This window comes from Streptococcus wuxiensis (genome assembly GCF_040888245.1).
Lineage (GTDB): Bacteria > Bacillota > Bacilli > Lactobacillales > Streptococcaceae > Streptococcus > Streptococcus wuxiensis.
The window spans coordinates 230686-288356 of the sequence record NZ_JBFNFE010000002.1 but is presented as its reverse complement, the minus strand read 5'-3'; the positions used below and the strand labels follow the sequence as shown (position 1 = coordinate 288356).

Below are 57671 nucleotides of genomic sequence, written 5' to 3'. Positions count from 1 at the left end.
GACGACCAATTTGCCATTGAATATTGGGCAGATGTGAACTATGATGTTGTTGATGGTGAAAGAATTCTTAACCAAGCTACTATCAAGGGAAGTAATAAGGATGAATACGCATCAAACAGTACAGTGAAAATCCAAATTGCCGGTGGTGAAGGGATTGGTTACGAATTTAGTATCAAAGTTACTAAGGTAGACGACCAAAACGGCCCTCTTAAGGGTGCGAAATTCCAAGTTGTTCGTCAAGCAACTGGTCAAGTTATTGGTGAATTTGAGTCAGATGCGAATGGTGAATTTACTGTTCAAAATATCTTGCGTGACAAATACATCATTAAAGAAATTAAAGCGCCAGAAGGTTATGAGTTGGCGGCAGATACTGTTGTGGAAGCTGGTGAATTTAAAACACCCAAAGCTCCAGTAGAGAAGACGATTGTAGACCAAAAAACGACAACTACAACCACAACAACTACGACCACAACTACAACTACAACAACGGAAGAGCCGACGACTACTTCGACGACAACAACGACAGAAGAGCCAACGACTACTACAACGACCACAACGACGGAAGAGCCGACGACTACTTCAACGACAACACCGACAGAAGAGCCAACGACTACTACAACGACCACACCGACGGAAGAGCCGACGACTACTTCAACGACAACACCGACAGAAGAGCCAACGACTACTACAACGACCACACCGACGGAAGAGCCGACGACTACTTCAACGACAACACCGACAGAAGAGCCAACGACTACTACAACGACCACACCGACGGAAGAGCCGACGACTACTTCAACGACAACACCGACAGAAGAGCCAACGACTACTTCAACGACAACAACGGAAGAGCCAACGACTACTTCGACGACCACAACGACCGAAGAGCCGACGACTACTTCAACGACAACCACGGAAGAGCCGACGACTACTACAACGACCACACCGACGGAAGAGCCGACGACTACTACAACGACCACACCGACGGAAGAGCCGACGACTACTACAACGACCACACCGACGGAAGAGCCGACGACTACTACAACGACCACACCGACGGAAGAGCCGACGACTACTACAACGACCACACCGACGGAAGAGCCGACGACTACTACAACGACCACACCGACGGAAGAGCCGACGACTACTACAACGACCACACCGACGGAAGAGCCGACGACTACTTCAACTACAACACCGGACGAGCCAACGACTACTTCGACGACAACAACGACAGAAGAGCCAACGACTACTTCGACTACTACAACAACGGAAGAGCCGACGACTACTTCAACGACAACAACGACCGAAGAGCCGACGACTACTTCAACGACAACAACCACCGAAGAGCCGACGACTACTACAACGACAACCACGACCGAAGAGCCGACGACTACTTCAACGACCACAACGACAGAAGAGCCAACGACTACTTCGACTACTACAACAACGGAAGAGCCGACGACTACTTCAACTACGACAACAACAGAAGCAACAACTGAGGCAACTACAGGATCAACTTCTGAAACAACAGAAGCAACAACTGAGGTGACTACAGTAACGACCGAAGAGCCGACGACCACTTCAACAACAGAAGAGTCAACGACCACTTCGACAACAACTACAACAACGGAAGAGCCAACAACCACTTCAACAACGACTACGACAACCTCAAAACCAGATGTTCCAGGAACAACAACTACAGAGGAAAAACCAGAACTTCCTAAAACTGGGGAAGCTATGGGGACTGGATTGGTATTTTCAGGAATCGTTATCTTATCAAGTACCGTTGTATTGAAACGTAAATATTCCAACAAGTAATAGTTAAGTTTCTTTAAAGGGGAGAGAGCAAGGTTCTCTCCTTTTTTAAAAGTAAATAGTACATGGAGCATTTAGATGAAACTATCAATTCTTATCACTCTTTTAAACGAAGAATTAGTTCTAGCTCAAACGCATAAAGCCATTTCTGAGCAGTTAGATAGCATGATTTTATCGGAACAACTATCTGATTATGAAATTCTTTATGTAGATGACGGGAGCAGCGATAGCACTCTAGAGCTAATCGATGCTATTGCGAATCAACATCCACGGGTCAAGTATATCAGCTTTAGTAGAAACTTTGGACGCGAGAGTGGAATTCTTGCTGGTTTTAAGTATGCTACTGGTGATGCGGTCATGGTGATGGATGGTGATTTGCAACATCCGCCTTACCTAATCCCTCTCTTTGTAGAAGCGTATAAGGAGGGTTACGATATCGTCAGTGGTCAGAGAAGTCGAGAAGGGGAGTCTTTCCTAGGAAGCTTCTTTGCTCGTAGTTTCTATAAATTCTCGAACCATTCCATGGATGTCAAGTTAACAGACGGGAAATCTGAATTACGGCTCCTCAGCAAGAGAGCTGTAGATGTATTTGTTTCACTTCCAGAGTACAATCGTTTTAATAAAGGGCTCTATGAGTGGATTGGTTTTAAAGAGAAGGTCATCCCTTATAAAAATGAAGTTCGGAAAGCAGGAAAAAGTAAATTTGGCTTTAAGAAGTCTATGAACTATGCTTTCCAGGGGATTATTTCATTTAATGATCGCCCGCTCCGAATTTGTATCCAATTTGGTTTTGTCAGTATGGCTCTGTCTCTTCTCTATATTGTTTATGAGTTTTGCAAATTTATCTTCTCTTCCGACTATACGAGTGGTTATTTCACGACAATAGCGGCGATTATCTTGTTTAGCAGTGTGCAGCTGATTTTCATCGGTGTGCTTGGAGAGTATATCGGGAAGATTTACTACGAAGTGAAGCAACGTCCTCACTTTATCATTGCAAAAAGCAATATTGACCAAGCTGAAAAAGATAAGATTGGTTAAGATGACATAGGAGAAATCAATCATGAATAAGTGGTTAATGCAATTGCAAGAGTTGAAAGAAAAACATCCCAAAGCCTTGCTTTATACGATAAGTACCTTACTACCGATGACCATCATGCTGGTTGTTTGGTTCTTCATGGGTAGCTATCCCTTTGGGAATAAAAGTCTGATGGCAGTTGACTTTGGTCAGCAGTATATCAGCTTTTTTGGCTTACTTAAACATGCGGTACTTACTGGTGATTTGAGTAGCCTGACTTACTCTTTTACTAAATCTCTCGGTGGAGACATGATAGGGGTTTTGGGCTATTACTTGATGAGTCCCTTTAATATTTTTTATATTCTTATTCCCTTCAAACACTATGGTCTAGCAGTTTTTCTGACTATTTGGCTTAGATATGGAGCAATCGGATTATCTTTCTCTCATTTCCTGATTAAGCGCTATAAGGGAGCAGAATCTCGTGTATGGTTGGTGCCTTTGTTTGCAACAGCCTATGCTCTTTCAGGGATGCTCGTTTCCTATCAGATGAACGTCATTTTCTATGATGCCATGATTATGCTACCGCTCGTTATCGTTTATCTGGAAGAGCTCTTGGATGGAGGAAGACCCTATCGTTATGCCTTTATTTTAGGGCTAACAGTCTTTCTGCAGTTCTATATGGGCTATATGATTTCGATTTTTATCGTCCTATACTCTTGCTATTATGTTTCACCACGCCTCTCTATCCAGGGAACTCTGAAACAGAAGCTGAAACACTTCTTGAGTCCTTTGGTAAAAACATTTGCCTTCTCTGTCATTGGGGTTGCTACGGCATCGGTGTTGATTGTGCCAGTTTTCTATAATCTCCTTGAGAGTAAGGGGCAGGTTGGAGATGCTATGAAGTTCTCCTTCGCCTTTCAGATCAATCCTGTGGATATCCTGTCGAAGTTAGCTATCGGTGGTTTTGATACTGCCTCAGGTTGGTCGGCTGGACCTAACCTTCCAAATATCTACATTGGTGCTTTAGGATTTCTAGGTTTTATCCTCTACTTCACATCGAAGCAGGTAGCCAAGGAAAGACGTTGGGCTGCAGGTGCGGTCACCCTTGTCTTCTTCATTTCCTTTGTCAATGAATTTGTTAGTAAAATCTGGCATATGGGACAAAACCCAGCTGGATTCTTCTTCCGTTTCTCATGGTTATTCTCGTTCTTTATGCTCGTTTTAGCCTATCAGGTAGTTAAGGGACAAGTAGAAATTTCTCGCAGAGGGAAGTTGCTTTCAGTGGTGTTGCTAGTTTTATCAGCAATTTATCTCTATACCAAGAAATTCACCTACCTTCCAAAAACCCAGCCAGAAGCTTTGACTCAATTTCTATCAAAGAATGTTCTTGTGTTTTGGGTTTTACTAATAGCTATCACTGCAGCCTGCTCTTATCTCTATTGGAGTCGTTCTCGTAAAGCTCCTCAAGTGAAAAAAATGGTGCTATTGATAGCTGGTGCTGTCGTCCTTCTTTTAGGAATTCTTCTCCAAACAGGATATTTCTTAACTCAGGTTGTCTTAACTTTGTTGGTCTATTTGGCAGTTATCTTCTTATTGCGCACAAGAATGACCAGACTAGCCATTCTTGCCGTGTCTGCCCTAACAATCTTTGAGTTAGGCTATAATGCCTATCTATCTCAAGTGACCTTTGGGTATGCAGATGTAGACAAGTTTGTAGATGCGACGGTATCTGTAAAACAAGTGACAGACGATGTTCAGAAACAAGCAGATCAACCATTCTACCGAATTGCTACAACCTTTGCCTATTCAAAAACAGTGCCATCGCTTGTTTCCTACCCAGGTTTAAGTACCTTCAGTTCAAGCTTAGAGCGTACGACCATGGATCAATTTGCCTTTATGGGTGACCAAGGGATTAATGCAGCGACAGAGTATGAAAATGGGACTCCTCTGACAGATGCCTTATACGGTGTTCGCTACTATATGGATGTCAAAGACCTGGATCCTACTGAGAAAGAAGCTCATCCTGAGAGAATGTATTTCACGCGTTTTGCCAGTCGATTTGATATGCAGCGTTATTTCACGCAGAAGGTCTACGAAGATGAACGCTATATCGTGTACGAAAATCCAAATTCTTTCCCACTAGCCTATGGAACAAATGATTTGGTAAGAAACATCAACTTTGGTAGAAATAACGCTATCCAAAATCAAAATATCATCCTTAACTCTATGGAAGGTGTAAAAAAAGGCGAGGAAAACTACCTCGACTACTTCAAACCATTAGCCTATGGAGATGTTGAAACAGAAAATCTTACTGAGGAAAATGTCGACAAAGAAAAAGGAACTGCAGTCTACAAGCGGGTAGATTCTTCTAAGGATGCAATCGTTCGCTACCGAATCACTCCGCGAACAAACTTGACCTATTACTTCTTCGTACCAGCAAGTCTAAATTCTGAGAAAGACTACTCCGTCCTTCTGAACGGCAAGTGGTTCACTCATTCTAAGAGAAATACGCAACGTCAACTATGGCAAATCGCTGACAATGCAGAGAATCAAGAGTCTGTACTGGAGTTCCGCTTTAAAACAGATAAGGTTGACCTTTCAAATGCAGGAGTTTACCGCGCAGAAATCAGTCAAATTCAAAGTGCTTTAGAAAAGCGGAAGGAACAAGGTCTACAAGTTGAGAAATTCTCGAATACTCATATCGTCGGTTCAGTGAATATTACTGACGACAGTAAATATATGATGACCTCTATCCCTTATAGTGAGGGTTGGAAGGTGAAAGTAGATGGCAAGGATGTCCCTGTGACAAAAGCATGGAACAGCTTTATCTCATTCCCGATTAATTCCGGACAACACAAAGTAGAATTTGTCTTCTCTCAAAAAGGAAGGATTACAGGTGCTGTATTGACTCTCATCAGTCTAGCAACCCTTTATATCATCAGAAGAGATTACAAGAAGGATGATAAAAACCAGCTGAAAGAAAGTCAAGACGCTCCATCAGCTGAGTAAGAAATCTTTTATCAACTATAAAAAATACGGTCAGGATACCATTCTTGACCGTTTTCTTTTACAAAATGACAAAAATCTTAAACTTTTTGACAAATATGCTTGTCAAAAATAAAAAGATGTGTTACAATGAAATCAAGATAAAGAACAAAGGAGAAAAAAGGCATGCTAAAAAATCGTCTAAAAGAGCTTCGGGCTCGCGATGGCCTGAATCAAACAGAGCTGGCCAAACTAGCTGGCGTGTCCAGGCAAACCATCAGTTTGCTAGAGCGGGATGAGTACACGCCATCCATCGTCATTGCCCTGAAGATTGCTCAGATATTCCATGAGCCGGTCGAGTCAGTCTTCCGCTTAGAGGAGGATGAGTGATGAACAAGTATAAAGTGATTTATTATCTATCTATAGTCGTGTTTATCGTAAATCTTTTGGCTATGATTGGAAGCCTATTTGGTTGGTTTACAATTGTTGAAAGTAAATACCTCTTCTGGATTAACATAGTGCTACTATTAGTCTTTAGATGGGTAGAGAGAAAGATTAAGTTTAAAGAGATCCTAAAAGGAGAAAAGTTATGAAAGAGTTTTTAGCAGGTTTTCAAGTCGATACAGAGAACAAAGCACTTGCCGGTGTTTGTGCAGGTTTAGGAAATTATTTTAACATTCAAGCCAATATCGTTCGTTTGGTGACAGTCTTTTTGTTTCTCTCTTCTACAGAGATTGGTATTTTAACAGTTACAGCCTATGCTTATCTAGCAGGTTGGCTTGGCAATGAACCCTTGGGAGATGGAGCAAAAAAAGCTAGAAACCAAGCTATTCTCTTACTTGCTGTTTGTTTGCTTTTGGTAACGCTTGGAGCAGATGGCCTGACAGCTATTTTTGAATCAGGAAAAGCTTTTGGTCAATGGTTGTCTGGCTTGTTTTAGAAAGAGGTTGAAAGATGGAAAAGAAACAAATCATTTTTGCACTGAAGATTTTTATTGCAGGAGTTTTATTAGGAATATTTGCTGGATTCCTTGGTGTTAATCCTTTAGGTATCAGTCAAGCTCAAGTAATCATTGCCTTGTACTCAATCTTTCTTGGTCTAGGGCTGATTACGGTAATTCTAACCTTTTATTTCATTAGAAAAAGCCATCAGGCTTATCAGAGTTATCAAAGAGAAGAAGAAGACGAAGAAAACGAACAAGACTATCTTGCTATGTATCGTTTCTTAGATTATGGTACGGTAGCTTGGAATGTTTGCCAAATTAGTATGCTATCCTGTCTACTTATAGATTTGGGAGCTTTAGGCCCATCAGTAGCATCCTTGCTTTTGATAGTTTTAGGTATCTGGGCAGGTGTGTACTGCCTAAAAATCACCAGTAAGATTCGTAACTACAAACTTTCTATTATGGCAACGCCTAAGGAAGTTTTAGACTACCTCGATACTTATGATGAGGGAGAAAAACAGGCTGAAATGGAAGAAGCTTACTTGATCTTGTTCAAGGTCAATCAGCTCCTCATTCCTGGTATCTACGTTGTCTTAGTAGTTCTATCTGTAGTATTAGGCCAAGTACAGTTGGTTGCTCTGCTGGTGGCAGTTGTCATCCATTTGTACACCAATGTCGCACAATTGCGCAAAACAAAACGTTATTTCAAATAGGAGAATATTATGAAAACACTTAAAAATATTGGCTGGTATAGCCTTGCCTTCTTATCATTTCTTATGGTCTATAGTTTTATTCAGGGCGTAGGTTTAGCCGCCTTGATATTGGGAGCACCTAGCTACGTTGCTGTCCCTGTTTATGTCTTATTAGCAGGAATCTTCACCTTCGTTACCTACAAGTGGTATAAGACAGGAACTGTTACGATTGAAAAAACGGCCCTTAACAAATACATTTGGCTACCTGCCTTGGTATGGATCCTTGTCATTGTTGCAGAAAACTTTTTACCACATGATCCATCAGTCAATCAAAAGATGGTAGAAGAATTGACTCATAATCAACCTCTTTTCTCTTTCTTTATGGTGGTTGTCTTTGCACCTCTGACAGAAGAGTTAACATTTAGAGGTATGTTAGCTCGCTTTGTCTTCCCTCAGCAAGATAACATCAAGCAAACAGCTATCTTTCTTCTTGTAAGTAGTCTCATTTTTGCTCTTGTTCATTTTCCTGGAACTCCACTACAGTTCCTAGTTTATGCTTCACTTGGATTTAGCATGGGCTTGGCTTATATCAGTAAAGGTGGTTTGGCTTATAGTATAGCCCTACATGCTTTGAATAATTTAATCGCATTTTTAATGATAGTCATGCTATAATAGACTCAGGAGGAAATCATGAAACGAGTACTATTATTAGCAGTTATTCAGGCTGTATTTCTCTTCTTTGTCATCGGCCTACTTGTCTATTTCATTAAGGGGGATTTCTTTTATAACAATCTAGCGATTATCTTTGCTCCTATCGCAGGAGTGATACGATTTGCGACAGCTTATGTGACAGAAATTGTCCTTCCTAAGAAAACAGAAGGGATTGCTGAAAAGCGTAAAAAATAAAGAAAACCTAAATCCAGCGAATGACTTTGCTGGATTTTTTCATTTATAAGAGGATTCTCTCAACTTTTCTGCTGATTTTCATGAAGAGCCTGCGCTTTTATGGTAAAATAGTAACAGAATACAAGAGGAGAGAAAACATGAAACGTAGTATGTATGCTGGTCGTGTTCGTGAGGAGCACATCGGACAAGAAATTACCTTGAAAGGATGGGTTGCCCGTCGTCGTGACTTGGGTGGATTGATCTTTATCGACCTTCGTGACCGTGAAGGGATCATGCAGTTAGTTATCAACCCTGAAAAAGTTTCTGCAGATGTGATGGCAACAGCTGAAAGCCTTCGTAGTGAATTTGTCATCGAGGTGACAGGTCAGGTTGCAGCACGTGAGCAGGCAAATGATAAACTGGCGACTGGAGCGGTTGAACTGAATGTAACGGCTCTTACTGTGCTTAATACAGCCAAAACAACACCATTTGAAATCAAGGATGGCATTGAAGCAAACGATGATACGCGTCTACGTTACCGTTACCTTGACCTTCGTCGTCCAGAGATGTTGGAGAACCTTAAACTTCGTGCCAAAGTAACACATTCGATCCGCAACTACTTGGACGAGTTGGAATTTATCGATGTGGAAACACCATTCCTTTCTAAGTCAACACCAGAAGGGGCGCGTGACTACTTGGTGCCATCTCGTGTCAATAAAGGGCATTTTTACGCACTTCCTCAAAGTCCGCAGATTACAAAACAGTTGTTGATGAATGCGGGATTTGACCGTTACTACCAAATCGTCAAATGTTTCCGCGATGAAGACTTGCGTGGAGACCGTCAGCCCGAGTTCACTCAGGTCGACTTGGAAACTTCATTCCTTACTGAGCAAGAAATCCAAGATATCACAGAAGGCTTGATTGCGCGCGTGATGAAGGAAACAAAAGGAATCGAAGTAACGCTGCCATTCCCTCGTATGAAGTACGATGATGCTATGGCTCTTTATGGATCTGACAAGCCTGATACTCGTTTTGACATGTTGCTTCAGGACTTGACAGATCTTGTCAAAGGTGTTGATTTCAAAGTCTTCTCAGAAGCACCTGCCGTTAAAGCTATTGTGGTCAAAGGTGCAGCAGACAACTACTCTCGTAAAGACATCGACAAAATGACAGAAGTAGCCAAGCAGTATGGTGCTAAAGGCCTTGCTTGGGTTAAGGTTGTTGATGGTGAATTAAACGGACCAGTTGCTAAATTCTTGACTAGCATTCAAGGCGATTTAACAAGTGCGCTTAGTCTTGAAGATAAAGACTTGGTTCTCTTTGTGGCTGATACGCTTGAAGTAGCCAATGCAACACTTGGTGCCCTTCGTGGACGTATTGCCAAAGAGCTCGGCTTGATTGATAACGACAAATTTAACTTCCTCTGGGTAGTTGACTGGCCAATGTTTGAATGGTCTGAAGAAGAAGGCCGTTATATGAGTGCCCACCATCCATTCACGCTTCCACAGGAAGAAACAGCTCACGAATTAGAAGGTGATTTGGCTAAGGTTCGTGCCATTGCCTACGACATCGTCTTGAACGGTTATGAACTTGGTGGTGGTAGCCTTCGTATCAATCAAAAAGAACTCCAAGAACGCATGTTCAAGGCCCTTGGATTCTCAGCTGAAGAAGCAAATGACCAGTTTGGTTTCCTTTTGGAAGCTATGGACTATGGCTTCCCACCACACGGTGGTTTGGCTATCGGTCTTGACCGTTTTGTCATGTTGCTCGCTGGAGAGGAAAATATTCGCGAAGTCATCGCCTTTCCTAAGAACAATAAGGCAACTGACCCAATGACGCAAGCACCATCAACAGTAGCTCTTAAACAACTAGAGGAACTTAATCTACAAGTAGAACAAGATGAAACAAACGAAACTAACTAAAAAGTGGTACCATTATCTTCGCCGCTTTGCTTATCGAGTAAAGATTTTGCGTGTTTTACAAAGTATTTCTCGAGAAAAATACGATGAAAAAATCTCAGCTTCTCTGGTATATGGTTTTCTATCAGCAGTAGCCGTCAATTTCTTTTTCCAACCAGGGCACGTTTATTCAAGTGGTGCGACAGGTTTGGCCCAGATTATATCTGCCCTTAGTAACCACTGGTTTGGTTTTCATTTCCCGATTTCAGTAGCATTTTATGCCATCAATATTCCTCTCATGATTTTGGCCTGGTATCAAATTGGGCATAAGTTCACGATTTTTACCTTTATCACGGTATCCATGAGCTCACTCTTTATCCAGTTTGTGCCAGTGGTGGTCTTAACAGAGGATCCCATCATCAATGCCCTTTTTGGTGGTGTTGTCATGGGACTGGGAATCGGATTTGCTCTACGCCATAACATCTCCAGTGGTGGAACAGACATTGTCAGCTTAACCATTCGTAAGAAAACAGGTCGTAACGTCGGAAGCATCTCTTTCTTGGTGAACGGTACAATCATGCTGATTGCAGGATTGACCTTTGGATGGGAATATGCTCTTTATTCTATGATTACGATCTTTGTTTCAAGTCGTGTAACAGATGCAGTTTTCACCAAACAGAAACGCATGCAGGCCATGATAGTCACGAGCAATCCAGATGCAGTCATTGAAAAAATTCATCACAAATTGCATCGTGGTGCGACTGTGATTCATGATGCTGAAGGGACTTATAACCACGAGCGTAAGGCAGTTTTGATAACGGTTATCACTCGTGCAGAGTTTAATGATTTTAAACTGATTATGAAACAAGTGGATCCAACAGCCTTTGTATCTGTCTCAGAAAATGTTCATATTCTTGGGCGATTTGTCGAAGTTGAAAACTAGTTGTTCAGGTAAATAGGATACAAAAAAACCAACTCAAAATAGAGAGTTGGTTTTTATTTTTCAACGATTTCGTGTGCGATCACCTGACGATAGCAGATTTGACGATTTTCTTTGACATCATTAATGATTTGAAGAATGGTTTCAAATGAAGTTCGACCAAGAGCAAGACTATTGATATCAACATAGGCAGCCAGATTTAATCTTGGATTGACCGAATCAAAGCTGAGAACCGGAACATCAAGTTGGTGTTCGTTGAGGTAGTTACAGACACCTTCAGCTAAGAGACTATCTATTGTGATAATAGCATCGGTCTGAGGGTCGTGTTTAAAGAGTTGTTTACTAAAGTTATAGCCCTTTTCTTCTAGAAACTCATCTGCAAAGAAGGTACGTTGACTATCAAGAGGCAGATTGTGTTCTTGAAGTGCTTGCTCGTAACCTTTCAGACGATCCTGGGTAACGAAGAGTTTCTTGGTACCACCAATGAAAGCAATGCGACTACAACCTTTTTTGATGAAATATTCGGTCGCATCAAATCCGGCTTGGATGTTATCATTATCAACAAGCGGAATGAAAGGAGAAAGTGATTTTCCAAGAATGAGGAAGGGAAATTGCTCCTCGGCAACCAGTTGTACCAAGGGGTCATTTTCTTGAGCGTACAAGAAGATAAGCCCATCCACACGTTTTCCGTAGACCATTTGTGAAATGGCGTTTAAACGCTCTTTCTCATCCTTACCAGTCGCAATCTGAATGGCATAGTGATTTTCCGAGGCAACCTGTGCAATCCCTCTAAGAACAGAAGGGAAGAAAGGGTTTTGGTAGAAAACATCTGAATCATCTGGAAGGACTAAGCCAATAACTTGCGTATAACTGCTAACAAGACTTCGAGCATTTAGATTAGGATGATAGTTGAGTTCCTTCATAGCCTTTCGAACTCGCTTTTTTGTTTCGTCACTAATCGTTGATTTGTTTTGAATAACACGGGTTACGGTTGAAGGAGAAACTCCTGCAGCTTTGGCCACGTCTTTTATCGTAACAGGCATAATAATCTCCTACTTTTTGTAGTCTGGATCACGATAATGAGTCTTATAAAAGATAGTGACCAGATATAGAACAAATAAAATGTTTTGAACAGTAATCAAAGTTGCCATATTCTGCCCCAAAAGACCTAGAATCAGGGTCAGTAAAGTTGGTAATCCTAAACAGTTCAAAATAAAATGATAGCACTCTTTATAGGTTTTAAATGAGAAGAGACGAGATTTTTTCGTGAAGTAGAGCAAAAGGCTAGCACCTAGAGCTACAATGAAAAAATTAAGTCCAAAGAGAAAACTAGCACCTAAGACCAGGAAGAGGCTGATATAGACGCGGTTCTGTTGATACCAGTCTTTTGAAATAGCCTGAGTCAAGCTTTCCTTACTTTGGAAGCTATCAGTTGTGATAGCATGATAGCGAATGCTGGTTAACTCTTTTCCTTGCTTACTGATGACGAGTTGCTCGGGTTCAAAGCTAAGAAGTAATTCCTCAGGGAAACTTGAACTAGCAGTAGCCCCGATTTGTACAGAATCTTGATGAGGAGTCGAACCAGTATAGCTTAGTTTTCCATCTACAATCTGAGCATTGGTAGCTAGATCCTGAACGACTTCGTCCGTCAATGGAGCATAGACATCATCGATGAACGTCTCTAAAGGATAGGTTTCCTGAGAACTGTTCTGGATAGCAATAGGCACCATGGATAAGCTAATCAAGAAAATACTGGTAAAAATCAGTTGAAACCAGTTTAGACCAAAACGTTGAGATAGGGGCTTACGAAATCCCCAAATACTATTAAAATAAGAAAATGGATATGGTAACATAAATCTCTTTCTATAGGCATTTTTCTATACGAGTATTATATAGAGAAATGTTTTTTATTTCAAGCGGGGATAGTAGAATCCTTGGTAAAAGTGAATGTTTGTTATGATTTGTCCACTAACTAACAAGGTAATCTCAGCAAGCTCTTGTTTCTCACCAGACAATCGATGTACAAGTTCAAAAATGAAAAAGGGTGGCGGGGGTATATTACCCCTTGTCGCCACCGCTTGTAAGTCCTGAAACGAAGTTCTTTTGCAAGAAGAAGAAAAGTGTACAGATTGGAAGAGCGATGAGGATAGCACCTGCTGAGAAGTAGGCGATCTTCAAGTTCTTCGCATTGCTGACGAAGGTTTGTAGACCAACGGCAACTGTATAGTATTCTTTTTCACGAAGCAAGAAACTAGAGAGGATATAGTCTCCGAAAGGTCCCATGAAGGCCCAGAGTGCTTGTACAGCAACCATTGGGCGAACAAGAGGGAGAACGATTTGCCAGAAGCGGCGGAAATGTCCTGCACCATCCAGTTTTGCAGACTCATCAAGAGACATTGGCACGGTGTCAAAGTAACCTTTCATCAACCAAGCATTCATCGGGATACCTCCACCAACGTAGAGGAAGATGAGGAACCAACTTTTGTTAAGGGCGTTCAACATGAGGGCCATAACGAAGAAGGCAGTCAAAGCGGCCATTGTTGGCACCATTTGGATAATCAAGAAGAAGACCAAACTTTGTTTACGAGCCAAGAAGTTGTAACGGCTATAGGCATAACCAGCAAGTACGATAATACTTGTCTGAACAACCATAGTGATCAAAGCGATAATCAAAGTGTTGAGGTACCATGTGCCGTACAAGGTTTCTGTAAAGAGCCCTTTGAAGTTATCAAGACTGAAATTGACATTGCTGTCGAGTTTGAAGGCCACAACGTTACCGGCCTTAAAGGCTGACATAATCGTGATTAAAAGAGGATAGATAATAACGATTGAAAGTCCAATTAAGTAAAGATAAGTAAGGGTTTGAGTCAGTCTACGTTTGATTTTGATTGAGTTATTCATCTTAGACGTCCTCCATATCAAATGCGTGTAGTTTCTTGAATGCAATCATAGAAATAGAGATGACAATGATTGAAATAATCAAGGTAACTGCAGCTGCCATAGAGTATTGAGGAGCTGTACCAGTTGTCAGACGGTAGATCCATGAGATCAAGATATCGGTTGAACCAGCTCCACCACCGACACTACCAGGACCACCGCCATTGAAGAGGTACATGATAGAGAAGTTGTTGAAGTTGAAGGTGTATTGGCTAATCAAAGTAGGCGCCGCAACAGCCAAAATCATTGGGAAAGTGATGTTGCGGAATTTTTGCCAAGCATTAGCACCGTCGATATAAGCTGCTTCATACAAGTCATTTGGAATAGACTGTAAGATACCGAGAGTCAAGACGTAGATATAAGGGAAACCAAGCCATCCTTGCATCATAATCAAGGCAATTTTAGTCCAAGTTGGATTTGTCTTCCAAGGGATAAGAACGCCATCTAAGAAAGGAAGAACCTTAGCAAAAAGTGGCAAAACTTGAGTATTGATAGCACCAACACTATCATTGAACATGTTTGAGAATGTCAAGATAGTGATGAAGGCTGGAACCGCCCAAGGTAGAAGGAAGATAACACCAAAGATACGTTTACCCTTGATGAATGGTTGGTTAGCAATAATAGCTGTAAAGATACCGAGTACGATTTGCAAAGTAGATGCAGATAAAGCCCAGATAATAGTCCAAGAAAGAACAGAACCGAAGGCTGAACGGAAGGTACTCAAGCTCCAGATATTTGTGAAGTTAGTCAATCCAACCCAATCCAATAATTTATTTGGTGGTAAGTGTTGGAAATCGTAGTTAGTAAAGGCAATCATCAAGGTTACAATAACCGGGAAGATGATGGCAAATGTCATGGCAACGTAAGATGGAATGATAAGCAAGTAAGGGAATCCATTTTCATAGATACCTTTAATCATATCCTTAAGTGTCGATGGGACAGGGATGCCATTATTGATACGTTTTGCAATAGTGTGAGCGTCTTTAATATTGAGAATATAAAAGGCTAGATAAACAATTACAAAAATAGAGTGGAATGCACCACGAATCAACATGAAGAGAGAGTTGTCACGGCCAGGTTTTTCACCAAGCGTGATTAAGTTTCTCAATTCAGGTGCTGCAAGTACTATAAAATAGAGGACAAAAGCCACTGTTACAGCAAGGAAGATAAAACCTTTAGCTTTTTGTTTGTTGTAGATTTGTCCCAACCCAGGAATCAATGAAAGCAAGGCTGCTTTTTTTGGTTGTTGTTCCATGAGTGCTCCTTTCATAAGATACGAGCATTGAGCTCGATGCTAATCAGTAATACTACTGAAAACATTGTCAATGTATCTAAAAATCAAGGGAGATGTTTAAATTATCTCCCTTGAATCAATCAATTAGTTACCAAATTTTTGTTGGATTGTTTCTTTGATCAATGTTACAGCATCATTAGCAGCTGTTTTAGCATCTTTCTTACCGCTTACAGCGTCAAAGAGCATTGTTTTAGCTGGGTCCCAAACTGTTGACATTTGAGAGATGTTTGGCATTGGTTGTGCGTTCTTGAACTGCTCGATAACAGCTGTAGTCAACTCATCTTTTTTACCTTCAGCGTAAGAACGAGCTTCAGTGTTAGCTGGGATTTCGTTAGTTGCATCGTAGAATGCTTTTTGTTGTTCAGTTGATACAAGGTAGTCTACAAATTTTTGAGCGCCTTCAAGGTTCTTAGTGCTTGATGGGATGATCCAAGCTTTACCACCACCAAAGGCTGCGTAGTTTTTGCCGTTTGGAAGAGTTGGGATAGTTGCAACACCGTAGTTTACTTTAGCATCTTTGAATGCTTGAGCTTTCCAAGGACCATCGATGATAGCAGCTGTTTTACCTTCTTGGAATTGAGTTTGGATCAAGTTTCCAGCACCTTCAGTATCTTGCATACCTTTAGGCCATTTTTCGTACCAGGTTTTAGCGTATTCGATTCCTGCGATAGCACCATCGTTAGCAAGACCGATATCTTTAGGATCTTTACCATTTTGACCGAATACATAACCACCGTTACCAGCAAGGAGTCCGTATGCGTAGTAGAAGTTTGTCCAGTCAGCTAGGAAGGCAGTAGTTTTGCCATCTTCACCAGCGAAAGCGTATTTGCTATCTTTAGCAAGGTTTTCTAAGTCAGCAAATGTTTTTGGAGCTTCTTTGAGCAAGTCTTTGTTATAGTACATAACAAGTGACTCGATAACGGCTGGAGCGCCGTAAACTTTACCGTCAGCAGCTGTTACAAGAGATTTAGTAGTATCATCTGTTTTAGCACCGTCGCTTAGTTTAACTTCTGAAAGTTGTCCATCAGTACCAAGGCTACCTACACGGTCGTATGGTGCCATCATAACGTCAGCAGCTTGACCTGATTGGTTGTCAAGTGAAAGTTTGTCAAGTCCGCCAAGTTGGTCACCAGATTTGATGTTAACTTTAGTTCCTGATTCTTTTTCATAAGCAGCAGCAACTTTCTCAGCGTAAGCTTTATATTGGTCTTCAACGTAGAAAGTGATTTCTTTGCTTCCTGATGCAGAAGAATCAGCTGCTTTATCAGCAGTTTTGCTTCCGCAAGCTACCAAAAGCAAGCTAGCAAGAGTAGCAGTACCAAGTACAGCAGCGCTCTTCATGAATTTAGTTGACATAGTGTATTCCTCCTAAAGAATAACAAATTTTAATTTCGAGGAAACGCAAACGTTTTCCCTTATGACCTTAGTATAGCACAAACAGAAAACGGTTGCAAGCGTTTTTTTGAAAAAAATTTAAAAAACTTATGACTGGCCAATTCGCAAAATTGTCTGTATAATAGAAGAGAAATAGGAAATCGTGTAAATTTCAATTCAAAAATAATTGAAGGGAAACGCTTGCATAAATAGAAGACGAAACAAATGGAGGGGGAAATTTAAAATATAGGGAATTTCCGATTTCGGAAATAAAAAGTAGAGAAAAAGTTTTTTTTACAAACGCTTGCATTTATTTTAGAAATGGGGTATACTTGACTTAGCGCAAACGTTTGCGCAAAAATTGAAATAATTAACAATATAAACACTTGAGGTGCTAATATGAAAAAACGTCAAAGCGGTGTGTTGATGCACATCTCATCACTTCCAGGAGCATACGGAATCGGATCATTTGGTCAAAGCGCCTATGATTTCGTTGACTTCTTGGTTCGTACAAAGCAACGTTACTGGCAAATCCTTCCTTTGGGAACAACCAGCTATGGAGATTCTCCATACCAATCATTCTCAGCCTTTGCTGGAAACACTCATTTTATCGACCTTGATATTTTGGTGGAGCAAGGTCTCTTGGAAGCAAGTGATCTTGAAGGTGTGGACTTTGGTAGCAACCCAACTGAAGTTGACTACGCTAAAATCTACTATGCACGTCGTCCACTTCTAGAGAAAGCTGTCAAACGTTTCCTTGAAGTCGGAGATGTCAAAGACTTCGAAAAATTTGCTCAAGAAAATCAATCATGGCTTGAACTATTTGCAGAGTATATGGCGATCAAGGAGCATTTTGATAATCTTGCTTGGACAGAATGGCCAGATGCAGATGCTCGTGCTCGTAAAGCTTCTGCTCTTGAAAGCTACCGTGAGAAATTAGCTGACAAGCTTGTTTACCACCGCGTAACCCAATACCTTTTCTTCCAACAATGGTTGAAATTGAAAGCATACGCTAACGAAAACCACATCGAGATTGTCGGAGATATGCCTATCTATGTAGCGGAAGATTCAAGCGATATGTGGGCTAATCCACATCTCTTTAAAACAGATGAAAACGGGAAAGCGACTTGCATCGCAGGTTGCCCACCAGATGAATTCTCTGCTACTGGTCAGCTCTGGGGTAACCCAATCTATGACTGGGAAGCTATGGACAAAGATGGCTACAAATGGTGGATTGAACGCTTGCGTGAAAGCTTCAAAATCTACGATATCGTTCGTATCGACCACTTCCGTGGATTTGAGTCTTACTGGGAAATTCCTGCTGGTTCTGAAACAGCAGCACCTGGTAAATGGGTGAAAGGTCCTGACTACAAACTCTTTGCAGCGGTTAAAGAGGAACTTGGTGACTTGAACATCATCGCAGAAGACCTTGGATTCATGACTGACGAAGTTATTGAACTACGTGAACGCACTGGCTTCCCAGGAATGAAGATTCTTCAATTTGCCTTCAACCCAGAAGACGAAAGTATTGATAGCCCACACTTGGCACCTGCCAACTCTGTTATGTACACAGGAACACATGATAACAATACAGTTCTTGGTTGGTACCGTAATGAGATTGACGATCCAACTCGTGAATACATGGCTCGTTACACGAACCGTAAAGAGTATGAAACAGTGCCACACGCAATGCTTCGCACAGTATTTTCATCAGTTAGCTTCATGGCTATTGCAACCATGCAAGACTTGCTAGAACTAGATGAGTCAGCTCGTATGAACTTCCCATCTACTCTTGGTGGAAACTGGTCATGGCGTATGACAGAGGATCAATTGACTCCTGCTGTCGAAGAAACTTTGCTTGACTTGACTACAATTTATCGCCGAATCAATGAAAATTTGGTAGAATTAAAGAAATAAGACATTATCAGGAGACACAAAAAATGTTACCATTAAAAGAATTTGTACAAAATCGTTACAATAAATCTATCGCAGAATGTAGTAACGAAGAGCTTTACCTTGCTCTTCTTAACTACAGCAAACTTGCAAGTAGCCAAAAACCAGTGAACACTGGTAAGAAAAAAGTTTACTATATCTCAGCTGAGTTCTTGATCGGTAAACTCTTGTCTAACAACTTGATTAACCTTGGTCTTTATGACGAAGTTAAAAAAGAACTTGCTGACGCAGGTAAAGAGTTGATCGAAATCGAAGAAGTAGAATTGGAACCATCACTTGGTAATGGTGGTTTGGGACGTTTGGCAGCCTGCTTTATCGACTCAATCGCTACACTTGGTTTGAACGGTGACGGTGTTGGTTTGAACTACCACTTTGGTCTTTTCCAACAAGTGCTTAAAAACAACCAACAAGAAACAATTCCTAACGCTTGGTTGACTGACCAAAACTGGTTGGTTCGTTCAAGCCGTAGCTACCAAGTGCCATTTGCACACTTCACATTGACATCTACTCTTTACGATATCGATGTACCTGGTTACAAAACAGCTACTAAAAACCGTTTGCGTTTGTTTGACTTGGATTCAGTTGATTCATCTATCATTGAAGATGGCATTAACTTTGATAAGACAGACATCGCTCGCAACTTGACTCTTTTCCTTTATCCAGACGATAGCGACAAACAAGGTGAATTACTCCGTATCTTCCAACAATACTTCATGGTTTCAAATGGTGCTCAATTGATCATCGATGAAGCAATCGAAAAAGGAAGCAACTTGCATGACCTTGCTGACTACGCAGTTGTACAAATCAACGATACTCACCCATCAATGGTGATTCCTGAATTGATCCGTCTTTTGACTGAACGTGGTATCGAACTTGATGAAGCAATCTCTATCGTTCGTAGCATGACTGCCTACACTAACCACACAATCCTTGCTGAAGCCCTTGAAAAATGGCCTCTTGAATTCTTGGAAGAAGTGGTTCCTCACTTGGTACCAATCATCAAAGAATTGGACCGTCGTGTTAAAGCAGAATACAAAGACCCAGCTGTTCAAATCATCGATGAGAGCGGACGTGTTCACATGGCTCACATGGATATCCACTACGGATACAGCGTAAACGGGGTTGCGGCTCTTCACACTGAAATCTTGAAGAACTCAGAGTTGAAAGCTTTCTACGACATCTACCCAGAAAAATTCAACAACAAAACAAACGGTATCACATTCCGTCGTTGGCTCATGCATGCTAACCCAAGCTTGTCTCACTACTTGGATGAGATCCTTGGACGCGAATGGCACCATGAAGCTTCTAAATTAGAAGACCTTCTTTCATACGAAGACAAGGCTGCTGTCAAAGAAAAATTGGAAAGCATCAAAGCTCACAACAAACGTAAATTGGCTCGTCACTTGAAAGAACACCAAGGTGTGGAAATCAATACTAACTCTATCTTTGATATCCAAATCAAACGTCTTCACGAGTACAAACGTCAACAAATGAACGCTTTGTATGTCATCCACAAATATCTTGACATCAAGGCTGGTAACATCCCTGCTCGTCCAATCACAGTATTCTTTGGTGGTAAAGCAGCTCCTGCCTACACAATCGCTCAAGACATCATCCACTTGATCCTTTGCTTGTCAGAAGTGATTGCTAACGACCCAGCAGTAGCTCCACACTTGCAAGTCGTAATGGTTGAAAACTACAACGTTACTGCAGCAAGCTTCTTGATCCCAGCATGTGACATCTCAGAACAAATCTCACTTGCTTCTAAAGAAGCTTCAGGTACTGGTAATATGAAATTCATGTTGAACGGAGCTTTGACTCTTGGTACTATGGACGGGGCTAATGTGGAAATCGCTGAGTTGGTTGGAGACGAAAACATCTACATCTTTGGTGAAGATTCAGAAACTGTTATCGATCTTTACGCAAAATCAGCTTACAAATCAAGCGAATTCTACGCTCGTAAAGCGATCAAACCTTTGGTTGACTTTATCGTGAGCGACGCTGTTCTTGCAGTTGGTAAGAAAGAACGCTTGGAACGTCTTTACAATGAATTGATCAACAAAGACTGGTTCATGACTCTTCTTGACTTGGAAGACTACATCAAAGTGAAAGAGCAAATGCTTGCTGATTACGAAAACCGTGACGCATGGTTGGATAAAGTGATCGTCAACATTGCTAAAGCAGGATTCTTCTCATCTGACCGTACTATCGCTCAGTACAACGAAGACATCTGGCACTTGAACTAAGATTAAACAAAAACGCATCTTTAATAGATGCGTTTTTTCATATTTAAACTAATTTACAGTGCTTTCCCAACCAGAATCTCTGCTTCGATGGTAATCTCAGTTAACTGGCTCCAGTCAATCTTGCTTTGGTCAACGTGAAAGAGTAGAGGGGTCATGCTAAGCAGTGCTTGGCGTTGTTCTGCGGTGACGGACTTGTTCAGGGAAGCTATCTGACTAGATTGGATGCGGAAATGTTCCTGGAAATGTTCCTTGATATCTTGGTTGGAATAGTCCTTCTTTGTTAGCTGGTCCTGTACAATTTGACGGATTTCCTTGAGGTGGTTTTCAGTTGGTATGACCTTAATTAAGATACCGTTTTGGGATAAAACGCGGCGAAATTCTCCGTAGTTGGCAGGCGAAAAGATATCAAGCAGGATATCCATGCTGGCGTCTTTTATAGGAAGACGAGCCAGGTCGCCAACGAACCAGTTGACTGCCCAGTTGGTTTCACTTTTAGCAGCGATTTGGACCGAGTCTTTTGAAATGTCAAAGGCATAGAAGGTCTTATCAGAGTGACTTTCTTGGAGTTTGCGAGAGTAGAAACCTTCGCCACAACCGATGTCCAAGACAGTTTTTGCAGATGATTTAGTCGCTAGTATGTCTGAGATGCCTTCTAAGATAGCCTGATAAAAGCCAGCTTCTAGGATTTGCTGGCGATTTTGAAAGTTTTCCTTGTCGTAGTTGGCCGATTGCTTGATTTGTGGTGCTAGATTGACATAGCCGAATTTTGCTAGGTCAAAAGAATGGCGGTTGCTACACTTGAGGCTAGTCTCTATCAAGTTTAGATTTTCTTGGCAGATAGGGCAGGCAAAGGCACTAGCAAAAGCAAAGCGCTGGAGTTTGGGTTTGAGGTTTGTATTCATAGTTTAAGTCTAGCAAAAAAAGGACTGGATAGCAAATGCCTCCAGTCTTCTTTTTAATATGTAAGGACGAAGTATTTTTTCTTACCACGGCGGATAACAGTGAGTTCGTTCTCTAATTTATCGTTATCCCCTAAGACATAGTCAAGGTCTTGGATACGGTCACCGTTGATGTAGATAGCTCCGTTTTGAACATCTTCACGGGCTTGGCGTTTTGAGTTAACCACGCCAGAAGATACGAGAAGTTCAACGATGTTGTGATTTTCGTCTGCCTGTACTTGGTAGTTTGGCACGCCACGAAGTCCTTGTTTGAGTTCTTTGACAGAAAGTTTTTTGATATTTCCTGCAAAGAGTTGTTCAGTGATGTTAAGGGCTTCTTTGTAGGCTTCTTCTCCGTGGACAAGGGTCACGACTTCACGAGCGAGGACTTTTTGAGCCAAGCGTTCGTGTGGTGCTGCTTCGAATTGTTTGCGGATGTCTTCAATCTCGTCTAATGACAAGAAAGTAAAAATCTTCAGGAAGCGAACAGCATCAGCGTCCATAACGTTCATCCAGAATTGGTACATTTCGTATGGAGAAGTCTTTTCAGGGTTGAGCCAAACAGCGTTTCCTTCTGATTTACCAAATTTCTTACCAGTTGCATCTGTAATCAGTGGAACAGTAATTACGTGACCAGTCTTGTCAGCTTTACGACGAAGCAACTCGGTACCAGCGGTCATATTTCCCCATTGGTCAGAACCACCGATTTGAAGGGTTACATTGTGTTCTTGGTTGAGGACAAAGAAGTCGTACCCTTGCATGATTTGGTAGGCAAACTCAGTGTAAGAAATCCCTGTTTCAATCCGTTTCTTCACAGATTCCTTGCTCATCATGTAGTTGACAGTGAAGTATTTTCCGATATCACGGAGGAAGTCAATGAAGCTGATGCTGCCAAACCAGTCGTAGTTGTTGACCATGACAGCTTTATTTTCACCATTTTCAAAATCAAGAAAACGAGAAAGTTGTCCTTGGATAGACTTGGCCCAGCCATTTACTGTGTCTTTTGTTTGGAGACTACGCTCAGCATCTTTGAAGGACGGATCTCCGATGAGACCTGTAGCACCGCCAACGAGCGCATATGGTTTGTGACCTGCTAACTGCAAACGACGACTTGTCAAGATTGCGACAAGGTGACCTAGGTGAAGGCTGTCAGCAGTTGGATCGTAGCCAGTATAATAAGAAACTTGACCTTCTTCTAGGGCTTTACGCAAAGCTTCTTCATCAGTCGTTTGAAAAATCAAACCACGCTCTTTTAGCTCATCAAAAATGTGCATGTGTCTTTTCTCCTTTTTAAAATATTGTTTCTACCTATTTTACCACAAACTTAGCAAATAACCTAGTAAAATCGGGAAGAAAGTTGCTGCTTGGACTTTTTTGGAAACGAGTGAAATATGGTATAATAGCACTAACTTATACTCAATGAAAATCAAAGAGCAAACGAGGAAGCTAGCCGAAGGCTGTACTCGAGTACGGCAAGGCGAGACTGACGTGGTTTGAATTTGATTTTTGAAGAGTATTATTTTCAGAGAAATAGAAAAAAATAGTTAAGAAAGGGGCTGAAAGATGTCTCATATTATTGAATTGCCAGAAGTCTTGGCCAATCAGATTGCAGCAGGAGAAGTCATCGAACGTCCTGCCAGTGTAGTTAAAGAATTAGTTGAAAACGCCATTGATGCTGGCTCTAGCCAGATTATCGTTGAGATTGAAGAAGCTGGTCTTAAGAAAATCCAAATCACAGATAATGGTCACGGGATTGCCCACGATGAAGTCGAGTTGGCTCTCCGCCGTCATGCGACCAGTAAGATTAAGAATCAAGCGGATCTTTTTCGAATTCGGACCCTCGGTTTTCGTGGAGAGGCCTTGCCCTCTATCGCATCTGTCAGTGTTTTGACTTTGTTGACAGCAGTGGATGGTGCCAGTCACGGGACCAAGCTAGTGGCTCGTGGGGGAGAAGTTGAGGAAATCATTCCAGCGACCAGTCCTGTGGGGACTAAGGTTTGTGTGGAAGACCTCTTTTTCAATACACCGGCTCGTCTCAAGTATATGAAGAGTCAGCAGGCAGAGTTGTCTCATATCATTGATATTGTTAATCGTCTAGGGTTGGCCCATCCTGAGATTTCTTTTAGCTTGATTAGCGATGGTAAGGAAATGACACGAACAGCTGGTACGGGTCAACTGCGCCAAGCCATTGCTGGAATTTATGGTTTAGCCAGTGCCAAAAAGATGGTTGAAATTGAGAATTCTGACCTAGATTTTGAAATTTCTGGTTTTGTCTCATTGCCTGAGTTGACCCGGGCTAATCGTAACTATATCAGCCTTTTTATCAATGGCCGTTATATCAAAAACTTCCTGCTCAATCGTGCCATTTTAGATGGATACGGTAGCAAGCTCATGGTGGGGCGTTTTCCGCTGGCTGTGATTCATATCCAGATTGATCCATATCTAGCAGATGTCAATGTGCACCCGACCAAGCAAGAGGTGCGAATTTCTAAGGAAAGAGAATTGATGGCGCTGGTTTCAGAAGCTATCGCAAAGAGTCTCAAGGAACAGACCTTGATTCCAGATGCCTTGGAAAATCTGGCCAAATCTGCGGTTCGCAATCGTGAAAAGGTGGAGCAAACGACTTTGCCACTGAGAGAAAATACGCTCTATTATGAAAAAAATGAACCGACCAGACCGACACAAGCTGAGGTGGCAGACCATCAGGTGAACCTGACTGAAGAGAAACAGGATTTGAATCTGTTTGCTAAGGAAACTTTAGACCAGATAACCAAACCAGCCAAACTGCATTTTGCAGAGAGAAAGTCAGCTAGCTATGATCAACTAGACCATCCAGAGTTAGACCTAGCTAGTCTGGATAAGGCTTATGACAAGTTGGAGCGGGAAGAATCTTCAAGCTTTCCAGAGTTGGAATTTTTCGGTCAGATGCATGGAACCTATCTCTTTGCCCAAGGTCGAGATGGGCTCTACATCATAGATCAGCACGCGGCTCAGGAACGGGTTAAGTATGAGGAGTACCGTGAGAGCATTGGCAATGTTGACCAGAGCCAGCAGCAACTCCTAGTTCCCTATATCTTTGAATTTCCTGCGGATGATGCCATTCGTCTCAAGGAAAGAATGTCTCTTTTAGAGGAAGTTGGCGTCTTTCTAGCAGAGTACGGGGAGAATCAATTTATCTTGCGTGAACATCCCATTTGGATGGCAGAGGAGGAAATCGAGTCTGGGATCTATGAAATGTGCGACATGCTCCTCTTGACCAAGGAAGTTTCTATCAAGAAATACCGAGCTGAACTAGCCATTATGATGTCCTGCAAGCGGTCCATCAAGGCTAACCATCGTATTGATGACCACTCGGCTAGACAACTCCTCTATCAGCTTTCTCAATGTGACAACCCATACAACTGTCCCCACGGACGTCCTGTTTTGGTCCACTTTACCAAGTCAGACATGGAAAAGATGTTCCGTCGCATTCAGGAAAATCACACGAGTCTACGAGAACTAGGAAAATACTAAATTTAAAGGAAAATTATGTACGAATATTTAAAAGGAATCATTACTAAAATCACTGCCAAATACATCGTTCTAGAAGCTAACGGTATCGGCTACATTCTGCATGTAGCTAACCCTTATGCCTACACAGGGCAAGTCAACCAAGAAGCGCAAATCTATGTGCATCAAGTTGTACGTGAAGATGCTCATCTACTTTACGGTTTTCGTTCAGAAGACGAGAAAAAGCTCTTTCTTAGCTTGATTTCTGTATCAGGCATTGGCCCTGTTTCCGCTCTTGCCATCATCGCAGCTGATGACAATGCAGGCCTCGTTCAAGCTATTGAGACTAAGAACATCACCTACTTGACCAAGTTTCCTAAAATCGGTAAGAAAACAGCCCAACAGATGGTATTGGATCTAGAAGGTAAGGTGGTTGTGGCAGGGGATGACCTCCCTGCTAAAACTGCAGCTCCATCTAGCAGTGACAACCAAGAACTGGAAGAAGCTATGGAAGCCATGTTGGCACTGGGTTACAAGGCAACAGAGCTCAAGAAAATTAAGAAATTCTTTGAAGGAACTTCAGATACTGCTGAAAACTACATCAAATCTGCCCTTAAGATGTTGGTGAAATAGGAGAAGTCTATGCCAAAACGCTGTGGCTGGGTTAAAATGAACAACCCTCTGTATGTAGCCTACCACGATGAAGAGTGGGGCCAGCCCCATCATGATGACCAAGCGCTTTTTGAGTTGCTCTGCATGGAGACCTATCAGGCGGGCTTATCTTGGGAAACGGTGCTCAATAAACGACAGGCTTTTCGTCAAGTTTTTCAGGGTTACCAAATTCAAGCTGTTGCAGACATGACGGATGAAGAATTGGAAGCTTTGATGAATAATCCAGCAATTATCCGCAACCGTGCCAAGATTTTTGCGACACGTGCCAACGCCCAGGCCGTTCTACAAGTTCAGGCAGAATTTGGCACCTTTGATGCCTATCTATGGTCTTTTGTAGATGGACAAACCATAATCAATGATATCCCGGACTACAGTCAAGCACCGGCCAAAACGCCTTTGTCTGAAAAAATATCCAAGAATCTCAAAAAACGAGGCTTCAAATTTACTGGACCAGTCGCTGTCTTGTCCTATCTGCAGGCTGCAGGGCTAGTTGATGACCATGAGAATGATTGTGAATGGAAGGGTGGAAATAAGTGACGTTAGATGTCTAGAACATCTGAGAGTATAGAAAAAAGCTGAGAAATTCATCTCAGCTTTCTTTGTTATAGTCAAATCGAATGACTTGCTCCGTTGCGTCTACATACGCGTGGACTCCAAAGGGAACAATTGCTCTTGGTGTGGCATGACCAACGTTTAGATTATAGACAATCGGGGTATTGCTGTCAATGATATCCAATAGTGCCTCTTTATAGTCGTCATAGAAAGTTTCATCCATAGGTTTTCCGACCAAGAGTCCACTGATGACTTCAAATATCCCAGTTTCTTTTAAAGCCTGCAACATTTTTTTGAAAACATCAGGTTCAGGCTTTTCTTCACTTGTTTCTAGCAATAGAATCTTTCCTTTCCAGTCGGATAAGTCAGGGAAGAGTCTGTACTTTTGGCAGAGTTCTGTACTGTCTACATATCGAGAGTTGTCAAAGATATCGTAGAGGGATTCGAGGCAACCACCGAGGATTTTTCCCTCGAACTGGGCAGTTCCTTGTAACAAGTCAAAACCTGTATTTGTATGGCTGACACGAGGTGTTCCCAGAGCCTTGGGACTGAAGTCAGTTCTTTCCTCATACCAAAGGTCGCTAGGGCGGATTTCTGAGATTTTTCCAGTCTCAATCAATTCTTTAAAGTAGTGGAGGCTGTATGGCAACATTTCTTTGTCTAACTCACAAATGTCTGCTAAAAAGGATTGACCATAAAAAGTCTTGATTCCTAGTTTATGCAACATGAGGTGGTTCATAGTTGTATCCGAGAAGCCAAGAAAAATTTTTTGTTTGATAACCTTTTGTAGTTGGTCATTTTCAAAAAGATAAGGCAATAAACGATAGGTATCGTCTCCACCGATGGCGCATAAGATCATGTCGATGCTTTCATCAGAAAATGCCTGCATCAAATCCTCCGCACGAGCTTCAGGATGTTCTTTGATAAAGTCTAAGCCTTTTAGCGAATGGGGCAAAAAGATAGGACTGAGTCCTAGGTCCTTGAGACGTTGGATACCCAAGTCCACTTCGTGTTTTACAAAGTCCTCTCCGATAATGCCACTAGACAAGCTCACAATACCAATAGTAGAAACCATATCTTATCCTCCGAGAAATAGATTGAGCTTATTTTATCACAAAAGATGAGGGAAAACAACAAGAATTAGAGCCAGAAGAAGGCTTTTGGATCAAGAAAGTAGTAAAAAGCAACCAATTGTGTGGTTGCTTTTTATAGTAGTTGCATTCTTATAGAGCAGTAAGGAAGGTCAGTCCGCCAAGGATAACCCCAGCCGAGTTTGGAATGATTAGAATCCAGTCTTTCTTAGGTTCTTTTGTCCATCCATAAATGACCCAGATTAAGCAAGAGACTGCTGCTGATAAAGGTTGGAATGGTTGAGCTTTATTTCCTTGTAAATTGGCAAAAATTTGGGGGATGTAGGCTATAAATACAATAATCCCGATAAAGGCACCAATTGAACCGACAATTTGATTAATTCTCTGTTTAGTCATATATATTTCTCCTTATTACTTTATTATCATAACAGAAAAACAACTTGAATTCAAGGATAAAACCTAGGGATTTTAAGGGGAGCCGTTACATTAGAACGTTTTTAGAAAATGTAGCTACTTTTCTTTGGAGAATCAAAAAATGCTTTGGAGCCATAATAAAAGTAGTCTGTCTGTAAAACACACTACTTTTTTTGTTTATCTTAATATCTAGCTGGTCCAGCACTTGCGCTCTTGATGTTGAAACGTTTTTTGAGGTAGAAACGTAGGGCAAGAAGTGCTCCTCCAATCACCAACAAAACAAGTGGTGGGAGACTAATATTGATGGCTTGTGGAAGGAAGTTACTCAAGAAGAGGATGAGAACCCAGGCAAACATGGTTGCCAACATAACTAAAAGTGATTTCCAGAATGGAGGGCGTTGGCTACGGTCAGTATCTGGTCCGTAGTAGCGGTAAATGAAGTGGTAGAGAAGATAGAAGGCAACTCCACCAAAGGCTCCTACACTGATAAGTGTTACCAATCCGTAGGCCACAGGTTGGTTTGAGAAGAAGCTCATCAAGGCGCTAACTACTGCAAATAATCCTGTGATGAAAAGGGCTGAATCCAACATCATCAATTTTGGATCGTCGTTTTCTTTTGGATGTTCTTTTTCGTATTGCTCTTTTTCGCTGAAACTATGAGCCCAGTGAGTTGGTGCTCCGTAGATAGAACGAGCTGTCACTCCTTTTGGTTGCTCCTCAAGGATATGAGGAATGACTTCTTCAAGGATAGCCTTGATTTCGGCATCGGTTTTCCCGTCCTTGAGAAATTGCTGGGTTGCAATATGGATAAATTCCTGGTTTTTCTTTGTTAATTCTTTTAAATCAATCTGTGACATAATAACTCCTGTTTAGAACCATTTTTTATGGATGAGGTAAAGAGTGAGAGAAACACTCATAGCAAAGGCGATAAAGACGATGAGCCAGAAAGCATGCGGTTCTCCGTTTAAAGGGATTTCATTGTCCTTAAAGTTCATTCCGTAAGCTGAGAAAATCATAGTCGGGATAGACATAACGATGGTCACGAGGGCCAAGGTTTTCATGATATTGTTCTGGTTGTTTGAAATGATAGAGGCAAAGGTCTCTGTCATAGAGTGAAGGACGTTTCCATAGATATCCGCCATCTCGATGGCCTGTTGCGTTTCAATCAATGTGTCTTCAAGTAGATCTTCGTCTTCAAGGTATTTCTTAATATTGCTAGTTGCGCTGGTCAATTTTTTAATCACGCGCTCGTTTGTCTTAAGAGAGGCCTTGAAGTAGACGATGGTCTTTTCCAACTCCATGAGTTCAATCAATTCTTCATTTCGAGTAGATTTGTGAAGTTGGGTTTCGATTTGCTCACTCTTACGTTCAATTGAACGAAGGGCTGTCAGATAAATTTCAGCGTTGCGGTAGAGGATTTGAAAGATAAAGCGCGAACGCATAAAGGTATAGAAATTTCGAAGTCTCCGATTGATAAAGACATCTAGAAGTGGGAGAGGTTCCAAGCAAGTAGTAATGATAGCCTCCTCTGTGATGATAATCCCCAAGGGAATGGTCACATAGTAGGTACGGTTATTTCTCTCCTCGGTAATGGGAACGTCTACGATGATCAGAGTGTATTCATCTTCAATGGTAATACGAGACATTTCTTCCGCATCGAGTGGTGCACGGAGGTCAGCGATATCAATATCAAAAGCAGAAGCAATTTCCATCGATTCGCTTTGTGTAGGATTGACGAGATTGATCCAAGTGCCCGGTTGGAGCGTATCGATCTCTTTAAATTCAGTTGTTGTTGAGAGAAAGACTTGTTTCATATCTCCTATCCTTTCCTAATCTATTCTGTGTTTAAGTGATTTTTAGCACCGTACTATTATACTACAAAATCGGCTTTTTTGGTAATAGAATTTCACTTTTTTTGGTATAATGGGAATCAACAATGGACTAGAAAGAAGTAACATGCAAGATAAGATTGTCATCCATGGGGCACGCGCCCATAATTTAAAAAATATTGACGTGGAAATTCCACGTGACAAGCTAGTTGTGGTGACGGGGCTGTCGGGTTCGGGCAAGTCCAGTCTTGCCTTTGATACCCTGTATGCAGAAGGGCAACGCCGCTATGTAGAGAGCTTATCAGCCTACGCTCGTCAGTTTTTGGGCAATGTGGAAAAACCAGATGTGGACTCTATCGATGGTCTCAGCCCTGCTATTTCCATTGACCAGAAAACGACTAGTAAAAACCCTCGCTCAACGGTTGGAACTACGACGGAAATCAACGACTACCTACGTCTCCTCTATGCTCGTGTAGGAACACCCTACTGTATAAATGGACATGGGGCTATCAAGGCTTCGTCTGTCGAACAGATCGTAGACAAGGTCTTGGAATTGCCAGAGCGCCAGCGTCTGCAGATTTTGGCTCCTGTTATTCGTAAGAAAAAAGGGCAACACAAGACTCTGATTGAAAAAATTCAAAAGGATGGCTATGTTCGTGTCCGTGTCGATGGGGTTGTCTATGATGTGACCGAAGTTCCTGAACTTGAAAAGAATAAACAACATACCATCGATGTGGTGGTAGACCGTATTATCATTAAAGAAGGCATCCGTAGTCGTCTCTTTGATTCCATCGAAGCAGCCCTTCGTATCGCAGAAGGTTATGTGGTTATCGATACTATGGATGATTCGGAGTTACTCTTTTCAGAACATTATGCTTGTCCAGTTTGCGGCTTTACAGTTCCGGAACTAGAACCTCGTCTCTTCTCCTTCAATGCTCCGTTTGGTTCTTGTAGTGAGTGTGATGGTTTGGGGATCAAGCTAGAGGTTGATACGGACTTAGTCGTACCAGATGCTAGCAAGACACTTCGTGAGGGAGCCTTAGCACCTTGGAATCCCATCTCTTCTAACTATTATCCAAATATGCTAGAACAAGCCATGACAGCCTTTGGAGTGGATATGGATACTCCTTTTGAGGACTTGTCTGAGGAGGAGAAACATCTCATTTTCTATGGTTCAGATGGTAAGGAATTCCATTTCCACTATGAAAATGAATTCGGTGGAGTTCGCGACATCAACATTCCTTTTGAAGGTGTTATAGGGAATATCAAGCGTCGCTATCATGAAACCAATAGCGACTATACCCGCACACAAATGCGTCTTTATATGAATGAGCTAACTTGTGGCACGTGTCATGGTTATCGCCTCAACGATCAGGCCTTATCCGTTCGTGTAGGAGGAGAGGAAGGACCTCATATCGGAGAAATTTCTGACCTCTCCATCGCAGACCACTTAGAAGCTATTGAACAGTTGACCCTATCAAATAACGAAGCCACCATCGCTCGTCCGATTCTTAAGGAAATAAAGGACCGCTTGACCTTCCTCAATAATGTTGGTCTCAACTATCTGACCCTTTCTCGTTCTGCAGGAACATTATCAGGTGGGGAGAGCCAACGTATTCGCTTAGCGACCCAGATTGGTTCCAATCTCTCAGGAGTCCTCTATATCTTAGATGAGCCGTCAATCGGTCTCCACCAGAGGGACAATGACCGTCTGATTGCCAGTCTGAAAAAGATGCGGGATTTGGGTAATACTCTTATCGTGGTAGAACACGATGAAGACACCATGCGAGAAGCCGATTATCTGATAGACGTCGGCCCTGGTGCAGGGGTCTTTGGTGGAGAGATTGTAGCAGCAGGAACGCCTAAGCAGGTAGCTCGAAACAGTAAGTCAATTACAGGACAGTATCTGTCAGGGAAACGTGCGATTCCAGTACCGACGGAACGCCGTATAGGCAATGGTCGCTTTATCGAGGTGACTGGGGCGCGTGAGAACAACCTACAAAATATCACCGCTCGCTTCCCACTCGGGAAATTCATTGCGGTGACAGGGGTCTCTGGCTCAGGGAAGTCGACACTTATTAACAGCATCCTCAAAAAAGCCATTGCTCAAAAACTCAATCGAAATTCAGACAAGCCTGGAAAGTTTAAGACTATCTCAGGGATTGAGCATATCGATCGTCTGATTGATATTGACCAGAGTCCTATTGGAAGAACACCGAGGTCTAATCCTGCAACCTATACAGGTGTCTTTGATGACATTCGAGATCTCTTTGCTCAGACAAATGAAGCCAAGATTCGTGGCTATAAGAAGGGTCGCTTCAGTTTCAATGTCAAGGGTGGTCGCTGTGAGGCCTGCTCAGGTGACGGGATTATCAAGATTGAGATGCACTTCTTGCCAGACGTATACGTAGCTTGTGAAGTCTGCCATGGAACCCGCTACAACAGTGAAACCCTGGAAGTTCATTATAAGGAAAAGAATATCTCGCAAGTTTTAGATATGACCGTCAACGATGCGGTGGAATTTTTCAAACACATTCCAAAAATTCAACGCAAACTCCAGACTATCAAAGATGTTGGTCTAGGCTATGTGACCTTAGGGCAACCAGCCACGACACTTTCTGGTGGAGAAGCGCAACGTATGAAGCTGGCTAGCGAGCTCCATAAACGCTCGACCGGTAAATCCTTCTACATTCTAGATGAACCGACAACTGGTCTTCATACCGAGGATATCGCGCGTCTACTAAAGGTCTTGTCTCGCTTTGTAGATGATGGCAATACAGTTCTCGTGATTGAGCACAATCTAGATGTCATCAAAACAGCAGACCATATTATCGACCTAGGCCCAGAAGGCGGTGTTGGTGGTGGTACCATCATTGCAACAGGAACTCCAGAGGAAGTAGCTGCTAATGAAGCTAGCTATACAGGACAGTATTTGAAAGGAAAGTTACATCATGAATAAACGTGTGCAAGCATTTCTCGATAAAATGCAAGAAAAAGAACTAGATGGGATCATTATCAATAACCTTAAGAACGTCTACTATTTGACAGGATTTTGGGGTTCGAATGGAACAGTCTTTATCAGTCGTGACCGTCAAATTTTGGTGACAGATGCCCGCTATATTATCGCTGCTAAGCAAGAAGTAACTGGTTTTGAGATTTTTGCAGAGCGTGATGAGTTGGCTACTATCGCAAAAATTGCTAAAGACATGGGACTTTCTCGTATCGGGTTTGAAGATGAAATTTCGGTTTCTTATTACCACCGCATGCAAGCCGCTTTTGAAGGTTTGGAATTAATTCCTCAGACACAGTTTGTTGAAGCGCTTCGCATGATTAAGGATGAGACAGAGATTGCGACGATTCGTAAGGCTTGTTCAATATCAGACCAAGCTTTCCACGATGCCCTTGAATTTATCAAGCCAGGGAAGACTGAAATTGAAATTGCCAACTTCCTTGATTTCCGTATGCGTGAGCTGGGAGCGGCAGGTTTGTCTTTTGACACAATCCTAGCGAGTGGCATCAACTCTTCTAAACCCCATGCCCACCCAATGCACAAGCCGGTAGAACTAGGCGAAGCTATCACTATGGACTTTGGATGCCTTTACGAGCATTATGTGAGTGATATGACTCGTACCATCTACCTAGGCCATGTCAGCGACGAACAAGCAGAAATCTACAACACTGTTTTAAAGGCTAACCAAGCATTGATTGACCAAGCTAAGGCTGGCTTAGGTTTCCGTGACTTTGACAAGATCCCTCGTGATATCATTGTGGAAGCAGGCTATGGACAATACTTTACACACGGTATCGGACACGGTATCGGACTTGATATCCACGAAGAACCATACTTTAGCCAAACTTCTACAGAAGTTATTAAATCGGGTATGGTCTTGACTGATGAACCCGGTATTTATATCGAAGGTAAATATGGAGTTCGTATCGAAGATGATATCTTGATTACAGATACAGGTTGTGAGTTATTAACCCTTGCTCCAAAAGAATTAATCGTAATCTAAGAAAATGAGATAAATCGTTGACTTTTATTAGTTAAAGGTTTATACTGAAAGGCGAAAACGGTAGGTGAGGCTACCATAGGGATACGGATGACTACCGCAAAGCAGTGGAGACACTACTCGTTGGTCAACAGTCCTGGTCGCGAAGGTCAAGACTAAGCTCATTACATCGCCCTATGGAGTTAAAGCTTGAACGAAAACAGATCATAAGTTTTTTAGTCCTGCCATTTTATGGCAGGATTTTCTGCTGTTTTAAAACAAAGAAAGGAGACAAACAATGCAAATTGACGATCATCCAGAACCGCACATACACAGCCAATCGCTGATTTGTGTCGTTCTGTCCCTATAAAGTGATTGGTCTCTGTGTATGATACTCTTCGAAAATCAAATTCAAACCACGTCAACGTCGCCTTGCCGTACTCAAGTACAGCCTGTGGCTAGTTTCCTAGTTTGCTCTTTGATTTTCATTGAGTATGAAATCACCATTCATACAGATAGGAGAAACCAATGAAAACTACAAAAGAAAGACTAGCAGTAGCTATTCAAACTCCATTAAAAGATAGTCTAGCTTTTTATCATACAAGTCTAAAAGGCCTAGACCAAGAACAAGTCGAAGAAAACCGTGACCTATATGGTGAAAACACCATCACAAAAGGTCAAGAGGATTCCATCTTTAAAAAGATTTATGAGTCTATTATCAATCCTTTCACAATCATTTTGCTTGTGATTGCCTTTATTTCTCTCGTTACAAACGTTTGGCTTGCCAAACCTGGCCAAGAGGACCCTACGACCTCTATTATTATCGTTGTCTTGGTTTTGATTTCAGGAGGCATCCGTTTTGTCCAAGAGTTGCGGAGCGACAAGGCGACAACCAATCTTTCAAAAATGATTGTCAACACTGCAACTGTTATTCGCGATGGTCTTGAGCAAGAGTTGCCAATCGATGAGTTGGTTGTGGGAGATCTCGTGAAATTGAGTGCGGGAGACATGATTCCAGCAGATGTTATCTTATTTGAATCCCGCGACTTTTTTGTTCAACAGTCAGGCTTGACTGGAGAAAGTGATGCAGTCGAAAAACTTGCTTTAAATAAAGCCACTGGTCAAAATATAGATAGCCTTTTAGAAGCAGAATCCTTGGCATTCATGGGGACAAACGTTATCTCAGGAAGTGCGACAGCTATGGTTCTAGCAGTTGGGGATGACACCATGATGGGAGCAATTGAGCAAACTCTCAACACTTATGATGAACCGACTTCTTTTGAGCGTGAAATGAACAGCATTTCTTGGCTCTTGATCCGCTTGATGCTTGTCATGGTTCCAATCGTGTTTTTTGCAAATGGATTAACCGATGGAGATTGGCTAGAAGCGGGAGTGTTTGCCTTGAGCGTTGGTGTCGGACTGACACCAGAAATGCTGCCAATGATTATTACAGCCAGCTTAGCCAAAGGTTCCATTATCATGGCCAAGGAAAAGGTAGTCATCAAAAAACTCAATGCTATCCAGGACTTAGGAGCAATCGATATCCTTTGTACGGATAAAACTGGAACTCTTACGCAAGATGAGATTGTCTTAGAATATCCCTTGGATATCCATGGTGATTTGGATATGGCAGTCTTAAGAAGAGCTTATCTAAATTCACATTTCCAAACCGGTTTAAAAAACTTGATGGACCGTGCCATCATCAGTAGAACTGAAAAAGAAGCCAAGGAACATGTTATCCTACAAAATCTAGACACCAGTTTCCAAAAAATCGACGAACTACCATTTGATTTTGAACGTAGACGCATGAGTGTTATCGTCAAAGATGATAGCAATGTTGTTAGTATGGTGACCAAAGGCGCCTTGGAAGAAATGTTGACCATTTCGACACATGTGGAATATCGTGGAGAAATAATCCCTATTACGGAAGGTATTCGCCAAGAAGTACTGGCAGAAGTTGGTCAATTAAACCGTCAAGGTTTACGTGTATTAGGTGTTGGTTACAAGTCAGGTCTACGTGAAGATTATGCCTATGCTGTGACTGATGAAAGTGACATGATCCTTACAGGTTACCTTGCCTTTTTGGATCCACCAAAACCATCTGCAACACCCGCTATTCAAGCTCTACTTGAGCATGGTGTCAAAACAAAAATTTTAACTGGAGATAACGAGAAAGTAACCCAAGCCATCTGTGAAAAAGTTGGATTGGATGTTGAGCATATGCTCTTAGGTGCTGACATTGATCAAATGACAGACCAAGAATTGGCAGAAGTGGTTGAAAAAGTAACAGTCTTTGCTAAATTGTCACCTGACCAAAAAGCCCGCATCATTCTACAGTTAAAGAGAAATGGTCATGCCGTTGGTTATATGGGTGACGGTATTAATGATGCCCCATCTATGAAGGTGGCAGATGTTGGAATTTCCGTTGATACAGCAGTAGATATCGCAAAGGAAACAGCTGATGTTATTTTGCTGGACAAGGATCTCATTGTTCTTGAAACAGGTATCGTTGAAGGCCGGAAGGTCTACGCCAACATGACCAAATACATCAAGATGACCGTTAGTTCAAACTTTGGGAATATCTTCTCACTATTGGTTGCAAGTATTTTCTTGCCATTTTTACCAATGGCTCCTGTTCATCTCATTGTCCTAAACCTAGTCTACGATTTATCTTGTGTGGCATTGCCGTTTGATAATGTGGATCAAGACTTCCTAAAACAACCCCATACATGGGAAGCAAAATCTATTACTAGATTTATGGTTTGGATGGGCCCAATCTCATCTGTCTTTGATATTTTGACCTTTATTTTCCTCTACTTTATTATTGTTCCTTTGGTGACAGGCTATCATTATGTTCATGGTTCTGAATCTGCCCTTCAGTTTATTATCTTGTTCCAAACAGGATGGTTCATTGAATCTATGTGGTCTCAAACTATGGTTATCCATATGCTTCGTACGGCAAAAGTTCCTTTTGTACAAAGCAGACCAGCTTGGCTTGTAATCTTGACAACCATGGTTGCCGCAATTTTCGTAACTAGTCTGCCTTATGGACCGCTAGTAAATATTCTTCGTTTAGCTCCATTAGGACTTCCTTATTTCTTGTTCCTAACCTGTATTATTTTCTTGTACATGTTTAGCGTCACAGTTATTAAGAAATGTTACATTAGGAAGTACAAAGAATGGTTATAGTTCGGTTTTTGTCAAGAAAAAAGATAGAAAACTAGGGAAAAAGTCAAATTTTTTTAAAAATAGGTCGCAAGTCGGATGTTTTTTATGGTATAATAGAATAAACTGATAGTAACATGTAGCGAAAGGGGTAGGTACATGATCAAAATATATACAGTCTCAAGTTGTACTAGCTGTAAAAAAGCTAAGACCTGGCTCAATGCCCACCAGTTAAGTTATAAAGAACAAAACCTCGGTAAAGAGGGGATTTCTAGAGAAGAATTATTAGATATTCTAACAAAAACAGACAATGGAATTGCGAGCATTGTATCATCAAAGAATCGCTACGCTAAAGCTCTTGGAGTTGATATTGAAGATTTGAGTGTCAATGAAGTGCTTAATTTAATCATGGAAACACCACGCATCCTAAAAAGTCCAATTCTTGTTGACGAGAAACGTTTACAAGTTGGCTATAAAGAAGATGACATTCGTGCCTTCTTGCCACGCTCTGTCCGCAATGTAGAAAATGCAGAAGCACGTTTACGTGCAGCACTATAAAACATAAAGGCTGGGAGTGACTCCTAGCCTTATTTGATAGATAAATAAGGAAAAATAAATATGAAGAAGATAGTTATCGGTACAGTTGCGCTCCTATTTTTGCTAGCTGGTTGTGGACAGAAAAAAGAGTCTGCGGAACCTTCTAAAGATACAACGACAGAAGCTCTTCAATCAACTTTGCCTGTTCTAGAAAATGCCAATAACAATACAGTTGTAACAAAGACGCTTGTTCTACCTGCTGACGAAAATGGGGTTCAACAAACCCAGACCATTACCTATAAGGGCAAACAGTTTTTGAACTTAACGATTCAGCAAAAACGACAAGTTTCAGAAGACCTCAAGAACTTTATTGCAGAGCATGGATTAGAGGAAGCAAGAAAGGCCTTGAAAGAAGGAGAAGACAAGGATGAGTCGGTCCAAGAAGCACGGAAAATTCCTGGATTTAACATTGAAACCAATCTTTTAAGTGAAACCGAGATTGAAACAAAAACAAGTTATGATTTTCAAGTTCTAGACGTTAAAAAGGCAAGCGAAAGCGAATATTTAAAAAATGTGGGATTAGAAAATCTACTAAAAAACGAACCAGAAGAATATATTGAAAATCGAGTTGCAAGTGGCGCGACTGTCCAGTAAGGAAGTCACAGAAAATCAGCAAAATCAGGCTGTGTCATTTGTAGAATGGCTGTGAATGTGCTATAATAGTACTATTCTAAGGAAAGAGGGTGTTAGAATGGGATTTACTGAAGAAACCGTACGTTTTAAATTGGATGATTCCAATAAAAAAGAAATTAGTGAAACATTGACAGAAGTCTATGCTTCATTGAATGAGAAGGGGTATAACCCTATTAACCAAATTGTGGGCTATGTTCTCAGTGGAGACCCAGCCTACGTTCCTCGTTACAATAACGCAAGAAATCAAATCCGTAAATACGAACGCGATGAGATTGTTGAAGAATTGGTCCGCTACTACCTTAAGGGACAAGGAGTCGATCTATAACCAATGAGAATTATGGGGTTGGACGTTGGTTCCAAAACAGTAGGAGTAGCGATTAGCGATCCGTTAGGGTTTACAGCACAAGGGCTCGAAATCATCCAAATCAATGAAGATCAAGGAGAGTTCGGCTTTGAACGACTCAAGGAATTGGTTGACACCTATAAGGTAGAGCGCTTTGTTGTTGGTTTACCTAAAAATATGAACAATACCAGTGGACCTAGGGTGGAAGCGAGTCAAGCCTATGGAGCAAAACTGGAAGAACTCTTTGGTTTGCCAGTAGAGTACCAGGATGAGCGCCTAACCACGGTTGCTGCTGAGCGCATGTTGATTGAGCAAGCAGACATTAGTCGCAATAAGCGTAAAAAAGTCATTGATAAATTAGCAGCTCAATTGATTTTGCAAAATTATTTAGATAGAAAATTTTAAGACAGAGGAGAAACTATGTCACACGATCACAACCACGATCACGAAGAACGTGAACTTATTACACTTGTAGATGAGCAAGGAAACGAAACTTTATTTGAAATCCTTTTGACTATTGACGGAAAAGAAGAATTTGGTAAAAACTATGTTCTTCTTGTACCAGTTAATGCAGAAGAAGATGAAAACGGTGAAGTTGAAATCCAAGCATACTCATTCATCGAAAATGAAGATGGAACTGAAGGTGAATTGCAACCAATCCCTGAAGATTCAGAAGATGAATGGAACATGATTGAAGAAGTCTTCAACAGCTTTATGGAGGAGTGATACAGTCTGGGAGACTGTATCAGCCCAGTTCCTTGAAATAAGAGAGAACTGGTAAGTCCAGTGGACGTTTTTAGCCTGACGCTAAAAATAAAATTTAGCTAGTATCTAGCAAAATGAGTAAAAAGCGAAGAGAATCTTCGCTTTTTTGTTAAGGAGATAAGCATGATTGAAGTAGAAAAATGGCTTCATAGTCGAATTGGCTTGAATTTTAGATCAGGATTGGGACGGATGCAAAGAGCAGTAGATTTGCTGGGGAATCCTGAGCAAACCTATCCAATTATCCATGTGACAGGGACAAATGGCAAGGGGTCAACTATTGCTTTTATGAGGGAGCTTTTTGTTGCCCATGGGAAAACGGTTGGCACCTTTACTTCGCCCCACATTGTCAGCATCCATGACCGTATCTGTATTAATGGTGAGCCTATATCGGACGAAGATTTTATTCGTTTAGCAGATCAAGTCAAAGCAATGGAGCAAAGACTTTTAGAAACCCACGATCAGCTATCTTTTTTTGAGTTGCTGACCTTGATTGCTTTGCTTTATTTTAAAGAGCAAAAAGTAGATTTGGTCCTACTGGAAGTTGGGATAGGTGGACTTCTTGATACCACTAATGTGGTGACAGGAGAAATTGCAATCATCACATCAATCGGCCTCGATCACCAGGAGACCTTGGGCGATAGTTTAACAGTAATTACAGAGCAGAAAGCAGGAATTTTTAAGCCTGGGAAATCAGCTGTGATTGCAAATTTAGCACCGGAAGCCCAACTCGTTTGTCAAAGGACAGCCACTGATTTGGGTGTAAGTCTCTACCAAACTAATAAAGATTTTTCTTTCCGAAATGGGAACTTTTCTTCTTCTCTAGCTGACTTTAACCACCTAATATTGGGACTGGAGGGAGTATATCAGGAGGAAAATGCAGCTCTTGCCTTGCAGGCTTTTCTACTATTTATGGTACAAAGAAACGAGAAAGTAGATCAAGAAGCAGTACGTGCTGCCTTGCAAGCTACTAAATGGGCTGGAAGGCTAGAAGCTGTCACTGAGCACATCTATCTAGATGGGGCTCACAATTTACCGGCTCTAGAGCGTTTAGTTGAGTTTATCCAAGAAAAGATCCAGCAAGGGTATCAGCCTCACATCCTATTTGGTGCCCTAAAGCGGAAAGATTATAGTGGGATGCTTACTTATTTAGCAGAGCATTTACCTGATGTAGCTCTCTATGTTACGAGTTTTGACTATCAGGGTTCCTTGGAAGAGCAAGATTTTGGAGATTATACAAGCATTGCTTCCTATCGAGATTTTATAGATAATTTTGAAGCTTCTGCACAAGAGAAAGACTTGCTATTTGTGACAGGCTCTCTCTATTTTATATCTGAGGTTCGAGCTTGTCTCATGGCCCTAGATTCATTTGATTGACCCTCCTATCTTTATTTGTTATAGTAAAGGTGTGGTGGCTCGGCAGGGTTATTCTGATTTTAAGCCACTAAAAGAAAGGAGTCGTCATGTCACTAAAAAAATTCACACTTTCTCTTGCTTCTTTGGCAAGTCTTAGTCTCTTAGTTGCATGTTCGCCAAAAGAGCAGGTAACTCCTTCAACTCAAGCAAGTACTAGTACGGAAGTAACGACTGCTCAGTCAGCAGAAACGACTGTTTCTAGTTCGACTGCTAGCTCAGTAACTAACATTGATGGGACCTATAAAGGGCAAGATGAGGGAGATAGCATTACTCTCGTAGTTACTGGTAATACTGGAACATGGACAGAAGTTGAAGCTGATGGTGATCAAGAAATTAAAAAGGTCACCTTCGAACCAGAAAGTCAGAGAGTCTTTATTGGAGATGATATCAAGGTTTATGTAGCTGATGGCAATCAAATGATCATTGATGATATGGACCGCGAAATTTCTGATCGTATCGTTCTAAAAAAATAGACATCTTTTGTAAGGATTTGAATCTCGTTAACACAGATTCGGGTCCTTTTTTCTTTAATCGATTTTTGGCAAAAAAAATCCATACGATTAAGGTAGCTATTTTCTACCAAAAAAGTATGGAGGGATAGTTTTTATTAAAGGAACTGCTCTTGTAAAAAGTGAGCGACTCCGTCTTCTTCGTTGGTTAGTGATAATTGCTCGTCTGCGAAAGAAAGTAGAGCGGGATTAGCATTTTTCATGGCATATCCCCTACCTGCAAAGGAGAGCATTTCTTGGTCATTGTGTTCGTCACCAAAGGCAATCAGGTTCTGTCTGTCTATATTCATGACATTGAGGAGGTATTCAAGGGCAAAGGCCTTGTGAACACCTTTTGGAGTACATTCAAGAATGTTCAAGGGACCGCCCCAAGTGTTGATATTAAGCTGATGCTTGTAAAAGCTAGTCATCTCTTCTGCTAGTGCATATTTATCGTCTGCCCTAGTTTGTAATAGAATACAGTTAGGCCCCTTAGTCACTAAGTCAGACTTGAATTGATTTTCAGGGCGAAAGTTTTCAACACCAAACAATTTAGGATCTGCAATTTCCTTGTCCGGGGATGTAATGTAAAAATTTTTACGGTATTCACCTGCGATAAAGTCTGCCTCGATATCCTCTTTTCGTTTTACGATATCCAAGAGATATTTTTTGTCCACAGTAAGGCATTTTTCATGTTGCCAAGCCCTACCAGGTAGGTGAGTGAGCGAACCGTTGAAGTTAATCATAGGAGTCTCGAGTTCAAGTTGGTCATAAAAATCTTTGGCCATACGATATGGGCGACCAGTTGCGATAACCACATGGTGGCCTTTCTTAGAAATTTTTTTAATGGTTTCTTTTGTAAAGTCAGAGAGTTTGCTTTCTCCATTAAGTAAGGTACCGTCTAAGTCCACGGCAATCATTTTTTTAGTCATAAAATCCTCCCGAATTTAGTTTCAGATAAGATGTTTCCTATTATATCAAAAAGCTGAAAGAAAAGCTGACTATAAGCAAAAATAAGAAGAATCATATCCTCTAAGAATTTTTAAAAATAGGAAAAACAGCTTGAAAATGTGAATGATTGATGATATAATAGTCATATTGTTCGTAAAATGACAAAGGAGATTAAAAATGGACAAACTATTTAAACTAAAAGAGCACGGGACAGATGTCCGTACAGAGGTGCTTGCTGGTTTAACAACTTTCTTTGCAATGAGTTATATTCTCTTTGTAAACCCTCAAATGCTTTCACAAACAGGAATGCCTGTTCAGGGTGTATTCTTGGCAACAATCATCGGTTCTGTTGTGGGGACTTTGATGATGGCCTTCTATGCTAACTTACCATATGCGCAAGCTCCAGGTATGGGACTCAATGCCTTCTTCACATTTACGGTTGTATTCGGAATGGGCTATACTTGGAAAGAAGCACTTGGGATGGTCTTCATCTGCGGGATTATTTCATTGATTATTACATTGACCAATGTTCGTAAAATGATCATTGAGTCTATTCCTTCAACTCTTCGTTCAGCAATTTCAGCTGGTATTGGTGTTTTCCTTGCCTATGTTGGTATTAAGAATGCTGGCCTCTTGAAATTCTCAATTGACCCAGGGACTTATACTGTAGCAGGTGAAGGAGCAGATAAGGCTCAAGCAGCGATTACTGCAAATGCAGCAGCTGTTCCAGGATTGGTAGATTTCAATACCCCAGCAGTATTGGTAGCTATTGCAGGTCTTGCCATTACAATCTTCTTTGTTGTCAAAGGTATTAAAGGTGGGATCATCCTTTCTATCTTAACAACGACAGTCCTTGCGATTGCGGTTGGTCTTGTTAATTTGTCAGGAATCGATTTTGCTAGCAACAATCTTTCAGCAGCAGTTAACGACCTAGGAACTTTATTTGGTGCAGCCCTTGGTTCAGAAGGTTTGGGTTCTCTGATTTCAAATACTTCACGTTTACCTGAAACCTTGATGGCCATTCTTGCCTTCTCATTGACTGATATTTTTGATACAATTGGTACTCTTATAGGTACAGGTGAAAAAGTTGGGATCATCGCATCAAGTGGTGAGAACAATGAATCAGCTAAATTGGATAAGGCTCTATATTCTGACTTGGTGGCGACATCAGTTGGTGCCATTGCAGGTACTTCAAACGTTACAACTTATATTGAGTCAGCAGCAGGGATCGGTGCTGGTGGACGTACTGGATTGACAGCCTTAGTTGTTGCTATCTGTTTTGCTCTATCAAGCTTCTTTAGCCCACTTCTTGCCATTGTGCCTTCAGCTGCGACAGCACCAATTTTGATTATCGTCGGAATTATGATGCTCTCTAACTTGAAAAACATTCCTTGGGATGATATGTCAGAAGCTATTCCAGCCTTCTTCACATCTATCTTTATGGGATTCAGTTACTCCATTACACAAGGGATTGCCGTTGGTTTCCTAACTTACACTTTAGCGAAGATTGTTAAAGGTCAAGTTAAGGAAGTGCATGTGATGATTTGGATTTTAGACGCTTTGTTCATCTTGAACTACATTAGCATGGCTCTAAACTAAAGACAAAAACTTTAAAAAAGAAGGAGGAAACTCCTCTTTTTTTATTACTAGAAATGTCGCAAAAGAAAACTTTTTGGTATAATAATAACATGCACACAAAAAATGAAGATGAACTAATCGCTCTTGGACAAGAGTTGGGTAGTCTACTTGAAAAAAATGATGTATTGATTTTAACTGGTGAATTAGGTGCTGGAAAAACCACATTAACAAAAGGTCTAGCTAAAGGACTAGGGATTCATCAAATGATCAAAAGTCCTACTTATACCATTGTTCGAGAATATGAAGGACGCCTACCCCTGTATCACTTGGATGTTTATCGTATCGAAGGAGATGCAGACTCAATCGACCTTGACGAATTTCTTTTTGGTTCAGGTGTGACGGTTATTGAGTGGGGACACCTATTAGGTGAGGCTCTTCCAGCCGACTATTTGGAATTAGAAATTCTCAAAGACGGTGAGGGGCGCGAAGTTGTCTTTCATGCTCATGGTCAACGAGCAGCAGAACTCTTGCAGAGGTTGACAGATGGAGTATGATTTATTAATTCGTGAAGCAGAAGCCCAAGATGCTACAGAACTTATTGCACTTTTGGATCAGATTGGTCATGAATCTAGTTTTACCAGTCTGGATGAAAATGGAATTGCAATGAGTGAATCTGAGATGCAGCGTTTTATTAACAAGCAGGCCCAGTCGGATAATCAGATTACTTTACTAGCTTATTTGAATGAAGAATTGGCAGGAGTGATCAATATAACGGCTGATCAACGTCCGCGAGTTCGGCATATTGGGGATATCTTTTTAGGTATCAAAAAAGCCTATTGGGAAAATGGTCTTGGTAGTATCTTGATGGAAGAAGCTATTGAATGGGCCCAGTCGAGCGGAAGTATTCGACGTTTACAATTGACAGTTCAAAAACGAAATCTGGCAGCTGTTCATCTATATAAAAAGCTGGGCTTCATCATTGAAGGCCAGCAGGAACGCGGCGCTTGTATAGAAGGAGGAGAGTTTCTTGATGTTTACCTGATGGGTCGACTGATAGACAAATAAATGTATGGCAAAAAAAATAATCGGAATGTTTTTAGGCTTTGTTCTTGTGACAGTGCTTGGTGTGGGAGCTTATGCCTATACTATCTACCAACAAAGTACACAGACTTTAGCCAAAACTTATAAACAAATCGGAGAAGAAACCAAGGTTATCGAGGCAACTGAACCATTGACAATCCTTCTTATGGGGGTGGACACGGGGAATGTTGAACGTACAGACCCATGGGCAGGAAATAGTGATTCAATGATTTTGGTAACAGTGAATCCTAAAACCAAGAAAGTCGTTATGATGAGTTTGGAACGTGATATTCTGACACAAATCCAACAACCAGATGGTAGTGTTAGAGAAGCTAAACTCAACGCTGCCTATGCTGATGGTGGGGCAGAGCTTGCCATTTCGACCATTCAAAAAATGATGAATATCCATATCGACCGCTATGTGATGGTCAATATGCACGGTCTTCAAAGAATGGTTGATGCTGTCGGAGGTATCACAGTAAACAACACTCTAGGTTTCCCAATCTCTATCCAAGACCAGGAACCATTTAACACGATTTCTATCGGTGTTGGGGAACAAACCCTAAATGGTGACGAGGCGCTAGTATATTCACGCATGCGCTATCAGGATCCAGAGGGAGACTACGGTCGTCAGAAACGTCAGCGCGAAGTCATCCAAAAGATTGTTGAAAAAATTCTTAGTTTGAATAGTGTCAGCCACTATCAAGAAATTTTGAAGGCTCTTAGCGATAACATGCAGACAAATATCGAGATTACGACAACAACGATTCCTCAGTTGATGGGCTACCAAGATTCCTTTAAGAACATTGAGTCTCAGCAATTGCGTGGAGAGGATGCAATGATTGATGGGACATCTTACCAAATCGTGACATCTGAGCATATGTTAGAGATGCAAAATCTTTTACGTCGTTCATTGGATAAGCCAGAAGTTACCGAATTGGAGACAAATGTAGTTTTGTATGAAAATATTTATGGGCGTTTACCACAAACAACTGGTTCTGTTGCAGATCAAGAACAACAAAGCCAACAAGTACAACAAGAACAATAAGAAATGAATACTAAAATCGTAGGAATTTTCCTGCGATTTTTTCAAAGAAATCCGAATAGATAGGTAGGAGGAAAAAATGAAAGCGGAAATCATAGCTGTTGGAACAGAGATTCTAACAGGTCAAATCGTCAATACCAATGCTCAGTTTTTATCTGAAAAGTTGGCTGAAATCGGTGTTGATGTCTACTTCCAAACGGCTGTAGGAGATAATGAGGCTCGTCTCTTATCCTTGTTGGAGATTGCTAAGAATCGTAGCAATCTGGTTATCCTAACAGGAGGACTGGGACCGACAGAGGATGACTTGACCAAACAAACCTTGGCACAATTTCTAAGGCGTGATTTAACTTTTGATGCTCAAGCGCAGGCTAAATTAGATAATTTCTTTGCTCATCGACCGGACTATGCCCGAACTCCAAATAATGAACGCCAAGCTCAAATCGTTGAGGGTTCAATCCCGCTACCTAATGAAACAGGACTAGCAGTTGGAGGCATGATTGAGGTGGCTGGCGTGACCTATGTCGTCCTACCAGGGCCACCAAGCGAACTAAAACCCATGGTTTTAAATGAACTGTTGCCAAGATTGACAACTGGAGCTAAGTTGTACTCACGTGTGCTGCGTTTCTTTGGCATTGGCGAGAGCCAGCTAGTAACGATTCTGTCGGATTTGATTGAAGAGCAGACTGATCCAACTCTAGCACCCTATGCAAAAACGGGAGAAGTGACTCTGCGTTTGTCTACCAAGGCTACTAGTCAAGAAGAAGCAAGAAAATCTTTGGATCGTCTGGAGGTTCAAATTCTTGCCCGCCAGACTTTTGAAGGTGTTGCTTTAAAGGATATCTGCTATGGTTATGGTGAGGAAGCGAGTCTAGCTAGTGTAGTTGTTGAGGAGTTGAAAAAGCAGCATAAAACCATAACGGCTGCGGAAAGTTTGACAGCAGGGCTTTTTCAAGCAACTTTGGCAGACTTTTCGGGAGTGTCAGCTATCTTTAAAGGTGGTTTTGTCACTTATAGTCTGGAAGAAAAGGCTAAGATGTTAGATATTCCACAAGTAGAGTTAGAAAAACATGGAGTTGTTTCAGCCTTTACGGCGGAAAAAATGGCAGATCAGGCACGGCTTAAAACTCAATCAGACTTTGGGGTTAGCTTGACAGGAGTGGCTGGTCCGGATAGTTTAGAAGGCCATCCAGCAGGCACAGTTTTTATCGGTTTGTCTCAAGCATCAGGCACAGAAGTTGTTCAGGTCAATATAGCTGGAAGAAGTCGAGCAGACGTTCGTAAAATTGCAGTCATGCATGCTTTTAACTTAGTTCGCAAAGCTTTATTAAGTGACTGACTTTTGATATAATAGAAGAAGGTTCTTAGAATCATTAAAATATAGGAGAACAAAATGGCGAAAAAACCAACAAAAAAATTAGATGAAATTGGGAAAAAATTTGGAGCTGATCGTGAAAAAGCTTTGAATGATGCCCTTAAATTGATTGAAAAAGACTTCGGTAAGGGTTCAATCATGCGCTTGGGTGAGCGAGCAGAACAAAAAGTGCAAGTGATGAGTTCAGGCTCTTTGGCACTTGATATTGCACTCGGTTCAGGTGGTTATCCAAAGGGGCGTATCATCGAAATCTACGGTCCAGAGTCATCAGGTAAGACAACAGTAGCCCTTCACGCTGTAGCGCAAGCACAAAAAGAAGGCGGAATTGCAGCCTTTATCGATGCGGAACACGCTCTTGATCCAGCCTATGCAGCAGCTCTTGGGGTTAACATTGACGAATTGCTCTTGTCACAACCAGACTCAGGTGAGCAAGGTCTTGAAATTGCTGGGAAATTGATTGATTCAGGTGCGGTTGACCTTGTGGTTATTGACTCAGTTGCAGCCCTTGTTCCTCGTGCGGAAATCGATGGAGATATCGGAGATAGCCACGTTGGTCTTCAAGCTCGTATGATGAGCCAGGCTATGCGTAAACTCGGAGCTTCTATCAACAAGACAAAGACAATTGCTATCTTCATCAACCAGTTGCGTGAAAAAGTAGGGGTTATGTTTGGAAATCCAGAAACAACTCCTGGTGGACGCGCCCTTAAATTCTATGCTTCAGTCCGTTTGGATGTGCGTGGAAGTACACAAATCAAGGGAACTGGTGATCAAAAAGATACGAACGTTGGTAAAGAAACTAAGATTAAAGTTGTGAAAAACAAGGTGGCTCCACCGTTCAAAGAAGCTCTTGTTGAAATCATGTATGGTGAAGGGATTTCTAGAACTGGTGAACTCTTGAAGATTGCTAGTGATTTGGATATTATCCAAAAAGCAGGTGCTTGGTACTCATACAAGGGTGAAAAAATCGGACAAGGTTCTGAGAATGCGAAGAAATACTTGGCAGATCACCCAGAGATCTTTGATGAAATTGACCACCAAGTTCGTGTTCAATATGGTTTAATTGAAGAGGAAGAAGGTTCTAAAGCAAGTGAAGCAGCTGATGCAGATTCTAACCAAGAAGTAACACTTGATTTGGGCGACGCTCTTGAAATCGAAATTGAAGAATAAAAAGAAAAGTAGCAGTAAAACTGCTACTTTTTGTTTCATGATGACTAGTGGTCACTAAAGCGTCGGTATTCGATACGAAAGTCGAAGTAGTTCTCTTCTTGCAATTTTTGAAAGATGTTCCGATAGGCCTCTTCATCAAAGTGGTCGCCACGATAGAGAATTTCAAAACTAAGGCCCTCATACTCTAAAAAAGCATTGGCTGTTTTGAAACCATTTTGTTTATAGAACTCCATTCGGGATTTTCTTTGTTCGAGATTGTCACAGTCTTCGTCTAATCGCTCCACTTCAAGAATCATGGTACGCTGGTAAAAATCAATGAGTTTTTCAATGATTTCTCTCCCGTATCCATGGCTACGGAGATGAGGCATAATGGCAAAAAAGCTAATGTAGAAAGCTTTTTGATTAGAAATTGCAAAAGCGAAGCCGACAAATTCTTCTTCGTTATAAAAGGCGAAAAAGTGGGCGTCATCTCTATCTTGATACAGTAAAAATTCGTCTAAGGGCACCCTTTCTTCCTCAGGGAAGGCCTCCTTGTTTAATTGTTCCACTTTCTCAAGGTCTGGGAATACATCTGTAATTAACTGACTTGTTAAGCTCATACATACCCTCCTTTTCTGTCACGATTATACCAGATTGTTTACATATAGGCAACGCTTTCTTAAGGAAACTTCCTTGTTCCTCAACTTGAAAGCTGATATAATAGCCTTATGAATAAAAAATCAACGGTGGACTTGATTCATGGTCCCATTCTTCCGTCACTGATTAGTTTTGCATTACCGATTTTACTGTCCAATATCTTTCAGCAACTCTACAATACAGCTGATATTTTGATTGTTGGGCGTTTTTTGGGACAAAATTCCTTGGCGGCAGTCGGAGCTACGACAGCTATTTTTGATTTGATTATTGGATTTGCCCTCGGAGTCGGAAATGGTATGGGAGTTGTTATTGCCCGTCTTTACGGTGCTCGTAATTTTACAAAGATTAAAGAGGCTGTCGCAGCGACTTGGATTTTAGGTGCAATCCTGAGTGGTCTTGTGATGCTGATGGGTTTCTTCGGCCTTTATCCACTCTTACAATATCTCGAAACACCTGCAGAAATTCTCCCCCAGTCTTATGAATACATCTCTATGATTGTCAGCTGTGTGGGAGTTAGCTTTGCTTACAATCTTTTTGCAGGATTACTACGCTCGATTGGTGATAGCCTTGCGGCGCTTGCCTTTCTTATCTTTTCAGCCATTGTTAATGTCATTCTAGATTTGTATTTTATTACACAACTGCAGTTGGGGGTTCAGTCTGCAGGTCTTGCAACTATCATCTCGCAAGGTTTGTCCGCTATTCTCTGTTATTTCTATATCCGCAAGAGTGTTCCAGAGCTTCTTCCAGAACTTAAGCACTTCAAATGGAATAAGGATCTCTATGTCGATCTCTTGGAGCAGGGGCTAGCCATGGGGCTGATGGGTTCAATCGTCTCTGTCGGAAGTGTCATCTTGCAATCCTCTGTTAATGGCTTTGGAGCAGTTATTATCAGTGCCCAAACGGCAGCACGTAGAATCATGGCCTTTGCCCTATTGCCAATGACGGCAATTTCTGCTTCTATGACGACTTTTATCTCTCAAAACTTTGGGGCAAAACGTCCAGATCGTATCGTCCAAGTTCTTCGTCTAGGGAGCTATTTGAGTATGGCTTGGGCAACCTTTGCTTGTGTGTTCCTATTTTTTGCAAGTCCTAGCCTAGTTTCTTTCTTAGCGAGTTCGACAGATGGTTTCTTGATTGAAAATGGAACCTTGTACCTACGTATTAGTTCTGTTTTCTATCCGTTTTTGAGTCTTTTATTGATTTATAGAAATAGTTTGCAGGGACTCGGTCAAAAACTCTTACCCCTCATCTCTAGTTTTATCGAGTTTATCGGGAAAATTGTTTTCGTCGCTTGGATTATTCCATGGGCAGGTTATACAGGTGTGATTCTATGTGAACCGCTACTTTGGCTTGTTATGACTGCACAGCTTTATATCTCACTCTCTCAGCACCCTTGGATAAAAGAAGGCAAGAAAATCTTGGCTGTCGGCGGACAATCCTAGCTTCATTTATAAAAGAAAAATCCATTTCCTCTAGTGAAAATCGACTAGACTTGTGTTATAATAAGAAAGATTAAAATGTGAAAAAAGGAGATTCCTAATGGGACGTAAATGGGCCAATATCGTAGCCAAGAAAACGGCTAAAGATGGAGCTAACTCTAAAGTATATGCAAAATTTGGTGTAGAAATCTATGTAGCAGCTAAAAAAGGTGATCCAGATCCAGAATCAAACTCAGCTTTGAAATTCGTTATCGACCGTGCTAAACAAGCGCAAGTGCCAAAACACGTTATTGATAAGGCAATCGATAAAGCAAAAGGAAATACAGACGAAACCTTTACAGAAGGTCGTTACGAAGGTTTCGGACCAAATGGTTCTATGTTGATCGTGGATACCTTGACTTCAAACGTTAACCGTACAGCTGCCAATGTCCGTGCTGCCTTTGGTAAAAATGGTGGAAACATGGGAGCTTCAGGTTCAGTATCTTACCTCTTTGACAACAAAGGTGTCATCGTATTTTCTGGTGATGACGCTGATGCTATCTTTGAGCTCTTGCTTGAAGCAGATGTCGATGTAGACGATGTAGAAGCAGAAGAAGGAACAATCACTGTTTACACAGCTCCAACTGACCTTCACAAAGCTATTGTGGCTTTGCGTGAATCTGGTATCGAAGAATTCCAAGTGACAGAACTTGAGATGATCCCTCAATCAGAAGTTGAGTTGTCAGGGGATGACCTTGAAACCTTTGAAAAACTTTATGGCGTTCTTGAAGATGACGAAGATGTCCAAAAAATCTATACCAATGTAGATGGCTTCTAATAGAAAAGCGAACAGGCTTAATAGCTGTTCGCTTTTTTGTTATGTTAAACTTTCACTCCATCATCAGTTTGCTCTTTTCTATCTAAGCCTAGGGCAAATTTACGGACGAGAAGAAACTGGCCGTTTTCCTGCTTTGCGAAAGTGAGTACGACTGTCTTGGTGTTTGAACCGAGGGATAGATAGGTGATTCTCTTGATGTCGTAGTCACCTGAGGTTGATTCCATTTCAGAATCTGGTAGTCCATGCTTGCTGATGATATCTTTGTAGTTGGAGCCGCCTTTTCCCCTGTTTGCAGTGTCTCCCTCTATCAAAGCATCGAACTGCTCCTTAGTCCAAGTGAAGGAATCGGTATCTTCGTCGTCCTTATCCTCATCGGTGCTATTATCTGGTAGCGTTCCAAAATCGTCATCTTCTGTTAAAGAGGTCAGACTTCTGTATGGGTGTCGAAAGTTTTTAGCCAAGTCAGTAAAGAGACCAGAAGGTAATACTTGCATCATTAAGACAAGAAAAATGGATAGAATACCTAGGCTTGTTCCGATGATAGCCAATATTTTACGATTTTTGAGATTAAGGCCGATACCAAAAACTCCTAGGGCTATAGCAATAATGGCAAAGAAAAAGGCTAGAATGCTAATGATTGGTAGCCAGGAACCAAGAAGGGCTAGGGTTCCAAAGATGATGGCAAAGATTCCTAAAATTTTTTCTTCTTTTTGTTTCATTTGTGAGTTTCTCATTTCTAATCAGGAAGTGTTCTTATAGGTGTGAGATAGTGTTTATTATAGATAAAATAAGAGCTGATGTCAATTTATACCGAGATAGTTCTCATAGAAACTTTTTTCTTGACATCTTTTCTGAAAATGATAAAATAGTTCTCATAGAAACTTAATTGTTCGCAAGAGAACTATTTTTTATTTAGAAGGAGATAGCATGGATAAACCGATGTTGGTCTTTAAACGTTTTGGTCACCAGTTACATCTGATGGTACAAAAGGAAGCCAAGCGTTGTGGTATTGAATTTATGGGAGGACCGCAAGGGCAGGTCATTCGTTTTTTAGAACGTCGTGAGCATGAACAAGAATTAACACTCATCAAAGATATTGAACAAGAACTCAATATTACCAAGTCAGTTGCTAGTAATTTGGTCAAGCGTATGGTGCAAAATGGTTTGGTAGAGTTGGAGGTGAGTCCAAGTGATAAACGGGCGAAATTTGTTCATTTGACCGAAAAATCACGCTCTCAAATGAAGCAAGTTAAGTCTTTTTTTGATCGAATTGACCGTAGTTTACTTGATGGTATTTCCGAAGAGAATCTCGCTATTTTTGAAGAAGTCATGGGCCAACTACAAGCAAATGTAGAAAAAATAGGAGGTAAGAATGAAGAAACTCGCTAAGCGTATCACAGGAAAAGAGTGGGGCATGATTCTAATAACTCTTCTCTTTACCTGTTGCTCGGTCTATCTAGAGTTAGAAGTACCGACTTACGTTTCAAAAATAACAGAATTACTCGGAACACCAGGTACGGAGTTGGGAGACCTTTGGTCGCCAGCAACTAAGATGATGGGTTTGTCATTCTTAGCCTTCCTATCATCTGTAACAGTTGGATTTTTTGCCGCTCGAGTTGCAGCATCCTATACGGCTCATCTACGAAGCGATATTTTTAATCGTGTTTTGGATTACTCCCAGACAGAAATTAAACGTTTTTCAATTCCCAGTCTATTGACTCGGACGACTAATGATATCACGCAGATTCAGATGCTCTTTACCATGGGACTTCAGGTAGTCACTCGCGGACCAATCATGGCATTCTGGGCTATTGGGAAAATTCTTGGCAAGTCAGAATACTGGATTTGGGCAGTAGTGGTGGCAGTCATTGTCAATGTTCTGATGACAACTGTCTTGATGACTTTGGCCTTTCCTAAACAATCTGTCATTCAAAAATTGACAGATAAACTCAATAGCATCACCCGTGAAAGCTTGACAGGGATTCGGGTTGTTCGTGCATACAATGCTGAGGAATATCAAGATAAGAAATTCGAAGAAGCCAATGATGAAGTCACACAACTCAATCTCTTTGTCAGTCGCTTAATGGCCATTATGAATCCTATTATGATGGCGATTTCTAGCGGCTTGGTCCTTGCCATTTACTGGATTGGTGCTTATCTTATCAACGACGCTAGCTTGACAGAGCGTCTACCCCTCTTTAGCGATATGGTGGTCTTCATGTCCTATGCTATGCAAGTGGTAATGGGCTTCTTACTAATGGGTGCTCTCTTTATCGTCTTGCCTCGTACCTTGGTTTCTGCAGGTCGTATCAATCAAGTCTTGGACCTCAATTCCACTATTGAAAATCCTAGTCACCCACAGACAGCAAACTCTTCTGTAATTGGTCAAGTGGAATACCGCGACGTAACCTTCCGCTACTCTAAAAACTCAGAAGCAGTTGTGGAACATGTCAGCTTCAAGGCAGAAGCAGGGGAAACCATTGCCTTTATCGGCTCAACTGGTTCAGGTAAATCTACTCTAGTTAACCTCTTGCCCCGTTTTTATGATGTGTCAGAGGGAGAAATTCTAGTAGACGGCGTCAATGTTCAGAATTATGACTTAGAAGATTTGCGTAATAAAGTTGGCTATATCCCTCAAAAAGCTGTGCTCTTTTCAGGAGATGTTAAGGGCAATCTCGACTTTGGTAAGAGTCAAGAAACGCCACTAAGTGAGACGGCCATGTGGCAAGCTCTGGAATTGGCTCAATCTAAAAACTTTATAGAGGATAAGGAAGCGGGTCTTGAATCAGAAGTGGCTCAAGGTGGGACCAATTTCTCAGGTGGACAAAGACAACGTTTGGCCATTGCACGCGCCTTGGCTCGTAAACCAGAGATTCTCATTTTTGATGATTCATTCTCAGCCTTGGACTACAAGACAGATCGTATCTTGCGTCAAGTATTAGCTGAAAAAACACAATCCATGACCAAGTTAATCGTTGCCCAACGCATTTCAACCATTATGGATGCAGACCTGATCTTAGTCTTGGATCAAGGTAAAGTCGTGGGACAAGGCACCCACAAGGAACTTCTCGCAAGCAATGAAGTTTACCAAGAAATTGCCTATTCACAACTATCGAAGGAGGAATTGGAACATGGAAAATAAGAAAATGTCCTTATGGAAACAATGTAGACCTTTTCTAGCAGGTCTCCAACTTCCCCTACTAATCGCAGTTGTGGCGGCTATATGTTCAAGTATTATCACGGTTTATGGACCAACTAAGATCAAAGAAATTACCAATTTGATTTCAGATGGGTTAATGACTGAAATTGACCTAAAGGCTGTCTCAAGTATTGCTAGCTTTTTGGTTATCCTCTATGTGCTTGGGATTATCCTGAACTATACGCAAGCCTATATTTTTTCAACTAGTATCCAACATTTCTCAAAACGTTTGCGGACAGCTATTGCTGAGAAAATCAATCGCTTGCCACTTGCTTATTTTGACCGTCATTCTCAAGGGGACACCCTTTCTCGTGTGACTAATGACGTTGATACAGCAGCTCAGTCTCTTAACCAAAGCCTTGGGACAGTTCTTTCAGCTAGCTTTTTACTGATTGCTGTTTTGATTACTATGTTTGGTATGAACTGGATTTTGGCTCTGGTAACCGTTGTTTCAACCCTTGTTGGATTTACGGCGGTTTCCGTAATTATGGCCAAGTCGCAGGGCTACTTTAAAGCTCAACAAAATAACCTAGCAGCTGTAAATGGCTATGTGGAAGAAATGTACTCTGGCCACAATGTGGTGACCAGCTATAATGCTGTGGAACCAACAAAAGATACATTTGCAGGCTTGAATCAGAATCTACATGATAGCATCTGGAAATCTCAGTTTATCTCTGGAATTATGATGCCTGCCATGGTCTTTGTAGGCAACTTTAGTTATGTTCTAGTCATTATCGTCGGTGCTGCCTTGGCTCTTGAAGGGTATATCAGTATCGGGATTATTGTAGCCTTCATGGTTTATGTTCGAACCTTCTCGCAGCCCTTATCACAGATTGCCCAAGGAATTACCAGCTTACAACAAGCTAGTGCAGCCATGACTCGTGTCTTCGAATTTCTAGGTGAAGAGGAAATGGAAGATGAATCTCATAAGGAAAGACAATTGACCAACATGAAGGGTGAAGTGGTCTTTGACAGGGTTTCATTTGGCTACACACCGGAGCGAACAATCATTCATGACTTTTCTGCGACAGCTCATGCAGGTCAAAAGGTCGCGATTGTCGGACCAACTGGTGCTGGGAAGACGACCATTGTTAACCTCTTGATGAAATTCTATGAGATTGATAAGGGAAGTATTCGCATTGATGGTGTGGATACGAAGGCTATGAAGCGCTCAGAAGTACACGATGCCTTTTCAATGGTCTTGCAGGATACCTGGCTCTTTGAAGGAACCATTCGAGACAATCTCATCTACAATCAAACAGGAATTAGTGATGAAGAAGTGATTGAAGCTGCCAAAGCAGTCGGAATCAACCACTTCATCACAACCTTACCTGATGGATACGATACTGTTTTGGATGATACAGTGACCTTGTCAGTCGGACAGAAACAACTCTTGACCATCGCTCGTGCTCTGCTCAAGGATGCTCCGCTCTTGATTCTGGACGAAGCAACATCCTCAGTCGATACTCGTACGGAGGAGTTGATTCAAAAGGCTATGGACCGTTTGATGGAGGGACGCACATCCTTTGTCATCGCCCACCGCTTGTCTACGATCCGCAATGCTGATTTGATTCTGGTCATGAAAGAAGGAAATATCATCGAGCAAGGAAATCATGATGAGCTGATGGCTCAGGGTGGTTTCTATGCAGACCTCTACAATAGTCAATTTACAGAAGACCAAGCAGAAGAATAAATCTCAGAAGGCTTGACGGCCTTCTTTTTCTGCACTATACTAGAGTAGGAGATGCTAGCGGACTCGTTCTGTCAGGCTTCTTGTGTAAAATCTAGAAACAATGAGAAAACAGATGAAAAACTATCAAGAGTGGTACGAGAAGAGGAAATCAAATCTTCTTCGACATCCACAATTATTGCAATTGATGCGAGTCTTTAATCGAATGATGACAGTTCTGATGCCCTTAGCTTACTTGACCTTGTTGGGGACAAACTTTGTAAGTAAAGGGGGTGGGAACGACCTTTACGCTTATATCTTAGTTCCAGCATTGGGTTTTATCCTGTTGACGCTTGTTCGTAAGTGGATCAATCAACCACGGCCTTATGAAACTTGGGAAATTGTTCCGCTACTGGACAAGGACAGTTCTGGCAATTCAATGCCTAGTCGCCACGTCTTTTCAGCAACCATTATTTCCATGGCTTGCCTGCATGCAAATCTTCCTGTGGGGTTGGTTTTGTTGGTCTTATCAGCTCTTCTCGGCTTTGTGCGGGTCTTAGGAGGCGTTCATTATCCCAAGGATGTTTTAGTTGGCTACGCCTGTGGTCTCCTCTTGGGAATTCTTTTCTTTATTTTGTAAGAAGCAAAGCAAGTGGGCTTGGGCTCGTAACCACTTACGGGCTAAAAGTGACCACTTGCTTTTTTGCCCTTGTAAAGTCTTCTGGCCTTTGGTATAGTAGATGCAGAAAGGAGATAGGATGAAGTTACGAATCGAGATTGATAGTGAATTAACTGAGACAGAGATTGTCATCAAGGCTGCAGCCCTGACAGATGAGATAGCTGACTTGCAACGACTCTTGCAAGAAACCAAGGCTCCTAGGTTAATCTTTTACAAGGGGACGGGTGAGTATTACTTAGACTTGGCAGAAATCCTCTTCTTTGAGACGGAAGGTAGCAAGATTTACGCCCATACCCAGAAAGAGGCCTACGAGGTTCGGCTCAAGCTTTATGAACTAGAGTCTATCCTGCCACGTTATTTCAGTCGGGTTTCCAAGTCGACCATTGCCAATATCCGGCAAGTTTACTCGGTGGACAAGTCCTTCTCAGGGACAGGCACTATTTCCTTTTATCAAACCCACAAGGAGGTTCACGTGTCACGGCACTACCAATCCCTCCTAAAAGAAAATCTAAGAAACATGAGGTAAGAACATGAAAAAGAAAGCATTTGGTATTGTGTTGCTAGTATTGGCAGCTTTAGTATTGTTACAGGGGAATTTTGGAATTCCTTCATTTGGAGGGGAAATTTGGCCCTTGATCGGTATTGGATTTTTTGCCTATCAATCAGTTGAGGCAATCCTTC

The 57671-nt window shown here is 41.5% G+C and carries 54 protein-coding genes and 1 riboswitch (2 of these 55 only partly in view); of the genes, 40 read left to right on the top strand and 14 right to left on the bottom strand.

Annotated features, from left to right (window positions below):
- From AB2B47_RS04145 to AB2B47_RS04095, 11 genes are all read left to right on the top strand, one after another.
- Positions 1-1821 carry the 3' portion of an LPXTG cell wall anchor domain-containing protein gene (locus tag AB2B47_RS04145; RefSeq protein WP_320693694.1) on the top strand. 825 nt of this gene lie to the left of the window's left edge, so only the last 1821 of its 2646 coding nucleotides appear in the window; the start codon falls outside the window, past its left edge; its stop codon occupies positions 1819-1821.
- Between the two features lie 75 nt (positions 1822-1896).
- Positions 1897-2856, top strand: a complete 960-nt coding sequence (gene pgfS, locus AB2B47_RS04140; RefSeq protein WP_320693693.1) for a glycosyltransferase PgfS — start codon at positions 1897-1899, stop codon at positions 2854-2856.
- Positions 2857-2878: 22 nt separating this feature from the next.
- Positions 2879-5842 carry a glycosyltransferase PgfM1 gene (pgfM1, locus tag AB2B47_RS04135; protein WP_320693692.1) on the top strand — a complete coding sequence of 988 codons (2964 nt, stop codon included), beginning with the start codon at positions 2879-2881 and terminating at the stop codon, positions 5840-5842.
- 162 nt (positions 5843-6004) lie between these two features.
- Positions 6005-6208: a helix-turn-helix transcriptional regulator gene (locus AB2B47_RS04130; RefSeq protein ID WP_000916944.1), complete on the top strand. Its 204-nt coding sequence runs from the start codon at positions 6005-6007 to the stop codon at positions 6206-6208.
- On the top strand, positions 6208-6411 hold the full coding sequence (locus AB2B47_RS04125) for a hypothetical protein (RefSeq protein WP_036758187.1): 204 nt from the start codon (positions 6208-6210) through the stop codon (positions 6409-6411). The genes AB2B47_RS04130 and AB2B47_RS04125 overlap by 1 nt, the downstream gene beginning before the upstream one ends.
- A complete protein-coding gene (locus tag AB2B47_RS04120) occupies positions 6408-6758 on the top strand; it encodes a PspC domain-containing protein (RefSeq protein WP_024054458.1) in 351 nt (116 codons plus the stop codon). The genes AB2B47_RS04125 and AB2B47_RS04120 overlap by 4 nt, the downstream gene beginning before the upstream one ends.
- Before the next feature lie 14 nt (positions 6759-6772).
- Complete coding sequence (locus tag AB2B47_RS04115; protein ID WP_320693691.1) at positions 6773-7474, top strand: DUF3169 family protein; 702 nt, start codon at positions 6773-6775, stop codon at positions 7472-7474.
- Between the two features lie 9 nt (positions 7475-7483).
- Positions 7484-8125, top strand: coding sequence for a CPBP family intramembrane glutamic endopeptidase (locus AB2B47_RS04110; RefSeq protein ID WP_320693690.1), 642 nt, complete (start codon positions 7484-7486; stop codon positions 8123-8125).
- Positions 8126-8143: 18 nt separating this feature from the next.
- Positions 8144-8359: a hypothetical protein gene (locus AB2B47_RS04105; protein WP_004250454.1), complete on the top strand. Its 216-nt coding sequence runs from the start codon at positions 8144-8146 to the stop codon at positions 8357-8359.
- A gap of 137 nt (positions 8360-8496) precedes the next feature.
- The gene (gene aspS / locus AB2B47_RS04100) at positions 8497-10260 is read left to right on the top strand and encodes an aspartate--tRNA ligase (RefSeq protein WP_320693689.1); all 1764 of its coding nucleotides are present in this window, start codon (positions 8497-8499) and stop codon (positions 10258-10260) included.
- A complete protein-coding gene (locus AB2B47_RS04095; RefSeq protein ID WP_006152971.1) occupies positions 10238-11179 on the top strand; it encodes a YitT family protein in 942 nt (313 codons plus the stop codon). The genes aspS and AB2B47_RS04095 overlap by 23 nt, the downstream gene beginning before the upstream one ends.
- Before the next feature lie 53 nt (positions 11180-11232).
- Here the strand turns inward: AB2B47_RS04095 and AB2B47_RS04090 are convergent, their stop codons facing one another.
- The 5 genes from AB2B47_RS04090 to AB2B47_RS04070 all read right to left on the bottom strand — a co-directional run bounded on the left by AB2B47_RS04090 (position 11233) and on the right by AB2B47_RS04070 (position 16763).
- On the bottom strand, positions 11233-12219 hold the full coding sequence (locus tag AB2B47_RS04090; RefSeq protein WP_320693688.1) for a LacI family DNA-binding transcriptional regulator: 987 nt from the start codon (positions 12217-12219) through the stop codon (positions 11233-11235).
- A gap of 9 nt (positions 12220-12228) precedes the next feature.
- Positions 12229-13029 carry a DUF1189 domain-containing protein gene (locus tag AB2B47_RS04085; protein WP_320693687.1) on the bottom strand — a complete coding sequence of 267 codons (801 nt, stop codon included), beginning with the start codon at positions 13027-13029 and terminating at the stop codon, positions 12229-12231.
- 205 nt (positions 13030-13234) lie between these two features.
- Positions 13235-14077 carry a sugar ABC transporter permease gene (locus tag AB2B47_RS04080; protein ID WP_320693686.1) on the bottom strand — a complete coding sequence of 281 codons (843 nt, stop codon included), beginning with the start codon at positions 14075-14077 and terminating at the stop codon, positions 13235-13237.
- A gap of 1 nt (position 14078) precedes the next feature.
- Positions 14079-15368, bottom strand: a complete 1290-nt coding sequence (locus AB2B47_RS04075; RefSeq protein ID WP_006152819.1) for a sugar ABC transporter permease — start codon at positions 15366-15368, stop codon at positions 14079-14081.
- 123 nt (positions 15369-15491) lie between these two features.
- Positions 15492-16763: an extracellular solute-binding protein gene (locus AB2B47_RS04070; protein ID WP_006152962.1), complete on the bottom strand. Its 1272-nt coding sequence runs from the start codon at positions 16761-16763 to the stop codon at positions 15492-15494.
- Positions 16764-17180: 417 nt separating this feature from the next.
- Between AB2B47_RS04070 and malQ the strand changes: the two genes are divergently transcribed.
- Together malQ and glgP are read left to right on the top strand one after the other, a co-directional pair.
- The gene (malQ, locus tag AB2B47_RS04065; protein WP_320693685.1) at positions 17181-18698 is read left to right on the top strand and encodes a 4-alpha-glucanotransferase; all 1518 of its coding nucleotides are present in this window, start codon (positions 17181-17183) and stop codon (positions 18696-18698) included.
- A gap of 23 nt (positions 18699-18721) precedes the next feature.
- Entirely contained in the window at positions 18722-20980 is a 2259-nt protein-coding gene (gene glgP, locus AB2B47_RS04060) for a glycogen/starch/alpha-glucan family phosphorylase (protein WP_320693684.1), read from the top strand.
- A gap of 53 nt (positions 20981-21033) precedes the next feature.
- Here glgP and AB2B47_RS04055 read toward each other — a convergent pair whose 3' ends face one another.
- Both AB2B47_RS04055 and tyrS read right to left on the bottom strand, forming a co-directional pair.
- Entirely contained in the window at positions 21034-21882 is an 849-nt protein-coding gene (locus tag AB2B47_RS04055) for a putative RNA methyltransferase (RefSeq protein WP_006152997.1), read from the bottom strand.
- Positions 21883-21935: 53 nt separating this feature from the next.
- Positions 21936-23192 carry a tyrosine--tRNA ligase gene (gene tyrS / locus AB2B47_RS04050; RefSeq protein ID WP_006152936.1) on the bottom strand — a complete coding sequence of 419 codons (1257 nt, stop codon included), beginning with the start codon at positions 23190-23192 and terminating at the stop codon, positions 21936-21938.
- Between the two features lie 289 nt (positions 23193-23481).
- Between tyrS and mutL the strand changes: the two genes are divergently transcribed.
- Genes mutL through AB2B47_RS04035 form a run of 3 tightly spaced genes read left to right on the top strand, consistent with a single transcriptional unit; the run spans position 23482 to position 26616 of the window.
- On the top strand, positions 23482-25431 hold the full coding sequence (gene mutL / locus AB2B47_RS04045; RefSeq protein WP_006152956.1) for a DNA mismatch repair endonuclease MutL: 1950 nt from the start codon (positions 23482-23484) through the stop codon (positions 25429-25431).
- Positions 25432-25446: 15 nt separating this feature from the next.
- The gene (ruvA, locus tag AB2B47_RS04040; protein WP_006153135.1) at positions 25447-26040 is read left to right on the top strand and encodes a Holliday junction branch migration protein RuvA; all 594 of its coding nucleotides are present in this window, start codon (positions 25447-25449) and stop codon (positions 26038-26040) included.
- A 9-nt stretch (positions 26041-26049) separates the two neighbouring features.
- Positions 26050-26616 (top strand): DNA-3-methyladenine glycosylase I, encoded by a 567-nt coding sequence (locus AB2B47_RS04035; protein ID WP_006152809.1) that lies wholly within the window; start codon positions 26050-26052, stop codon positions 26614-26616.
- 52 nt (positions 26617-26668) lie between these two features.
- On the opposite strand, the gene AB2B47_RS04030 is transcribed toward AB2B47_RS04035, so the two are convergent.
- The 4 genes from AB2B47_RS04030 to AB2B47_RS04015 all read right to left on the bottom strand — a co-directional run bounded on the left by AB2B47_RS04030 (position 26669) and on the right by AB2B47_RS04015 (position 29950).
- The gene (locus AB2B47_RS04030) at positions 26669-27706 is read right to left on the bottom strand and encodes a S66 family peptidase (protein WP_320693683.1); all 1038 of its coding nucleotides are present in this window, start codon (positions 27704-27706) and stop codon (positions 26669-26671) included.
- 148 nt (positions 27707-27854) lie between these two features.
- Positions 27855-28118: a SemiSWEET family transporter gene (locus AB2B47_RS04025; protein WP_004250486.1), complete on the bottom strand. Its 264-nt coding sequence runs from the start codon at positions 28116-28118 to the stop codon at positions 27855-27857.
- Positions 28119-28318: 200 nt separating this feature from the next.
- Positions 28319-28993, bottom strand: a complete 675-nt coding sequence (locus tag AB2B47_RS04020; RefSeq protein ID WP_016466360.1) for a DUF1129 domain-containing protein — start codon at positions 28991-28993, stop codon at positions 28319-28321.
- A 12-nt stretch (positions 28994-29005) separates the two neighbouring features.
- On the bottom strand, positions 29006-29950 hold the full coding sequence (locus tag AB2B47_RS04015; protein WP_004250490.1) for a magnesium transporter CorA family protein: 945 nt from the start codon (positions 29948-29950) through the stop codon (positions 29006-29008).
- 142 nt (positions 29951-30092) lie between these two features.
- On the opposite strand from AB2B47_RS04015, the gene uvrA reads away from it, so the two are divergent.
- From uvrA to AB2B47_RS03965, 10 genes are all read left to right on the top strand, one after another.
- Positions 30093-32924: an excinuclease ABC subunit UvrA gene (uvrA, locus tag AB2B47_RS04010; protein ID WP_320693719.1), complete on the top strand. Its 2832-nt coding sequence runs from the start codon at positions 30093-30095 to the stop codon at positions 32922-32924.
- Positions 32917-33978, top strand: coding sequence for a M24 family metallopeptidase (locus AB2B47_RS04005; RefSeq protein WP_320693682.1), 1062 nt, complete (start codon positions 32917-32919; stop codon positions 33976-33978). The genes uvrA and AB2B47_RS04005 overlap by 8 nt, the downstream gene beginning before the upstream one ends.
- A 52-nt stretch (positions 33979-34030) precedes the next feature.
- Positions 34031-34184, top strand: a riboswitch (M-box (ykoK) riboswitch).
- A 298-nt stretch (positions 34185-34482) separates the two neighbouring features.
- Positions 34483-37143 carry a magnesium-translocating P-type ATPase gene (gene mgtA, locus AB2B47_RS04000; protein ID WP_320693681.1) on the top strand — a complete coding sequence of 887 codons (2661 nt, stop codon included), beginning with the start codon at positions 34483-34485 and terminating at the stop codon, positions 37141-37143.
- 135 nt (positions 37144-37278) lie between these two features.
- A complete protein-coding gene (gene spx, locus AB2B47_RS03995; protein ID WP_000591164.1) occupies positions 37279-37677 on the top strand; it encodes a transcriptional regulator Spx in 399 nt (132 codons plus the stop codon).
- Between the two features lie 60 nt (positions 37678-37737).
- Positions 37738-38310, top strand: a complete 573-nt coding sequence (locus AB2B47_RS03990) for an SP0191 family lipoprotein (protein WP_006153107.1) — start codon at positions 37738-37740, stop codon at positions 38308-38310.
- 97 nt (positions 38311-38407) lie between these two features.
- Positions 38408-38674: an IreB family regulatory phosphoprotein gene (locus AB2B47_RS03985; protein ID WP_004250500.1), complete on the top strand. Its 267-nt coding sequence runs from the start codon at positions 38408-38410 to the stop codon at positions 38672-38674.
- Positions 38675-38677: 3 nt separating this feature from the next.
- Positions 38678-39097: a Holliday junction resolvase RuvX gene (gene ruvX, locus AB2B47_RS03980; RefSeq protein ID WP_006152930.1), complete on the top strand. Its 420-nt coding sequence runs from the start codon at positions 38678-38680 to the stop codon at positions 39095-39097.
- A 15-nt stretch (positions 39098-39112) separates the two neighbouring features.
- The gene (locus AB2B47_RS03975; RefSeq protein ID WP_000017624.1) at positions 39113-39418 is read left to right on the top strand and encodes a DUF1292 domain-containing protein; all 306 of its coding nucleotides are present in this window, start codon (positions 39113-39115) and stop codon (positions 39416-39418) included.
- 162 nt (positions 39419-39580) lie between these two features.
- The gene (locus AB2B47_RS03970; protein ID WP_320693680.1) at positions 39581-40831 is read left to right on the top strand and encodes a bifunctional folylpolyglutamate synthase/dihydrofolate synthase; all 1251 of its coding nucleotides are present in this window, start codon (positions 39581-39583) and stop codon (positions 40829-40831) included.
- 86 nt (positions 40832-40917) lie between these two features.
- Positions 40918-41343 (top strand): SP_0198 family lipoprotein, encoded by a 426-nt coding sequence (locus tag AB2B47_RS03965; RefSeq protein WP_320693679.1) that lies wholly within the window; start codon positions 40918-40920, stop codon positions 41341-41343.
- A 134-nt stretch (positions 41344-41477) separates the two neighbouring features.
- Here the strand turns inward: AB2B47_RS03965 and AB2B47_RS03960 are convergent, their stop codons facing one another.
- Positions 41478-42290 (bottom strand): Cof-type HAD-IIB family hydrolase, encoded by an 813-nt coding sequence (locus AB2B47_RS03960; RefSeq protein WP_320693678.1) that lies wholly within the window; start codon positions 42288-42290, stop codon positions 41478-41480.
- 196 nt (positions 42291-42486) lie between these two features.
- On the opposite strand from AB2B47_RS03960, the gene AB2B47_RS03955 reads away from it, so the two are divergent.
- The 6 genes from AB2B47_RS03955 to recA all read left to right on the top strand — a co-directional run bounded on the left by AB2B47_RS03955 (position 42487) and on the right by recA (position 48551).
- Positions 42487-43908 (top strand): NCS2 family permease, encoded by a 1422-nt coding sequence (locus AB2B47_RS03955; protein ID WP_006152781.1) that lies wholly within the window; start codon positions 42487-42489, stop codon positions 43906-43908.
- Between the two features lie 89 nt (positions 43909-43997).
- Positions 43998-44441, top strand: a complete 444-nt coding sequence (tsaE, locus tag AB2B47_RS03950; protein WP_006152806.1) for a tRNA (adenosine(37)-N6)-threonylcarbamoyltransferase complex ATPase subunit type 1 TsaE — start codon at positions 43998-44000, stop codon at positions 44439-44441.
- Positions 44431-44952 (top strand): GNAT family N-acetyltransferase, encoded by a 522-nt coding sequence (locus AB2B47_RS03945; RefSeq protein ID WP_006152987.1) that lies wholly within the window; start codon positions 44431-44433, stop codon positions 44950-44952. Before tsaE ends, AB2B47_RS03945 begins: the two co-directional genes overlap by 11 nt.
- Positions 44953-44956: 4 nt before the next feature.
- Positions 44957-46015, top strand: coding sequence for a glycopolymer--peptidoglycan transferase LytR (lytR, locus tag AB2B47_RS03940; RefSeq protein ID WP_036758132.1), 1059 nt, complete (start codon positions 44957-44959; stop codon positions 46013-46015).
- A 76-nt stretch (positions 46016-46091) separates the two neighbouring features.
- Complete coding sequence (locus AB2B47_RS03935) at positions 46092-47348, top strand: competence/damage-inducible protein A (RefSeq protein WP_006152854.1); 1257 nt, start codon at positions 46092-46094, stop codon at positions 47346-47348.
- Between the two features lie 54 nt (positions 47349-47402).
- Positions 47403-48551 carry a recombinase RecA gene (recA, locus tag AB2B47_RS03930; protein ID WP_320693677.1) on the top strand — a complete coding sequence of 383 codons (1149 nt, stop codon included), beginning with the start codon at positions 47403-47405 and terminating at the stop codon, positions 48549-48551.
- A 44-nt stretch (positions 48552-48595) separates the two neighbouring features.
- Here recA and AB2B47_RS03925 read toward each other — a convergent pair whose 3' ends face one another.
- Complete coding sequence (locus AB2B47_RS03925) at positions 48596-49150, bottom strand: GNAT family N-acetyltransferase (protein ID WP_006152957.1); 555 nt, start codon at positions 49148-49150, stop codon at positions 48596-48598.
- A gap of 108 nt (positions 49151-49258) precedes the next feature.
- On the opposite strand from AB2B47_RS03925, the gene AB2B47_RS03920 reads away from it, so the two are divergent.
- Both AB2B47_RS03920 and AB2B47_RS03915 read left to right on the top strand, forming a co-directional pair.
- Positions 49259-50629 carry an MATE family efflux transporter gene (locus AB2B47_RS03920; RefSeq protein ID WP_006152808.1) on the top strand — a complete coding sequence of 457 codons (1371 nt, stop codon included), beginning with the start codon at positions 49259-49261 and terminating at the stop codon, positions 50627-50629.
- A gap of 97 nt (positions 50630-50726) precedes the next feature.
- A complete protein-coding gene (locus AB2B47_RS03915) occupies positions 50727-51443 on the top strand; it encodes a YebC/PmpR family DNA-binding transcriptional regulator (RefSeq protein WP_006153100.1) in 717 nt (238 codons plus the stop codon).
- 44 nt (positions 51444-51487) lie between these two features.
- Here AB2B47_RS03915 and AB2B47_RS03910 read toward each other — a convergent pair whose 3' ends face one another.
- Positions 51488-52162, bottom strand: coding sequence for a hypothetical protein (locus AB2B47_RS03910; RefSeq protein WP_320693676.1), 675 nt, complete (start codon positions 52160-52162; stop codon positions 51488-51490).
- Positions 52163-52370: 208 nt separating this feature from the next.
- Here AB2B47_RS03910 and AB2B47_RS03905 point away from each other — a divergent pair, with 208 nt between their 5' ends.
- The 6 genes from AB2B47_RS03905 to AB2B47_RS03880 all read left to right on the top strand — a co-directional run.
- Entirely contained in the window at positions 52371-52832 is a 462-nt protein-coding gene (locus tag AB2B47_RS03905; protein ID WP_006152958.1) for a MarR family winged helix-turn-helix transcriptional regulator, read from the top strand.
- The gene (locus tag AB2B47_RS03900) at positions 52816-54585 is read left to right on the top strand and encodes an ABC transporter ATP-binding protein (RefSeq protein ID WP_006152877.1); all 1770 of its coding nucleotides are present in this window, start codon (positions 52816-52818) and stop codon (positions 54583-54585) included. The genes AB2B47_RS03905 and AB2B47_RS03900 overlap by 17 nt, the downstream gene beginning before the upstream one ends.
- A complete protein-coding gene (locus AB2B47_RS03895; RefSeq protein WP_006152811.1) occupies positions 54575-56335 on the top strand; it encodes an ABC transporter ATP-binding protein in 1761 nt (586 codons plus the stop codon). The genes AB2B47_RS03900 and AB2B47_RS03895 overlap by 11 nt, the downstream gene beginning before the upstream one ends.
- A 112-nt stretch (positions 56336-56447) precedes the next feature.
- On the top strand, positions 56448-56951 hold the full coding sequence (locus tag AB2B47_RS03890; RefSeq protein WP_320693675.1) for a phosphatase PAP2 family protein: 504 nt from the start codon (positions 56448-56450) through the stop codon (positions 56949-56951).
- A gap of 118 nt (positions 56952-57069) precedes the next feature.
- Complete coding sequence (locus AB2B47_RS03885) at positions 57070-57516, top strand: LytTR family DNA-binding domain-containing protein (protein WP_004250544.1); 447 nt, start codon at positions 57070-57072, stop codon at positions 57514-57516.
- A gap of 4 nt (positions 57517-57520) precedes the next feature.
- Positions 57521-57671: the 5' end (the start) of a LiaF transmembrane domain-containing protein gene (locus AB2B47_RS03880; protein ID WP_320693674.1), read on the top strand. It continues 524 nt past the right edge of the window; the window shows 151 of its 675 coding nt (coding positions 1-151); its start codon is at positions 57521-57523; its stop codon lies beyond the right edge, outside the window.

Coding starts and splice junctions, on each gene's coding strand:
- pgfS (WP_320693693.1), top strand. CDS start 1,897: ATGAAACTATCAATTCTTATCACTCTTTTAAACGAAGAATTAGTTCTA.
- pgfM1 (WP_320693692.1), top strand. CDS start 2,879: ATGAATAAGTGGTTAATGCAATTGCAAGAGTTGAAAGAAAAACATCCC.
- AB2B47_RS04130 (WP_000916944.1), top strand. CDS start 6,005: ATGCTAAAAAATCGTCTAAAAGAGCTTCGGGCTCGCGATGGCCTGAAT.
- AB2B47_RS04125 (WP_036758187.1), top strand. CDS start 6,208: ATGAACAAGTATAAAGTGATTTATTATCTATCTATAGTCGTGTTTATC.
- AB2B47_RS04120 (WP_024054458.1), top strand. CDS start 6,408: ATGAAAGAGTTTTTAGCAGGTTTTCAAGTCGATACAGAGAACAAAGCA.
- AB2B47_RS04115 (WP_320693691.1), top strand. CDS start 6,773: ATGGAAAAGAAACAAATCATTTTTGCACTGAAGATTTTTATTGCAGGA.
- AB2B47_RS04110 (WP_320693690.1), top strand. CDS start 7,484: ATGAAAACACTTAAAAATATTGGCTGGTATAGCCTTGCCTTCTTATCA.
- AB2B47_RS04105 (WP_004250454.1), top strand. CDS start 8,144: ATGAAACGAGTACTATTATTAGCAGTTATTCAGGCTGTATTTCTCTTC.
- aspS (WP_320693689.1), top strand. CDS start 8,497: ATGAAACGTAGTATGTATGCTGGTCGTGTTCGTGAGGAGCACATCGGA.
- AB2B47_RS04095 (WP_006152971.1), top strand. CDS start 10,238: ATGAAACAAACGAAACTAACTAAAAAGTGGTACCATTATCTTCGCCGC.
- AB2B47_RS04090 (WP_320693688.1), bottom strand. CDS start 12,219: ATGCCTGTTACGATAAAAGACGTGGCCAAAGCTGCAGGAGTTTCTCCT.
- AB2B47_RS04085 (WP_320693687.1), bottom strand. CDS start 13,029: ATGTTACCATATCCATTTTCTTATTTTAATAGTATTTGGGGATTTCGT.
- AB2B47_RS04080 (WP_320693686.1), bottom strand. CDS start 14,077: ATGAATAACTCAATCAAAATCAAACGTAGACTGACTCAAACCCTTACT.
- AB2B47_RS04075 (WP_006152819.1), bottom strand. CDS start 15,368: ATGGAACAACAACCAAAAAAAGCAGCCTTGCTTTCATTGATTCCTGGG.
- AB2B47_RS04070 (WP_006152962.1), bottom strand. CDS start 16,763: ATGTCAACTAAATTCATGAAGAGCGCTGCTGTACTTGGTACTGCTACT.
- malQ (WP_320693685.1), top strand. CDS start 17,181: ATGAAAAAACGTCAAAGCGGTGTGTTGATGCACATCTCATCACTTCCA.
- glgP (WP_320693684.1), top strand. CDS start 18,722: ATGTTACCATTAAAAGAATTTGTACAAAATCGTTACAATAAATCTATC.
- AB2B47_RS04055 (WP_006152997.1), bottom strand. CDS start 21,882: ATGAATACAAACCTCAAACCCAAACTCCAGCGCTTTGCTTTTGCTAGT.
- tyrS (WP_006152936.1), bottom strand. CDS start 23,192: ATGCACATTTTTGATGAGCTAAAAGAGCGTGGTTTGATTTTTCAAACG.
- mutL (WP_006152956.1), top strand. CDS start 23,482: ATGTCTCATATTATTGAATTGCCAGAAGTCTTGGCCAATCAGATTGCA.
- ruvA (WP_006153135.1), top strand. CDS start 25,447: ATGTACGAATATTTAAAAGGAATCATTACTAAAATCACTGCCAAATAC.
- AB2B47_RS04035 (WP_006152809.1), top strand. CDS start 26,050: ATGCCAAAACGCTGTGGCTGGGTTAAAATGAACAACCCTCTGTATGTA.
- AB2B47_RS04030 (WP_320693683.1), bottom strand. CDS start 27,706: ATGGTTTCTACTATTGGTATTGTGAGCTTGTCTAGTGGCATTATCGGA.
- AB2B47_RS04025 (WP_004250486.1), bottom strand. CDS start 28,118: ATGACTAAACAGAGAATTAATCAAATTGTCGGTTCAATTGGTGCCTTT.
- AB2B47_RS04020 (WP_016466360.1), bottom strand. CDS start 28,993: ATGTCACAGATTGATTTAAAAGAATTAACAAAGAAAAACCAGGAATTT.
- AB2B47_RS04015 (WP_004250490.1), bottom strand. CDS start 29,950: ATGAAACAAGTCTTTCTCTCAACAACAACTGAATTTAAAGAGATCGAT.
- uvrA (WP_320693719.1), top strand. CDS start 30,093: ATGCAAGATAAGATTGTCATCCATGGGGCACGCGCCCATAATTTAAAA.
- AB2B47_RS04005 (WP_320693682.1), top strand. CDS start 32,917: ATGAATAAACGTGTGCAAGCATTTCTCGATAAAATGCAAGAAAAAGAA.
- mgtA (WP_320693681.1), top strand. CDS start 34,483: ATGAAAACTACAAAAGAAAGACTAGCAGTAGCTATTCAAACTCCATTA.
- spx (WP_000591164.1), top strand. CDS start 37,279: ATGATCAAAATATATACAGTCTCAAGTTGTACTAGCTGTAAAAAAGCT.
- AB2B47_RS03990 (WP_006153107.1), top strand. CDS start 37,738: ATGAAGAAGATAGTTATCGGTACAGTTGCGCTCCTATTTTTGCTAGCT.
- AB2B47_RS03985 (WP_004250500.1), top strand. CDS start 38,408: ATGGGATTTACTGAAGAAACCGTACGTTTTAAATTGGATGATTCCAAT.
- ruvX (WP_006152930.1), top strand. CDS start 38,678: ATGAGAATTATGGGGTTGGACGTTGGTTCCAAAACAGTAGGAGTAGCG.
- AB2B47_RS03975 (WP_000017624.1), top strand. CDS start 39,113: ATGTCACACGATCACAACCACGATCACGAAGAACGTGAACTTATTACA.
- AB2B47_RS03970 (WP_320693680.1), top strand. CDS start 39,581: ATGATTGAAGTAGAAAAATGGCTTCATAGTCGAATTGGCTTGAATTTT.
- AB2B47_RS03965 (WP_320693679.1), top strand. CDS start 40,918: ATGTCACTAAAAAAATTCACACTTTCTCTTGCTTCTTTGGCAAGTCTT.
- AB2B47_RS03960 (WP_320693678.1), bottom strand. CDS start 42,290: ATGACTAAAAAAATGATTGCCGTGGACTTAGACGGTACCTTACTTAAT.
- AB2B47_RS03955 (WP_006152781.1), top strand. CDS start 42,487: ATGGACAAACTATTTAAACTAAAAGAGCACGGGACAGATGTCCGTACA.
- tsaE (WP_006152806.1), top strand. CDS start 43,998: ATGCACACAAAAAATGAAGATGAACTAATCGCTCTTGGACAAGAGTTG.
- AB2B47_RS03945 (WP_006152987.1), top strand. CDS start 44,431: ATGGAGTATGATTTATTAATTCGTGAAGCAGAAGCCCAAGATGCTACA.
- lytR (WP_036758132.1), top strand. CDS start 44,957: ATGGCAAAAAAAATAATCGGAATGTTTTTAGGCTTTGTTCTTGTGACA.
- AB2B47_RS03935 (WP_006152854.1), top strand. CDS start 46,092: ATGAAAGCGGAAATCATAGCTGTTGGAACAGAGATTCTAACAGGTCAA.
- recA (WP_320693677.1), top strand. CDS start 47,403: ATGGCGAAAAAACCAACAAAAAAATTAGATGAAATTGGGAAAAAATTT.
- AB2B47_RS03925 (WP_006152957.1), bottom strand. CDS start 49,150: ATGAGCTTAACAAGTCAGTTAATTACAGATGTATTCCCAGACCTTGAG.
- AB2B47_RS03920 (WP_006152808.1), top strand. CDS start 49,259: ATGAATAAAAAATCAACGGTGGACTTGATTCATGGTCCCATTCTTCCG.
- AB2B47_RS03915 (WP_006153100.1), top strand. CDS start 50,727: ATGGGACGTAAATGGGCCAATATCGTAGCCAAGAAAACGGCTAAAGAT.
- AB2B47_RS03910 (WP_320693676.1), bottom strand. CDS start 52,162: ATGAAACAAAAAGAAGAAAAAATTTTAGGAATCTTTGCCATCATCTTT.
- AB2B47_RS03905 (WP_006152958.1), top strand. CDS start 52,371: ATGGATAAACCGATGTTGGTCTTTAAACGTTTTGGTCACCAGTTACAT.
- AB2B47_RS03900 (WP_006152877.1), top strand. CDS start 52,816: ATGAAGAAACTCGCTAAGCGTATCACAGGAAAAGAGTGGGGCATGATT.
- AB2B47_RS03895 (WP_006152811.1), top strand. CDS start 54,575: ATGGAAAATAAGAAAATGTCCTTATGGAAACAATGTAGACCTTTTCTA.
- AB2B47_RS03890 (WP_320693675.1), top strand. CDS start 56,448: ATGAAAAACTATCAAGAGTGGTACGAGAAGAGGAAATCAAATCTTCTT.
- AB2B47_RS03885 (WP_004250544.1), top strand. CDS start 57,070: ATGAAGTTACGAATCGAGATTGATAGTGAATTAACTGAGACAGAGATT.